Origin of the sequence: Paractinoplanes maris, assembly GCF_023544465.1 — a bacterium.
GTDB classification, from domain to species: domain Bacteria; phylum Actinomycetota; class Actinomycetes; order Mycobacteriales; family Micromonosporaceae; genus Actinoplanes; species Actinoplanes maris.
The window spans coordinates 230687-287037 of the sequence record NZ_JALPVL010000014.1 but is presented as its reverse complement, the minus strand read 5'-3'; the positions used below and the strand labels follow the sequence as shown (position 1 = coordinate 287037).

The 56351-nt window shown below is 71.3% G+C and carries 52 protein-coding genes (1 of these 52 cut by a window edge); 27 read left to right on the top strand and 25 right to left on the bottom strand.

What is annotated here, in order from left to right; all coding sequences use genetic code 11:
• Positions 1 to 10 precede the first annotated feature (10 nt).
• Genes NAG42_RS36120 through NAG42_RS36090 form a run of 7 tightly spaced genes read left to right on the top strand, consistent with a single transcriptional unit; the run spans position 11 to position 7235 of the window.
• Positions 11 to 1342, top strand: coding sequence for a sugar ABC transporter substrate-binding protein (locus NAG42_RS36120; protein WP_250036620.1), 1332 nt, complete (start codon positions 11 to 13; stop codon positions 1340 to 1342).
• Positions 1339 to 2274 carry a carbohydrate ABC transporter permease gene (locus NAG42_RS36115; RefSeq protein WP_250036618.1) on the top strand — a complete coding sequence of 312 codons (936 nt, stop codon included), beginning with the start codon at positions 1339 to 1341 and terminating at the stop codon, positions 2272 to 2274. The genes NAG42_RS36120 and NAG42_RS36115 overlap by 4 nt, the downstream gene beginning before the upstream one ends.
• Positions 2271 to 3146 (top strand): carbohydrate ABC transporter permease, encoded by an 876-nt coding sequence (locus NAG42_RS36110; RefSeq protein ID WP_250036617.1) that lies wholly within the window; start codon positions 2271 to 2273, stop codon positions 3144 to 3146. Before NAG42_RS36115 ends, NAG42_RS36110 begins: the two co-directional genes overlap by 4 nt.
• A gap of 30 nt (positions 3147 to 3176) precedes the next feature.
• Complete coding sequence (locus tag NAG42_RS36105; protein WP_250036615.1) at positions 3177 to 4127, top strand: 5-dehydro-4-deoxyglucarate dehydratase; 951 nt, start codon at positions 3177 to 3179, stop codon at positions 4125 to 4127.
• On the top strand, positions 4124 to 5386 hold the full coding sequence (locus tag NAG42_RS36100) for a glucarate dehydratase family protein (RefSeq protein ID WP_250036613.1): 1263 nt from the start codon (positions 4124 to 4126) through the stop codon (positions 5384 to 5386). The genes NAG42_RS36105 and NAG42_RS36100 overlap by 4 nt, the downstream gene beginning before the upstream one ends.
• Positions 5380 to 6465 carry a hypothetical protein gene (locus tag NAG42_RS36095; RefSeq protein WP_250036611.1) on the top strand — a complete coding sequence of 362 codons (1086 nt, stop codon included), beginning with the start codon at positions 5380 to 5382 and terminating at the stop codon, positions 6463 to 6465. The genes NAG42_RS36100 and NAG42_RS36095 overlap by 7 nt, the downstream gene beginning before the upstream one ends.
• Positions 6462 to 7235, top strand: a complete 774-nt coding sequence (locus NAG42_RS36090; RefSeq protein ID WP_250036610.1) for a sugar phosphate isomerase/epimerase family protein — start codon at positions 6462 to 6464, stop codon at positions 7233 to 7235. The genes NAG42_RS36095 and NAG42_RS36090 overlap by 4 nt, the downstream gene beginning before the upstream one ends.
• 6 nt (positions 7236 to 7241) lie before the next feature.
• Here NAG42_RS36090 and NAG42_RS45200 read toward each other — a convergent pair whose 3' ends face one another.
• Entirely contained in the window at positions 7242 to 8660 is a 1419-nt protein-coding gene (locus NAG42_RS45200) for a cellulase family glycosylhydrolase (RefSeq protein ID WP_250036608.1), read from the bottom strand.
• Positions 8661 to 8851: 191 nt separating this feature from the next.
• Here NAG42_RS45200 and NAG42_RS36080 point away from each other — a divergent pair, with 191 nt between their 5' ends.
• Positions 8852 to 10321 carry a glycosyl hydrolase family 79 C-terminal domain-containing protein gene (locus NAG42_RS36080; protein ID WP_250036607.1) on the top strand — a complete coding sequence of 490 codons (1470 nt, stop codon included), beginning with the start codon at positions 8852 to 8854 and terminating at the stop codon, positions 10319 to 10321.
• A 66-nt stretch (positions 10322 to 10387) separates the two neighbouring features.
• Here NAG42_RS36080 and NAG42_RS36075 read toward each other — a convergent pair whose 3' ends face one another.
• Entirely contained in the window at positions 10388 to 11044 is a 657-nt protein-coding gene (locus tag NAG42_RS36075) for a GntR family transcriptional regulator (protein WP_250036605.1), read from the bottom strand.
• A gap of 115 nt (positions 11045 to 11159) precedes the next feature.
• On the opposite strand from NAG42_RS36075, the gene NAG42_RS36070 reads away from it, so the two are divergent.
• A complete protein-coding gene (locus NAG42_RS36070) occupies positions 11160 to 11870 on the top strand; it encodes an alpha/beta fold hydrolase (protein ID WP_250036603.1) in 711 nt (236 codons plus the stop codon).
• A gap of 87 nt (positions 11871 to 11957) precedes the next feature.
• A complete protein-coding gene (locus NAG42_RS36065) occupies positions 11958 to 12620 on the top strand; it encodes a trimeric intracellular cation channel family protein (RefSeq protein WP_250036602.1) in 663 nt (220 codons plus the stop codon).
• Positions 12621 to 12837: 217 nt separating this feature from the next.
• On the opposite strand, the gene NAG42_RS36060 is transcribed toward NAG42_RS36065, so the two are convergent.
• Entirely contained in the window at positions 12838 to 14493 is a 1656-nt protein-coding gene (locus tag NAG42_RS36060; RefSeq protein WP_250036600.1) for a phospholipase D-like domain-containing protein, read from the bottom strand.
• A gap of 142 nt (positions 14494 to 14635) precedes the next feature.
• Between NAG42_RS36060 and NAG42_RS36055 the strand changes: the two genes are divergently transcribed.
• Positions 14636 to 15361 (top strand): polyamine aminopropyltransferase, encoded by a 726-nt coding sequence (locus NAG42_RS36055; protein ID WP_250036598.1) that lies wholly within the window; start codon positions 14636 to 14638, stop codon positions 15359 to 15361.
• Positions 15362 to 15387: 26 nt separating this feature from the next.
• On the opposite strand, the gene NAG42_RS36050 is transcribed toward NAG42_RS36055, so the two are convergent.
• The 5 genes from NAG42_RS36050 to NAG42_RS36030 form a co-directional block, all read right to left on the bottom strand.
• Positions 15388 to 16446, bottom strand: a complete 1059-nt coding sequence (locus tag NAG42_RS36050) for an MFS transporter (RefSeq protein WP_250036597.1) — start codon at positions 16444 to 16446, stop codon at positions 15388 to 15390.
• Positions 16447 to 16467: 21 nt separating this feature from the next.
• On the bottom strand, positions 16468 to 16809 hold the full coding sequence (locus NAG42_RS36045; protein ID WP_250036595.1) for a PadR family transcriptional regulator: 342 nt from the start codon (positions 16807 to 16809) through the stop codon (positions 16468 to 16470).
• 246 nt (positions 16810 to 17055) lie between these two features.
• Positions 17056 to 17412 carry a hypothetical protein gene (locus NAG42_RS36040; RefSeq protein ID WP_250036593.1) on the bottom strand — a complete coding sequence of 119 codons (357 nt, stop codon included), beginning with the start codon at positions 17410 to 17412 and terminating at the stop codon, positions 17056 to 17058.
• A 253-nt stretch (positions 17413 to 17665) separates the two neighbouring features.
• A complete protein-coding gene (locus NAG42_RS36035; RefSeq protein WP_250036591.1) occupies positions 17666 to 18772 on the bottom strand; it encodes a Gfo/Idh/MocA family protein in 1107 nt (368 codons plus the stop codon).
• Positions 18742 to 19446 carry a ThuA domain-containing protein gene (locus NAG42_RS36030; protein WP_250036589.1) on the bottom strand — a complete coding sequence of 235 codons (705 nt, stop codon included), beginning with the start codon at positions 19444 to 19446 and terminating at the stop codon, positions 18742 to 18744. Before NAG42_RS36030 ends, NAG42_RS36035 begins: the two co-directional genes overlap by 31 nt.
• A 114-nt stretch (positions 19447 to 19560) precedes the next feature.
• On the opposite strand from NAG42_RS36030, the gene NAG42_RS36025 reads away from it, so the two are divergent.
• Together NAG42_RS36025 and NAG42_RS36020 are read left to right on the top strand one after the other, a co-directional pair.
• Positions 19561 to 20505 carry a YihY/virulence factor BrkB family protein gene (locus NAG42_RS36025; RefSeq protein WP_250036588.1) on the top strand — a complete coding sequence of 315 codons (945 nt, stop codon included), beginning with the start codon at positions 19561 to 19563 and terminating at the stop codon, positions 20503 to 20505.
• Between the two features lie 119 nt (positions 20506 to 20624).
• Positions 20625 to 21110 carry a hypothetical protein gene (locus NAG42_RS36020; protein WP_250036586.1) on the top strand — a complete coding sequence of 162 codons (486 nt, stop codon included), beginning with the start codon at positions 20625 to 20627 and terminating at the stop codon, positions 21108 to 21110.
• A 13-nt stretch (positions 21111 to 21123) separates the two neighbouring features.
• Here the strand turns inward: NAG42_RS36020 and NAG42_RS36015 are convergent, their stop codons facing one another.
• Entirely contained in the window at positions 21124 to 21297 is a 174-nt protein-coding gene (locus NAG42_RS36015) for a hypothetical protein (RefSeq protein ID WP_250036584.1), read from the bottom strand.
• 210 nt (positions 21298 to 21507) lie between these two features.
• On the opposite strand from NAG42_RS36015, the gene NAG42_RS36010 reads away from it, so the two are divergent.
• The 4 genes from NAG42_RS36010 (at position 21508) to NAG42_RS35995 (ending at position 24153) form a co-directional block, all read left to right on the top strand.
• Positions 21508 to 21795: a hypothetical protein gene (locus NAG42_RS36010; RefSeq protein WP_250036583.1), complete on the top strand. Its 288-nt coding sequence runs from the start codon at positions 21508 to 21510 to the stop codon at positions 21793 to 21795.
• A gap of 103 nt (positions 21796 to 21898) precedes the next feature.
• The gene (locus NAG42_RS36005) at positions 21899 to 22174 is read left to right on the top strand and encodes a hypothetical protein (protein ID WP_250036750.1); all 276 of its coding nucleotides are present in this window, start codon (positions 21899 to 21901) and stop codon (positions 22172 to 22174) included.
• Positions 22175 to 22782: 608 nt separating this feature from the next.
• Positions 22783 to 23475: a DUF4389 domain-containing protein gene (locus tag NAG42_RS36000; protein WP_250036581.1), complete on the top strand. Its 693-nt coding sequence runs from the start codon at positions 22783 to 22785 to the stop codon at positions 23473 to 23475.
• A gap of 198 nt (positions 23476 to 23673) precedes the next feature.
• Positions 23674 to 24153, top strand: coding sequence for an ATP-binding protein (locus NAG42_RS35995; RefSeq protein WP_250036579.1), 480 nt, complete (start codon positions 23674 to 23676; stop codon positions 24151 to 24153).
• A 63-nt stretch (positions 24154 to 24216) separates the two neighbouring features.
• Here the strand turns inward: NAG42_RS35995 and NAG42_RS35990 are convergent, their stop codons facing one another.
• Positions 24217 to 24579 (bottom strand): RIP homotypic interaction motif-containing protein, encoded by a 363-nt coding sequence (locus tag NAG42_RS35990; protein ID WP_250036578.1) that lies wholly within the window; start codon positions 24577 to 24579, stop codon positions 24217 to 24219.
• A gap of 111 nt (positions 24580 to 24690) precedes the next feature.
• Positions 24691 to 29790 (bottom strand): P-loop domain-containing protein, encoded by a 5100-nt coding sequence (locus tag NAG42_RS35985; protein ID WP_250036576.1) that lies wholly within the window; start codon positions 29788 to 29790, stop codon positions 24691 to 24693.
• A gap of 41 nt (positions 29791 to 29831) precedes the next feature.
• On the opposite strand from NAG42_RS35985, the gene NAG42_RS35980 reads away from it, so the two are divergent.
• From NAG42_RS35980 to NAG42_RS35970, 3 genes are all read left to right on the top strand, one after another.
• Complete coding sequence (locus NAG42_RS35980) at positions 29832 to 29993, top strand: hypothetical protein (protein ID WP_250036574.1); 162 nt, start codon at positions 29832 to 29834, stop codon at positions 29991 to 29993.
• Positions 29994 to 30088: 95 nt separating this feature from the next.
• Positions 30089 to 31114, top strand: coding sequence for a YeiH family protein (locus NAG42_RS35975; RefSeq protein WP_250036572.1), 1026 nt, complete (start codon positions 30089 to 30091; stop codon positions 31112 to 31114).
• Positions 31115 to 31169: 55 nt separating this feature from the next.
• Positions 31170 to 32090: a LysR family transcriptional regulator gene (locus tag NAG42_RS35970; protein ID WP_250036570.1), complete on the top strand. Its 921-nt coding sequence runs from the start codon at positions 31170 to 31172 to the stop codon at positions 32088 to 32090.
• Here NAG42_RS35970 and NAG42_RS35965 read toward each other — a convergent pair.
• Entirely contained in the window at positions 32080 to 33873 is a 1794-nt protein-coding gene (locus tag NAG42_RS35965; protein WP_250036569.1) for a sensor histidine kinase, read from the bottom strand. The genes NAG42_RS35970 and NAG42_RS35965 overlap by 11 nt on opposite strands.
• Complete coding sequence (locus NAG42_RS35960) at positions 33870 to 34535, bottom strand: response regulator transcription factor (RefSeq protein WP_250036568.1); 666 nt, start codon at positions 34533 to 34535, stop codon at positions 33870 to 33872. Before NAG42_RS35960 ends, NAG42_RS35965 begins: the two co-directional genes overlap by 4 nt.
• Positions 34536 to 34691: 156 nt before the next feature.
• On the opposite strand from NAG42_RS35960, the gene NAG42_RS35955 reads away from it, so the two are divergent.
• On the top strand, positions 34692 to 35417 hold the full coding sequence (locus NAG42_RS35955; protein ID WP_250036755.1) for a hypothetical protein: 726 nt from the start codon (positions 34692 to 34694) through the stop codon (positions 35415 to 35417).
• Between the two features lie 12 nt (positions 35418 to 35429).
• On the opposite strand, the gene NAG42_RS35950 is transcribed toward NAG42_RS35955, so the two are convergent.
• Both NAG42_RS35950 and NAG42_RS35945 read right to left on the bottom strand, forming a co-directional pair.
• A complete protein-coding gene (locus tag NAG42_RS35950) occupies positions 35430 to 35948 on the bottom strand; it encodes a peptidase M23 (protein WP_250036566.1) in 519 nt (172 codons plus the stop codon).
• 288 nt (positions 35949 to 36236) lie between these two features.
• Entirely contained in the window at positions 36237 to 36809 is a 573-nt protein-coding gene (locus tag NAG42_RS35945; RefSeq protein WP_284046401.1) for a class I SAM-dependent methyltransferase, read from the bottom strand.
• 116 nt (positions 36810 to 36925) lie between these two features.
• Here NAG42_RS35945 and NAG42_RS44605 point away from each other — a divergent pair, with 116 nt between their 5' ends.
• On the top strand, positions 36926 to 37060 hold the full coding sequence (locus NAG42_RS44605) for a hypothetical protein (protein WP_284046350.1): 135 nt from the start codon (positions 36926 to 36928) through the stop codon (positions 37058 to 37060).
• A 39-nt stretch (positions 37061 to 37099) separates the two neighbouring features.
• On the opposite strand, the gene NAG42_RS35940 is transcribed toward NAG42_RS44605, so the two are convergent.
• Complete coding sequence (locus NAG42_RS35940) at positions 37100 to 38302, bottom strand: epoxide hydrolase family protein (RefSeq protein ID WP_250036563.1); 1203 nt, start codon at positions 38300 to 38302, stop codon at positions 37100 to 37102.
• Positions 38303 to 38596: 294 nt separating this feature from the next.
• On the opposite strand from NAG42_RS35940, the gene NAG42_RS35935 reads away from it, so the two are divergent.
• The gene (locus NAG42_RS35935) at positions 38597 to 39943 is read left to right on the top strand and encodes a ricin-type beta-trefoil lectin domain protein (protein WP_250036561.1); all 1347 of its coding nucleotides are present in this window, start codon (positions 38597 to 38599) and stop codon (positions 39941 to 39943) included.
• Between the two features lie 40 nt (positions 39944 to 39983).
• Here NAG42_RS35935 and NAG42_RS35930 read toward each other — a convergent pair whose 3' ends face one another.
• The gene (locus NAG42_RS35930) at positions 39984 to 40649 is read right to left on the bottom strand and encodes a nitroreductase (protein WP_250036560.1); all 666 of its coding nucleotides are present in this window, start codon (positions 40647 to 40649) and stop codon (positions 39984 to 39986) included.
• Positions 40650 to 40777: 128 nt separating this feature from the next.
• On the opposite strand from NAG42_RS35930, the gene NAG42_RS35925 reads away from it, so the two are divergent.
• The gene (locus NAG42_RS35925; RefSeq protein WP_250036558.1) at positions 40778 to 42277 is read left to right on the top strand and encodes an FAD-dependent monooxygenase; all 1500 of its coding nucleotides are present in this window, start codon (positions 40778 to 40780) and stop codon (positions 42275 to 42277) included.
• Between the two features lie 35 nt (positions 42278 to 42312).
• Positions 42313 to 43668 (top strand): FAD-binding oxidoreductase, encoded by a 1356-nt coding sequence (locus NAG42_RS35920; RefSeq protein WP_250036556.1) that lies wholly within the window; start codon positions 42313 to 42315, stop codon positions 43666 to 43668.
• Between the two features lie 216 nt (positions 43669 to 43884).
• Here the strand turns inward: NAG42_RS35920 and NAG42_RS35915 are convergent, their stop codons facing one another.
• From NAG42_RS35915 to NAG42_RS35895, 5 genes are all read right to left on the bottom strand, one after another.
• Positions 43885 to 44775 (bottom strand): hypothetical protein, encoded by an 891-nt coding sequence (locus NAG42_RS35915; protein WP_250036555.1) that lies wholly within the window; start codon positions 44773 to 44775, stop codon positions 43885 to 43887.
• 524 nt (positions 44776 to 45299) lie between these two features.
• Positions 45300 to 45869 carry a YciI family protein gene (locus NAG42_RS35910; protein ID WP_250036553.1) on the bottom strand — a complete coding sequence of 190 codons (570 nt, stop codon included), beginning with the start codon at positions 45867 to 45869 and terminating at the stop codon, positions 45300 to 45302.
• A gap of 23 nt (positions 45870 to 45892) precedes the next feature.
• Positions 45893 to 46723 carry a carbohydrate ABC transporter permease gene (locus NAG42_RS35905; protein ID WP_250036551.1) on the bottom strand — a complete coding sequence of 277 codons (831 nt, stop codon included), beginning with the start codon at positions 46721 to 46723 and terminating at the stop codon, positions 45893 to 45895.
• 2 nt (positions 46724 to 46725) lie between these two features.
• Positions 46726 to 47742 (bottom strand): carbohydrate ABC transporter permease, encoded by a 1017-nt coding sequence (locus tag NAG42_RS35900; RefSeq protein ID WP_250036549.1) that lies wholly within the window; start codon positions 47740 to 47742, stop codon positions 46726 to 46728.
• Positions 47743 to 47756: 14 nt separating this feature from the next.
• Complete coding sequence (locus NAG42_RS35895; protein ID WP_250036548.1) at positions 47757 to 49052, bottom strand: ABC transporter substrate-binding protein; 1296 nt, start codon at positions 49050 to 49052, stop codon at positions 47757 to 47759.
• A 277-nt stretch (positions 49053 to 49329) separates the two neighbouring features.
• Between NAG42_RS35895 and NAG42_RS35890 the strand changes: the two genes are divergently transcribed.
• Together NAG42_RS35890 and NAG42_RS35885 are read left to right on the top strand one after the other, a co-directional pair.
• Entirely contained in the window at positions 49330 to 50595 is a 1266-nt protein-coding gene (locus NAG42_RS35890; protein WP_250036546.1) for an endo-1,4-beta-xylanase, read from the top strand.
• On the top strand, positions 50595 to 52115 hold the full coding sequence (locus NAG42_RS35885; RefSeq protein ID WP_250036544.1) for an alpha-N-arabinofuranosidase: 1521 nt from the start codon (positions 50595 to 50597) through the stop codon (positions 52113 to 52115). Before NAG42_RS35890 ends, NAG42_RS35885 begins: the two co-directional genes overlap by 1 nt.
• Before the next feature lies 1 nt (position 52116).
• Here the strand turns inward: NAG42_RS35885 and NAG42_RS35880 are convergent, their stop codons facing one another.
• The 3 genes from NAG42_RS35880 to NAG42_RS35870 all read right to left on the bottom strand — a co-directional run.
• Complete coding sequence (locus NAG42_RS35880; RefSeq protein WP_250036542.1) at positions 52117 to 53784, bottom strand: glycoside hydrolase family 43 protein; 1668 nt, start codon at positions 53782 to 53784, stop codon at positions 52117 to 52119.
• Positions 53785 to 53838: 54 nt separating this feature from the next.
• Positions 53839 to 54867, bottom strand: coding sequence for a glycoside hydrolase family 11 protein (locus tag NAG42_RS35875; RefSeq protein WP_250036540.1), 1029 nt, complete (start codon positions 54865 to 54867; stop codon positions 53839 to 53841).
• A 403-nt stretch (positions 54868 to 55270) separates the two neighbouring features.
• Positions 55271 to 56351, bottom strand: partial view of an endo-1,4-beta-xylanase gene (locus NAG42_RS35870; RefSeq protein WP_438872495.1) — the 3' portion only. 386 nt of this gene lie beyond the right edge of the window; the window shows 1081 of its 1467 coding nt (coding positions 387-1467); the start codon falls outside the window, past its right edge; its stop codon occupies positions 55271 to 55273.

The following is a 56351-nucleotide window of genomic DNA, read 5'->3' as shown; positions in this document are numbered from 1 at the left end:
CAGATGCGTGATGCGCCGGACCGCTCCCCTCGGACTCGCCGCTCTGCTCGCTCTCGCCCTGGTCGCCGGTGGCACTGCCGCCTGCGGCGGCGACAGCGGCGCGGATCAGGACGCCAACGCGGCACTGCAGATCTGGATCCGTAAGCCCCCGGGTTCCAACTCGGAGAAGACCGCCAAGGACCTGGCCGCCAAGTTCACCACCGCCAGTGGCGTGCCGGCCCAGGTGACCGCCCTGTTCGAGGACTTCGAGACGAAGCTCCAGCAGGCCGCCGCCCAGAAGGATCTGCCCGACATCGTCATCAACGACACCGCCCAGCTGGGCAGCCTGGTCAAGCAGGGGCTCGTGCGCGAGGTCGACCGGTCCGCCCTGGCCGGTGGCGCCGATCTCAGCCCGATCGCCTGGGACGCCGCCAAGGGTGCGGACGGCAAGTACTACGCGGCGCCCTTCTCGGTCCAGTCCTTCGCCCTGTTCATCCGCAAGGACTGGCGGGAGAAGGTCGGCGCCGGGACGCCGGCCTCGTGGGCCCAGCTCGACGAACTGGCCCGCAAGTTCACCACCGGCGACCCCGACGGCAACGGTCAGGCCGACACGTACGGATGGGTGGTCCCCGCATCGACCAAGCGGGGCTACGCCTCCTGGTATGCCACGAGCTTCCTGTGGTCGGCCGGCGGCGACTTCCTCACCGGGTCGCCGGGCAAGTTCACCCCGGCGGTGAACACTGCGCAGTCGGTCAAGGCGGTCGACTACCTCAAGGCGCAGTTCTGCACCGACAAGACGGTGGTGCCGGGCGCCGTCACGCTGGAGACCGTCCAGGCTCACCAGGCGTTCGAGAGCGGCAAGGGCGGCATCTACTTCACCGGGCCCTACAACATGGCGCGCTTCGACAAGAGCCTGGGCCGGGACAAGTACGAGGTCGTCGCACTGCCCGCCGGACCGGGCGGCAAGGCGTCCTCGCTGGCCGAGGGCGAGAACGTCTATCTGATGGCCGGCTCGGCCAACCAGGACGGCCAGAAGAGGTTCGCCGAGTTCGCCACCTCGCCCGAGGGGCAGACCCTCGCGATGGCCGGGGACACCGACGGCACCATCGTCCGGCTGCCGGTGAACACCAAGGTGCAGCTGGGCACGGTCCGCCAGGACACCCGCTGGCAGACCTTCGAGACGGTGTTCAAGGACGCCGGACGGTTCACCCCGGCGGTGCCCGACTGGACCCCGTTCCGGCAGAGTGCCGCCGACACCCTCAACACGCTCTTCGCGAACTGCTCGACGGACACCAAGGCGGCGCTGGACAAGCTGGCGCAGACCTACACCGACGAGCTGACCAAGCAAGAGGTCAAGGGGTGACGTCCCTGCGGGAGGCGCCGGCACGGCTGAGGGCTCCGGCCCCCGGCGTGCCGGTGCGCCGGCGACGCGGCGCCCGGGCCTGGGCGCTGCCCTGGCTGTTCCTGTTGCCGGCGCTGATCCTGTTCGCGGTGTTCAAGTTCGTGCCGATGGCCCGGGCCGTCGAGATGAGCTTCCACGAGGTCCGGCCCTACCTGGGTGACCGGTGGACCGGCGTCGAGAACTACACCGCCGTGATCACCGACGACGCCTTCCGGGCGGCGATCTGGCACACCGTGGTCCTCGCGGCCGGCCAGACCGGTGGCTCGCTGCTCATCGGCCTGGTGCTCGCGCTGCTGCTCGAGGGCGCGGCCCGGCACCTGTGGTTCGTCCGGACCGCGGTCTTCCTGCCGACGGTCGCCGCCATGGCCGTGGTCGCCGAGCTCTGGCGGATCATCTACTACCCGGCGCCCGACGGGATCGCCAACTCCCTGCTGGGCTGGGTCGGGATGGGCCCGTCGTCGTTCCTCAACGCCGAGGACACCTCGCTGTGGTCGGTGATGACCGTGGGTATCTGGCGCGGCGCCCCGTACGACATGATGATCTTCATAGCCGGTCTGGCCGGGGTCGACCGCACCCTCTACGAGGCGTCCGCGGCCGACGGCGCCGGTCCGCTGCGCCGCCTGTGGCACGTGACCCTGCCGTCGCTGCGTCCGGTCTTCGCCATCCTGTTCACCCTGGCCGCGATCCGCGGCCTGCGCGTCTTCACCGAGATCTTCCTGCTGACCAACGGCGGGCCGAACGGCTCCACCGAGGTGCTGATGACCCTGATCTACAAGCTCGGACTGGAACGCAACGAGCTCGGCATCGCCGCCGCCGGGTCGATGCTCCTGCTCGGCGCCACGGTCGTGCTGACCCTCGCCGTGCAGGCCCTGCGCCGCCGGGAGTCGCGATGAGGACCCGCGCCGACCGGTACGACTCCGCGCTGGGCTTCACCTCGTTGCGCGGCCCGCTGGCCCGGGTGCTGCAGATCCTGCTCTACGCGGTGCTCGTGACCATCTTCGCCGGACCGCTGGTGGCGCTGATGGTCGGCGCTTTCAGCCCGGTCTCCGATCCGAGCCGGCTCACCCTGTGGCCGGACCGGCTGACCCTCGACAACTTCACCGCGGCGTTCGACCGGGGCGTGCTGCGCTATCTGCTCAACTCGTTCATCGTGGTCGGCGTCGGGCTGCTGCTGCAGATCATGGTCAGCATCTCGGCCGCGTACGCCCTGGCCCGGCACAAATTCCCCGGGATGCGCCTGGTCCTGCTGCTGATCCTGTCGACCATGATGCTGCCCGAGGAGATCCTGGCCATCCCGCTGTCGCTCGTGCTGGCCGACGTGCCGATCGTGCACGTCAACCTCATCGGCACGCTGGCCGGCATGATCATCCCGGTGGCCGCCTGGGCCTTCTCCATCCTGGTCATGACCGAGTTCATGAAGGAGATCCCGCTGGAGCTGGAGGAGGCGGCGCGCATCGACGGCGCCGGCGACCTGCGGATCCTGCTGACCATCGTGCTGCCGCTGGTGCGCCCGGCGCTCGGCGTGGTCGGCATCTTCGGCTTCACCATGATCTGGGATCAATACATGCTTCCGCTGCTGGTGGCTCAGGACGCCAGTCAGTTCACCCTGCCGCTGGCGTTGCGGACCCTGCGCAGCGACGAGCAGGCCGGTCTGGGCGTGCTGCTGGCCGCCGCCCTGCTCGCCCTGCTCCCGTCCGTGCTGGCCTTTCTCGCGCTGCAACGGCAGTTCATGAAGGGCCTGACGTCCGGCGCCGTCAAGGGCTGACGCCCGTGAACGACCAAGACAAGGAAACCCATGCCTCTGCACGGCCTGCTCTCCTTCCCGCTCACCCCGTTCACCCCGGACGACGAGGTCGCCACCGCGGTCCTCGCCGACCACCTCGCCGACCAGGTGGCGGCGGGCCCGGCGGCGTTGTTCGTCGCCTGTGGCACCGGGGAGTTCACTGCCCTCGGTCTCGACGAATACCGCACCGTGGTCCGGACCGCCGTCCGGGAGGCAGCCGGCCGGTTGCCGGTGTACGCCGGTGCCGGTGGGGGACCGCGGACGGCGAGCGAGTTCGCCCGTGCGGCCGCCGAGTGCGGGGCCGACGGGCTGCTGCTGTTGCCGCCGTATCTGGTGTCCGGGCCGCCCGCCGGTCTGGTGCGGCACATCGCCTACGTGGCCGCGGCCACCGCGCTGCCCCTGGTGATCTATCAACGGGCCAACGCGGTGCTCGACCCGGCCGCCGCGCTGGCGCTGCTCGACCTGCCCACCGTGACCGGCGTCAAGGACGGCCGCGGCGACGTCGACGCGATGAACCGCCTGGTCGCCACCGTCCGGGCGAGCGGGCACCGGCGGGCCGCCGAGATGGTGTTCCTCAACGGCCTGCCGACCGCCGAGGTCTCGGCGGCGGCCTACCGGGCCATCGGGGTGCCCAGCTACTCCTCGGCCGCGCTCTGTTTCATGCCGGAGCTGGCCGTCGCGTTCCACCGGGCGATCGAGACCGGCGACGAGGGCGTCACGCGTACCCTGCTGACCGAGTTCTATCTGCCGCTCGTCGAGCTGCGGGACCGGGTGGCCGGATATGCGGTCAGCCTGCCCAAGGCCGGTGCGGCCCGGCGGGGACTGGCCATGGGCTCGGTCCGCCCGCCGCTGGTCGACGTGTCGGCCGAGCACCGTGAGCAGCTGGCGGCGCTGATGGACCGGGGCAGCGCGGCACTCCGGCGGGTCAACTCGCCGCGGGCGGTACCCGAGGTGGCCGCATGAGAACGCCGATCACCCGGGTCAGCATCACGCCGATCGCCTTCCCGGACCCGCCGTTGCTCAACTCGGCCGGGCTCCACCAGCCGTGGGCGCTGCGCTCGATCGTCGAGGTGACCGCGGCCGACGGGTCGGTGGGCCTGGGCGAGAGTTACGGCGACGCCCCGCATCTGGAACTGCTCGGGAAGGTCGCGCCCGTGCTCGACGGGCTCGACGTTTTCGACCTGACCGGCCTGCGAACGCGCGCCGCGGCGGCGATCGGCGCGGCCGACACCCCCGACCGGCACGGGCTGACCGGACCGTCCAGCGCCGCCAAGACCCTCGCCCGGGTGGTGTCCCCGTTCGAGGTGGCGCTTCTCGACCTGCAGGGCCAGGCCACCGGACGGCCGGTGTGGGCGCTGCTCGGTGGCCTGGTCCGCGACCGCGTGCCCTTCTCCGGCTACCTCTTCTACAAGTGGGCGGCCCACCCGGGCGCCGAGCCGGACGACTACGGCGAAGCGCTCGACCCGGCCGGCCTCGTCGAGCAGGCCCGGCGGATGGTGGCGCGGTACGGCTTCCGCTCGCTCAAGCTCAAGGGCGGGGTGCTGCCGCCGGACGACGAGATCGCCGCCGTCGAGGCGTTGCGGGAGGCCTTCCCGGAACATCCGTTGCGGCTCGACCCCAACTGCGCGTGGACCGTCGAGACCTCGGTGCGGGTCGCCGAGAAGACCGCCGGGCTGCTGGAATACCTGGAGGACCCCACGCCCGGCCTGGCCGGCATGGCCGAGGTGGCCGCGGCGGTGCCCATGCCGCTGGCCACCAACATGTGCGTCGTCGAGCTCGGCGACCTGCCCGAGGCCGTACGGCGTGACTCCGTGCAGGTCGTGCTGGCCGACCACCACTACTGGGGCGGGCTGACCGGATCGGCCACGCTGGCCGCCGTCTGCCGCACCTGGGGGATCGGCCTGTCGATGCACTCCAACAGCCACCTGGGCATCAGCCTGGCCGCGATGGTCCACCTCGGCGCGGCCACCCCCAACCTGACCTACGACGCCGACACGCACACGCCTTGGCAGCTCGGCGCCGACGTGGTGACCGAACCGCTGTCCTTCGTGGATGGTGCGGTGGCGGTGCCGCACGGGCCCGGCCTGGGCGTGACCCTCGACCGGGACGCGCTGGCCCGGATGCATGCCGACTATCTCGCCTGCGGGCTGCGGGAACGGGACGACACCAGCTATCTGCGGCAGTTCCGGCCCGGCTTCGAGAAACTGCGGCCGCGATGGTGAACGCCGGTGGGCACGCCTATCCCTGGGACGTGCTCGACGATCCGGACTTCCCGGCTCGCGTCCGCCGGGCCGGCCTGGACACCGTCACGCTGGCCGCGACCTACCACAGCACCCGGGCCGCGACCCCGCTGCATCCGGCCCGGCGAACGGTCGATGCCCGGCATGCGGCGCTGTACCGGCCGATCCGCGACCAGGCCTGGGCCGGGCAGCGGCTGTGGGCGGCCGCCGCGGACTGGATGGCCGAACCGGACCCGTTCGGCGCCGCCACGCAGGTGTTGCGGGACAACGGATTCCGGGTCACCGCCTGGATCGTGCTGACCCACAGCACCCGGATCGGCGCCGTCCACCAGGATGTGGCGGTGGTCAACTGCTTCGGCGAGCTCTACCCGTACGCGCTCTGCCCGGCCTCGCCGGAGGTGCGCCGCTACGCCGCCACGCTGGCCGCCGAGGCCGTGCGGGACGCCCCGGTCGACGCCGTCTCGCTGGAGGCCTGCGGGCAGATGGGGGTGGACCATCTGGGACACCACGAGAAGACCGCGGGTGCCTGGACCGCCCACGGCCGCCGGGTGTTGTCGGTCTGCTGCTGCGGCTGGTGCCGGGCGGCGTGGCGCCAGGCCGGGGTCGACGACGCCGAGGTGGTCGGCGGGCTGCGCGCCGAGCGGATCCACGACGTCGTGCTGCCCGTCCGCCAGGCGCACACCGATGCGCTGCGGACCGAAGTGATCGCGGCGGTGCGAGCCGTGCTGCCGGACGCCCCGATCCGCCTGCACGCCAGCCCCGACCCGTGGGCCACCGGCCCGTCGCCGGGGCTCACTCCGACGGCCGCCGCCGACGTCGACGCCCTGCTCGTGCCGGCCTGGCCGCTGGACTCGGCTCCGGTGGTCGCCGCGGCCACGGCGTACGGCACACCGGTCGACGCCTATGTCACGGTGCTGTCCGATGTGGAGCCCTTCGATCTCGTCCGGCACGCCAAGGCGCTCGTGGGCGCGGGCGCCGCGGGCCTCAGCCTCTATCACCTCGGGCTGGCGCCGGCCTGGCGGCAGGGGCTGTTCGCCGACATCCTCGGCGCGCTCCGGTGACCGTACGGCCCGGTCTGCTCTCGGTGACCCTGCGCCACCTGACCCCGGAGGAGGTGGTGGCGATCGCCGCCGATGCCGGGCTCGCCGCGGTGGAGTGGGGTGGTGACATCCACGTGCCGCACGGCGACCTGGACGCCGCGGCGCGGGTCGCGGCGCTGACCACGCGGGCCGGGCTCGAGGTCTCCGCCTACGGCTCCTACTACCGGCTCGGGCACAGCGACGACCAGGAAGCCGTGGTGGCGACGGCCATCCGGCTCGGGGCGCCGGCCATCCGGGTCTGGGCCGGACGCCAGGGCAGTGCGAGTGCCGGCGCGGCCTACCGGGCCCGGGTGCGCGACGACGCGCTGCGGCTGGCCGGTCTGGCGGGGGACATCGGCATCGTGCTCGAGTACCACCGCGACACGCTGACCGACACCCGGATGTCGACGGCGGCGCTGCTCGACGACGTGCGGGGCGCGGGCGTCCGCAGCCTGTGGCAGCCGCAACCGGAGCGGTCCCCGGACGAGAATGCCGGAGATCTGCGGGCCCTGCTGCCGGACCTGGCCAACCTGCATGTCTTCGCGTGGAACCCGGATCGCAGCCGGCTGCCGCTGGCCGCGCATCGCGATCGGTGGGCGGCCTGGCTCGCGGTGGCCGCCGAGGCGCCGGGGGACCGGTTCGCGAGTCTGGAGTTCGTGCCGGGCGACGACCCGGCGCAGGTGCGGACCGACGCCGCGACCCTCCGCGCGGTGCTCCCGCGCCCTGGCGAACCAGGGCGCGGGAGGCGGTGAGCCCGGTCAGGCGGTGGGGAAGGCGTCGGCCGGGCTCTTGAGGTGGTCGCGGATCCAGACGCCGGCCGGCTTCAGGCGCGACGTCCCGGCGAAGGGACCACCCGGGCAGGTGCCGGAATTGAACACCGCGCCCGACCGGCTGTCGTCGGAGTAGTTCCAGTTGGTCCAGCTGATCTTCTTCTGGGCCATCAGATCCAGGTACTGCTGGGAGCGGGTGAAGTTGTTCGCCCCGTCGCCGGACGCCGTCTGGGTGCCGAACTCGGTGACGAACACCGGGATCCGGTCGGCCGCGCGGGACAACGTGTTCAGGTATTCGGTGCCGTGCGAACCGGCGTAGAAGTGGAACGTGTACATGATGTTGGTGGCGTTGACCGGGTTGTTGATGACGTCGGCCTCGCTGCCGCCGTCGGAGACGCCCAGCGAGCCCCAGCCGTGCGTGCCGAGCAGGATGACCGCGTCCGGGTCGGCCGCGCGGATCGTCGGGATGATCGCCTCGTGGTACGTCTTGATTCGCGACCACGGCGTGCCGTTGGGCTCGTTGGCCACGTCGTAGAGGATGTTGGGCTTGCTGCCGTGCCGCTGAGCGATCTCGGCGAAGAACGTCCTGGCCCGCTCGAGGTTGTAGTGGGGGTCGCCCGGCGTGAGCTGGTGCCAGTCGACGATGACGTACATCCCTCGCGCGCTGACCTGCTCGATCAGGGCGTGCATGCGGTCGGTGAACTGGCGCGGGTTGGTCTCGTAGCCACCCTCCTGGATATACATCGACAGCCGCAGGTGGTCGGCCTGCCAGTCACCGGCCAGGGCGTCCAGCGAGGCGTTGTTGACGCAGTTCGGATACCACTGCAGGCCGTGGGTGCTCATCCCGCGCAGCTGGATCGGCCGGCCGTACTGGTTGCAGAGTTTGACCCCGCACACGCGCAACTGCCCGTTGACGGCGACCGGGGTGCCGCCGCCGGTGGCACGGTCGATCACGGTCAGGCTGTCGAGGTTGGGGCCGCCGGTCGCGGTGGTCGAGGCGGCCACGATGGTGTTGGCCCCGGCTTTCAGCGTGGCCGTGACGGTGGCGTCCTGCCAGGTCGTCCAGGCGCCGGTGCCCGGGAAGGTGAGCGCCGGGCTGACTTCGGTGCCGTTGACGGTGATCCGCATCGGCCGGTTGACGGCGGTGCCGTTGGCGAAGCGGAACCGCAACGTGGCGGTTCCGGCGGCGGCCTGGGGGGACCACTGCACGGAGCTGCCGACCGCGTTGTCGGTGTTGACGAAGCCGGTGCCGGTGAAGCCGGCGTGGTTGGACTCGACGACGCCGGCCGTGACGGTGGCCGACTCGGCCTCGTGGGTGGTGGTCGCGGCGTCGGCACCGGCGGCGAACACGGTGAGCCCGGCACCGACGAGTCCGGCGGCGGCGAGGGTGGCGATCTGAGTACGCACTCTGGGTCGTTTCATGTCCGTCCCGGGGATTAGTAAAGTACTCTTACCAATGATGGTGGTCGATGTTAGGGAGGCCGCCCGGAAGCGTCAAGACGCGTCCACATATGTGGACGCATGACAGATGAGGGTTTCGCATCCGCGTCGTGGGCGTTACTTTGTCCATCATCGATGTTTCGCCCTCAGGAGTTGACATGCGAACCCGCACTCTTCGCACGGGCTGCGCCGCCGCCCTAGGCCTGGCGATGCTCGCCACCATCGGTCTGTCCGCCACACCCGGAGCGGCCACCGCGGCCGCCGGGGCTTCGGTCACAGTGGACCTGGCTCATCCGGGCGGGCGGCTGCCGGCCGACCTGGTCGGCCTGTCGTTCGAGATGCGCGAGCTCGGCATCGGCAACCTCGACGCCCGCAAGGGCAACCTGGCTCAGCTGTTCAAGACCCTCGGCCGCAGCAACGTCCGGATCTCCGGCAACACGCTGGACCGCGACGGCATCTGGCTGCGCGAGGGCGAGGCGCTGCCCAGCCCGCAGCCGGACTGGCTGCAGCACGTGGTGACCCGGTCGGACATCGAGCGGCTCGACGAGTTCCTCGGTGAGACCGGCTGGAAGACCGAGGTCGGCATCAACCTGGGCCGGTGGGACGCGGCCGACGCCACCGACCAGGCGCGGGTGATGACCAAGGTGCTCGGCCCGAAGCTGGTCGCCGCCGAGTGCGGCAACGAGCCGGATCAGTGGGTCGGCAAGGGATTCCGGCCCGCCGGGTTCGCGTACGCCGACTACCGCCGGGACTTCCAGGCCTGCGCGGCCGCGGTCGGCCCGTCGATCCCGTTGGCCGGCCCGGACGCCGCCTCGCCGAGCTCGGCCTGGGCGGCGAGCCTTGCCCGCGACGAGTCCCGGCTCGGCCTCGTGATGCTGCACCAGTACGCGATGGACCCGACCGGCACCATGGCCCGGCTGCTCTCGCCCGAGACGTACGCGAGCCAGCTGCGCTCCATCACGCCCAACCTCGACACCGCGAAGGAGCTCGGCAAGCCGCTGCGTCTCGACGAGACGAACTCGGCCTGGGGCGGTGGCATCGACGGCGTCAGCAACAAGCACGGCTCCGCGCTGTGGGCCCTTGACTACAGCCTCCAGCTCGGCCAGGCCGGTGTGGCCGGACTCAACTTCCACGGCGGCCTGGGTGTCTGCGACCAGCCCATCTGGAACGGCAAATGGCAGCTCTACACGCCGATCTGCGCGGCCGGCAAAGCCGGGGAGCTGGCGCAGATCTACCGGGTGATGCCCATCTACTACGGCCTGTGGATGGCCCGCCAACTGGGCAGCGGCCGGTTCCTGCCGGTCACCCTCAGCACCGACCGCAATCTCACTGCCTATGCCGTACGAGGTGACGACGGCAAGCTGCGTCTGGCCGTGATCAGCAAGGAGGACCCGGCGACGGGCCCGGTCGACGTGTCGATCACCGTCGGCGGCGCCAACCGCACCGCCGGCGTCCTCACCATGACCGGCAGCAGCCTCACCGGCGTCGACACGGCCGTGCAGGGCGCCACGGTGGGCAGCGACGGGCGCCTGCGCCCGGGCCGGCCCACCCGGGCGCCGGTCCGCAACGGCGCCCTGTCCCTGCAACTGACCGCGGGCTCGGCCGCGGTCATCACCTTGGATCGCTGACCCGGCCGCCCGGCTCGACCCGGCCCGCGTCGGCTCGACTCGAGCCGGCTCGGGCCGGCCTGTGGGCTAGCTGTCGGCGCCGTCGTCGGCCGGCAGGGTGTGCCAGATGTCGAACGCCACCGAGGCGGCTCCCGGTCCGTCCCCGGCGGCCATCATGTCGATCAGCCGCGTGTGCAGCTCGGCCGACGCGTGCCCGTCCGTGCTGAAGCGCAGCCGCTCAGCGCGGCGGACGAGCGGGTCGAACTGATCGAGCACGGCCGTGACAGCCTGATTGCCCAGCGCGGCGACCGGGATCCGGTGGATCTCCTCGTCGGCGTCCAGGGCCGCGCCGACGTCACCGGCGGTCACCGCCTCGTCGAAGCGGCGATTGGCGGCGCGCATGCGGCGGATGTCGTCCTCGCGGAGCCGGCCCGTCATCTGGCGGGCGACCAGCTCGTGCATCGAGGCGATGACGTCGCGAGCATCCCGCACCGCGCGCGCGTCGATCACACTGACCTTCGTCGACCGGCCGGGCTGAGCCACCACCAGTCCGCTCCCGCCGAGGCGCAACAGAGCCTCGCGCACGGGTGTGCGGCTCACGCCGAGCCATTCCGCGAGGTCGCCGTCCTTGAGCTGCTCGCCGGGCTGGAAGGTGCCGTCGACGATGGCATCGCGAAGGCGCCGGTAGACGTCGTCGCGAAGCAGTGATCGGCCTACGCCAGGCTCGCCCGCGGGAATCGGCATGCACCATATTGCACACAATGTTCGTCCTTGCACAAACCGATCCGAGCCTTGTCGGCACCACCGATGTGCAATATATTGCACATCAGCAGATGGTGACGACGGAGGGAAGAAACCCATGAGCAGCACCCGTCAAGAGATCAAGAATGTCGTGCTGGTGCACGGTGCGTTCGCCGACGGTTCGGGGTGGCGCGGCGTGTACGACAAGCTGACCGCGCGGGGCTACCGGGTGTCGATCGTTCAGAACCCGCTCACCTCACTGGAGGACGACGTCGCGGCGACCACCCGGGTGCTCGACCGGCAGGACGGCCCGGCCATCCTGGTCGCGCACTCCTGGGGTGGCACGGTCATCACCGAGGCGGGCGTGCACCCCCAGGTCGCCGGGCTGGTCTACGTGTCGGCGCTGGCCCCCGACGCCGGCGAGACCACCGCCCAGCAGTACGAGGGCTTCGCCGCGACTCCCGACTTCGTCATCGACGTCGGCGAGGACGGGTTCGGCTTCCTCAACGGCGAGAAGTTCCAGGCCGGCTTCGCCGCCGACGCCGGCGACGCCGATGCCGCCTTCCTGCGGGACTCGCAGGTGCCGATCAACATGGCGGTGTTCGCGACGGCGGTGAAGAACGCGGCCTGGCGCGACAAGCCGAGCTGGGCCGTCATCGCGACCGACGACAAGGCGTTCGACCAGGCGATGCTGCAGCACATGGCCGAGCGCATCGGCGCCCGGATCACCAACGTCCCGGCCGGCCACGCCCTCTTCCTGACCCAGGCCGGGGTTGTCGCCGACGTCATCGTGACCGCCGCCCAGAACGCCGGCAGCGGCACTCGCTGATCTCTCGAACACGCCTTGGCGGCAACGTCACCCCGGGCCGGCTCGCACCAGCCGAGCCGGCCACCAGCCCGGCCGAAGGGTGAACGCATGTCCATCACGCCGTTCCAGGTGGCGCTCTGGATCGAGTTGGTCGCGGCGGGACTGGGGGGCCTTCAGGGTGCCCTGTTCGCCGCCGGGGAGAGACATCGCCGCATCGACGTGCTCGGCGTCATCGTGATCGGGCTCGCCGTCGCGCTCGGCGGCAGCCTGCTGCGCGACATCGTGCTCAACCAGCCGCCCGTGGTGATCTGGATGAACTGGTATCTGCTGGTGGCCGGCGCCTCAGCGATCCTGGGCATGGTGCTGCAACCGGTGCTGGCGCGCGCGGACTGGCTGATCACCGTGCTCGACGCGGTCGTCATGGGACTGTTCGGCGCGATCGGGGCCTCGAAGGCGCTGTCGCTGGGCGCCGGCGCGACCGGGGCGCTGGTCGTCGGGGTCATCGCCGCCATCGGCGGCGGCATGCTGCGGGACGTCCTTCTCAACCGGCCGATCTCCTTCCTGCACGTCGGCGCCCTCTACGCCGTCGCCGCCGGAGCGGGGGCTGGCACCTTCATCCTGCTGGCCGAGCTGGGCACACCGATTCCCGTCGCCGGCCTGGTCGGCGTCGTCGTGACCACGACCGTACGTCTGGCCGCGATCCGCTTCGGCTGGACCTTCCCCGAGCAGCGCGCGCTGACCCCGCGGCATCCGAAGCGCGGCGCGGTCTGAGGCCGGCCCCGCTGATCACGCGGAACCGGGGCGGTGCCGGGTTGTCAGGCGCGTCGAGGCCTGTCCCGCTGATCACGCGGAATCGGGGAGGTGCCGGGTTGTCAGGCGCGTCGAGGCCTGTCCCGCTGATCATGGGGGATCGGGGCGAGGCCGGGGTTGTCCTGCGCGTTGGAGGCCTGTCCCGCCGGGCACGCGGTATCGAAGCGAAGTCCAGGTTTCAGGCGCCGCCGGGGCCACGCCGCGCCGCGTCATCGTGGGGACGCCGTCCCCTCGTCTCGCGGCGCCACACCGCGGCGGAATAGCGGGCCGGGGTCAGGGCCCACTCCGCCGGCACGAACCCGGCCGGCACCCCGGCCCGGCGCCACGTGTGCGGCGGATGGCCCGCCGGCAGCCACTCCCGCCGCCAGATGCCCAGCGCCGTGTCCAGATCGGTGATGGCCGGGGTGACTTGATCGTCCACGGGTGTGCGCAGATGCTCGGCCCACAGCTTGACCCGCAGATCGCGGACCAGCGGGCCGGTCGTGACGAGGGTGGACGTGATCTCGCTGTCGGTGCCGACCATCGAGCGGCTGAAGAAGTTGGCCGAGCCGATGCTGGCGAAGACGTCGTCGATGAGCATCAGCTTGGTGTGGACGGTCAGGTTGTCGACGCGGTACATGACCACGTTGCGCCGGGCGGCGACCGGCAGCCGGGCCAGCACCCGCCACCGCAGGTCACGGGTGATCACCGGGTGGACCGTGCTGTCACCGCCGTCGGCGGGGTCCCGTCGTCCCGACCCGATCAGAATGATCTTGACGCCGCGCCGGGCGGCCGCGCGCAACTGGCCGTAGAGCTGGAATCGCGGGTCGCCGCCGGGCGACTCGTGGAAGTACTGGTCCTCGAGATAGATGTAGCGCTCGGCCGCGTTGATCGCCGTGATCATCGAGCGGTAGATCTCCTGGATGCCGGCCCGCACGACGTTGGCCGGGCGCATCCGGCGCAACCCGCGGTGGCGATAGAGCGACCACGGCCGATAGGAGCGCACAACCTGCACCGCTGTCCCGGCCGCGGGATGCTCCGGCTGCGCCGGCACCGGAGGCAGGTCGCGCGGCGGGTTCAGGGGGTTGAGCTCGGTCAGCTTGCCGCTGGGCAGGTGGAAATACTCCGGCGGCAGGTTCGTCGCGATGCGCCGGGGCGGCAGGGCGGCGGTGTTCTGCCAGCGGAACCGGAACGTCTCCCAGACCCGTACGGCTGCCGGGCCGTGCAGACGCGCGGCCGCGTCGTGCCAGCCCCAGCGGTGGGCTCCGAGCTTGAGACGACGGTGCGGCGAGTGATCGAAGCGGCTGGGCGAGAGATCAAGACCCCCGACGTACGCGGTGAGCACTCCGCCGTGGCTGAACACCACGAGTTTCTGGTGGTTGGAGCCCAGCACCGGGCCGGACCAGTCGAGCAGCACCCGGTCCTCCAGTGGCTGCGCCACGACGTCGAGGGTCGACGGCTTCCAGGCCCGGATCACCCGCGCGGCCAGGGTGTTGGCCCGGAACGGCCCGATCGGCAGCCACGGCACGCCACCGGAGAACTCGGCCGCGCTGAGCACGATCCGTACGTCGGTGCCGCCCGCGGCCTTCTCGGCGAGCACATCGGTGAACGGCCGATAGCCGGCCTCGCCGGCGACGCGCCCGGTGAGGTCGAGCTGCGGGTCGGCCTGATAGCTGGCGATGTAGACGGCGTCGCCGGGCCCGAGCGCTTCCATGTGCTGGGCCAGCTCGGTGAAGTAGGTGACGCCGTCGATGATCGGCTCGAACAGGGAGTCCTCGGTGAAGACCGGGCACGCCTCGGTGGCCGGCGGCAGGTACCGGCCGATCAGTTCAGTCAACGACGATGCGTGCGGCATGCCGTGATTACACCGGAAACCGGCCGTCCCGTCACCTCAGGGTCCGGGGTCGGCACCGGGGACAGCCGTCGAAGGGCACCTGGCTATGGTCGGACGTGTCGCGTTGTCCGAACATCGGGCGCGAAACCGAGAGGACACCCCGATGCACCCGAGATTCGCGGAACTGGCCTGGGTCCCCACCAGCATCGGCGAGATCAGCCTGCGGCGCCGCCTCGACCCCACGACCCGGACCGAGGTGTACGAGGTCAAGCTCGACGACGAATACCTGATGTCGAGCCTGTTCACGGTGGCCGAGGAGGAACTGGCCCGGCTCACCCTGGCCGTCCTGCCCGAGGCTCCGCTGGACGTCGTCGTCGGCGGTCTCGGCCTGGGCTACACCGCGCGCACCGCTCTCGCCGATGACCGGGTGCGGTCCCTGACGGTGGTCGAGGCGCTGGGCCCGGTGATCGACTGGCATCGCCAGGGGCTTCTCCCGGAGGCCGCCACCCTCACCGCCGACCCCCGCACCACGCTGCTCGAGGGTGATTTCTTCGCCCTGCTGCGCGACGGCACCGGATTCGACCCGGCCACCCCCGGCCGCCGCTTCGACGCGATCCTGGTCGACATCGATCACTCCCCGGTCAACGTGCTGAACCCGGCCCACGCCGACCTCTACACCCCGGCCGGCCTGACCCGGCTGGCCGATCGCCTGCACCCCGGCGGCGCTTTCGGACTGTGGTCCGACGACGCCCCCGACGACGCTTTCCTCGCCCTCCTGCGGCAGTCCTTCGCCACGGCCGCCGCCCACGTGGTGCCCTTCGCCAACCCGCTGACCGCCGGCACGTCGGCCAACACCGTCTATCTGGCCACCACCGCGCCACAGAACTGACCCGCCGTCAGTCCGGGTTCGGGTGGTCAGGCTGTGGTCGGGGTGCGGGCGGTCGCCGGGCGTGGCCAGAGGCAGCCGACGATGATGGCGAGGATCGGCACCAGAGAGAGGATGGCCAGCGGCTCGGCCCCATAGATGACGAAGCCGCCCCAATAGACCGAGGGGCCGGTGCCGTTGCGATGGGTGTTGGCCAGCAGGGAGCCGGTCGAGGTCGGGATGTTGCCCAGGGTGGCCGGGGCGAGCATCAGCAGCGTGGTCAGGCAGAGCCACGAGTACGCCCGTTGCCGGCCCCGGCTGTGGCGGCGCATGCGCTTCGAGGTGGCCAGCCCGAGCAGCGCCCCGAACAGAGCCCCGGCCAGACCGCCGATGACGGTGTCGCGCACGTGGCCGGGCGGCTCGGCCCACATCAGGTCGAGGACCATGCCGTTCTCCGGCGAAACAACTACTGCGGCGAGGTACCCGTCGCGCGTTCCGGTCACCTCCGCATCGGCCGCGGGTGACGTGGCCGGCCCATATCGGTGAACCGTGGTCTTCACATCGCGCCAGCCCTGGGCCCGCATCTGCTGCTGGACGGCGGCGGCGGCCTGCTCGAAGCCGACGCCCGGCGGCACGTTCCCGGTCACGCTGGTCCGGCCCGCCCGGACCCCGGTGCCGCCGTGCAGGCTGTTCTTGCTGTACGGATTCCAGAACGTGCTGCGCCCGTACTGGTCGGCTTTGTTGTCGAAGGTGCCGGGCAGCACCGTGGGCGCGAGCCTGAGCGCCGCGGCCCTGGTGGGCGCCATCGGGTCGACGTCCCGCCAGGCCAGCCAGGAGCCGAGCGCGATGCCGCTGAGCCCGCCGAGCACCGCCGCGAACGCCGCCACGACGAACGCCCGGCGCCCGAACTCGGCGACCCGCCGGCCGAGGCCGTGCCGGAGCAGCCGGGCCGCCTCGCGGGCGGCCGGACGGGACCGGCCGGGCTCAGCGGCGTCGAGCAGGGTGGCCAGGATTTCCGGACCGCGGTCGCGCCGATAACTGCGGGGATAGGCCATCAGCCACCGACGGTATCCGCGGGTCAGCCGTCTGGTGCGGGTGTCGTCGACCATGGGGATCCTTTCGGTGGCCGGTCAGGCGGGACTGGGAGCACCGGCTGGGCCGGCCCCGCGCAGCCGTTGAGTCACCATCTGCGCGTCGCGGCGCATCTGCTCGGCCTCGGCGGCCAGCGCGGTGGCGCCCGGACCGGTCAGCCGGTAATACCGGCGGAGCCGGCCGTCGACGGTCTCCTCCCGGTCGACCTCGACCAGACCCTCGTCGCTGAGCCGGTCGAGTGCCGCATACAACGTGCCGGCGGCGAGGCGGACCTGGTCGGCCGAGAGCCGCGAAACTTCCTTGATCACCGCGTATCCGTGCAGCGGGCCCAGGGCGAGCGCCGAGAGGATCAGGAGACTCGGTCGCCGCATGCTCGCCATGGCGGCCAACATACAGTTCATCGGACTATCGCCATAGCCCGGCCCGCGGCGTGGGTCATCCGGGACGGCGCAGCGACCCGGCCGCCGACCGGCAGCAGACCGCGTTCCGGGACGGCGCAGCGACCCGGCCGCCGACCGGCAGCAGGCCGCGTTCCAGGGCGGCGCAGCGCCTCGGGCCGCCAGCGCACAGGCGGCCGGGTTTCCTGGCCATGAGCATGGACGAAAACGGCTGCAGGCTGAACCGCTTCAGGCTGCCCTTTCCTGCCAGGCCGGCCGGCTCGTCAGATGCCGGCCGGGGTGCCCGTCGAACAGGGCGCAATCCTGGTCGTCGCGGCTGTCGGTCTGCGGCGTGCTCCGGGCCGGGCACCAGGTGTAGGGGTTGATCTCGGAGGCGCTCAGCGTCCACTGGATCCACCACGTCGTGGTCTCGACCTGGTGGCCGAGGGCAGCGTGTGAGCCCTCGTGGCCCAGTTCGAGCTCGCAGCCCAGCTCGGACTGCACGCTCGGTGCCTCTGTCGGTAGCTCGTTGAAGAAGGCGAGCTGGGCCGCGTCGAGCGTGATCCGGGCCGGACAGTTCCTCAGGTCCTCGTTAGCAATCGACATGTATGTATGAATGCCCACGACGGAATGCTTCTTAACCGGTTAATGGCATCCGACTCGGGCTGCCGTGAGCGCCGGCGCGGCCGACCCGGCATGCGAACCCGGCCCGGCATGCGAACCCGGCCCGGCGTACGGGGCCCGGCCTGGCATGCAATGGCCGGCTAGGCGTACGGGGGCCGGCTCGGCATGCAACGGCCGACCCGGACGCCCCGGCCGGTCACCCCGTCGGGCTGAACCGGAGCCGACCGCCGCCAGGTCAGGCCCGAGGCCACCCGGAACGCCAGGTCGCGGCCGGAATCAACGGGACCGGGTCGGGCCTCTCGGCGGTCGTGGTGAGCTCGACGCGGCGGCCCTCCTCGGCCGAGCGGAGAAGGGACGTCATGGCGTCCAGCACGTGCAGGGCCAGGGCGCCGCTCGCCCGGGGCGCCGGCGCGGTGAGCATGTCGAGCAGGCCGATGCCCCGGGCGGCGTCCGCGTATCCGGCCGACGGCGGCACCGTGCGCCACTCGGCGGCACCCAGTTCGAACAGGCGGACGTCGCCGGCGAACAGGTTGGGGTCGGGAACGGCCAGCGAGCCGGTCTCGCCGTGCACTTCGATCGGGGCGGCCGTGGTGCGGACCGCGTCGAAGCTGGTGGTGATCGTGGAGAGCGCCCCGCTCGCGTGGTGCAGGACTCCGGTCACGTGGGTGTCGACCGACACCGGTATCCGCTCACCGGCCCGCGGCCCGGAGCCGATCACCCGCGTCGGACGCCGGCGGGAGGAGGCGCCGGTGACGGCGACCAGTGGGCCGAGCAACTGGACGAGAGCGGTCAGGTAATAGGGACCCATGTCGAGCAACGGGCCCCCGCCGGGCCGGTAGTAGAAGTCGGGCTGATGATGCCAGCGTTCGTGGCCGGGCGTCGCCATCACCGCGACGGCGGACAACGGCCGCCCGATCACCCCGGCGTCGATGACCGCGCGGGCGGTCTGGACACCGGTTCCCAGCACGGTGTCGGGCGCGCACCCGATCCCGACACCCGACGCGGCGGCCCGCTCCACGAGGGCACGGGCCGCCGGCATGTCGGCGGCCAGGGGCTTCTCGCCGTACACCTGCTTGTTCTGGGCGATGGCACCCAGCGCGACCGAAGCGTGTGCCGCGGGGACGGTCAGATTGAGAACCGTGTCGACGGAGTCGTCGCGCAGGAGTTCGTCGACCGGCTGGGCACGGCAGCCGGCGATACCGTCGGCGACCGCGGCGGCCCGCGCGGCGTCGAGATCGGCCACGGCCGCGATCGTCACGGACGGGTGGTCACGCAACGTCTCGAGGTAGGCGCCGGAGATCCACCCGGTGCCTACGATCCCGACGCGGTGCGGCTCGCCCACAGCATGCCCCTTTCGATCACGGTACGTACGGTGGCGTTCCGGAGCACGTCGAGGTTGTGGCCGGGTGTGGTGACGACGATCCGGCCCTGCCCCCACTGCCGGGTCCAGATGGCCGGCGAGGTGATCGGGCGGTGCCACGGATGCCACGGCCGGACGGGGTGGGTGGTCGTGGCGAGGACGTCGATGAGGTTGTCGTGCAGCACCCAGTACTGCTCGGTGGTCAGTTCGAAGTCGTCGAGCCCGGCCGTGATCGGATGCTCCCGGCCGGCCTCGGTGAGCTCCACCGTATGGGTCAGGAAGTTGTCGGTCTCGTCGCCGCGACGATCGGCCGGGTCCTTGCCCGGATGGGTTGCGAACTGGCCCCCGACCAGCTGCAGATAGTCCGACGAGGCGCGGAACGAGTCGGCGATACCACCGTGCCACCCGGTGAAGCCGGTGCCGGCCGCCACCGCGGCCCGCAGCCCGTCCAGCGCGTCCCGCTCGATCGACGACATGGTCACGCACTGCACGATCAGATCGGTCCCCGCCATCACCGGACCGTCGCCATAGACGGCCGTCGAGTCGCTGACCCGGACCTCGAAGCCGTTGCCGGCCAGGAAGGGAAGGAAGAAGTCGGTGGCTTCGACCGGCTGATGGCCTTCCCAGCCGCCACGGACCACCAAAGCGTTAGGCATCCCCAACGCCTATCAGACCGAGCCCACCCGCGCCCACCTCGCCGCGGCGTAGGCAACCTGATGCGGGGGTACACGGGCCCCGTGACATCTCGGCGGTTCGCACGATCGATCCCGATGGCCTGGCGGCGCCTGCGCCGCCGTTTCGGCTGGCTGGATCATGTGGTCCGGGCGGTGATCCGGTACGACGAGGCCGACGGTGGCCGGCTTTCGGCGGCCGTGACGTACTACTCGTATTTCGCCACGTTCTCGCTCGGCCTGCTGGGGGTGTCGGTCTTCGGCTTCCTCCTGGACGACCCGGCGGTGCTGCGATCGGTCGAACGGTACGCCGCGGAGAACCTGCCTCATTTCGATGTCCAGATGCTGCGCAACGCCCGCAACACCGTCGGGGTCATCGCCTTCGTCGGGTTGCCGATCGCTGGGTGGTTCTGGGTCGACGTCCTGCGCTCGTCGATCCGCCGGATCTGGGAACTGACCGAATATCCGGGCCGCCTCGTCGTCCGCGTGCTCGTCGACTTCCTCGTCCTGGCCGGGATGGGCATCCTGGCGGCCGCGTCACTGTTGATCGCCTTCGTGACCACCAACGTCGCCAACCGGCTGGTGGACGCGGCCGACGCCGGTGCCACCCCGTCGCGGTGGGTGCCGGCCACGGTCGGGCTCCTGCTCGGCCTCGGGGTGAACACCGTGCTGGCCGCCGGCGCGCTGACCGGACTGCCCCGCATCCGGATGCCGGTGCGCCGTGTCCTCGGCCCGGCCCTGATGGTGGCGGTCGGTCTGGAATTGCTCAAGACCCTCGGGCGTCTCTATGTGGAGCGCACCGAGGCCAACCCCACCTACCACCTCGTGGCCGGCTCGGTCGGGCTGCTGGTCTTCCTCAACGCGCTCAACCAGATGATCCTCTTCGCCGCGGCGCTGACCGCGACGAGCAGCACCGGCCGCCCGGCCGACCTCGCGACGGACGAAACCCCCGGGTCGCCACCCCGGGAGCCCAGCCCCGCGCACGGCTCCCCGGTGACCGACCCCGCGACGCCGCCCGGCGACGGCCCCCGGCCGGACGAGTGAGCCCCGGCCGACGGCTCGAGAGTCTGCACTTTGGACGTACTATCGAGTTCCCGCGGAGCGCTCCGTCAGCCGACCATGGCAGGAGCGGCACGGTGGGACGACCACGAGAGCAGGCTGTAGTGAGCATCCACTTGTCCAGGGGAGCCGCGCAGCGGCGGGTCGTGATCAGTTGCGACGTGGCGGGATGCCCGATCCAGTTGGAGCCGCCACCCATCGAGGCGTGGCGGAACGACACGGACGCCAAACTCTGGGCGCGTGATCACGCTGTCGGCTGGACCGCGGATCAGGTCCGCCAGACCGATTACTGCCCCGAGCACGCCCGGTTCAGTTCGGCCGCGACCGCCGACCTTGTGCCGCCCCGCCCCACGGCGGCGGCGCGGGATGTCGCCGGCAATCCGCTCAACCGCGATGAATACACCGAGGGTCTGCGTGAGCGGCTGGGCCGCGGTGACCGGTCGGCGGGCGTCCTGCTGACGACTACTCAAGCGGCGGTCACGGCCCTGCTCCTGGACGAGCTGGCGGGCGTCTATCGCGGTGAGAGCCTGGGGACGCTCGCCGAGGAGCTGTCCGCGCTGGTACGGAGCCATTCCCGCGAGCGGGACTGACCGAGCCCGCCCCTTACGCGGGTTCGGTCGGAGTCAGCTCGGCCGGATCGATGTGGAGTGTGGCCAGGAGGCCGCCGTGCCGCGCCAGATCGATGCGCTCGGGCAGTTGCCGGTCGACGAACTCGGCCCTCTGGTGCTGACCGCGTTCGCGGAGAAGGGCGATCACAGCTGCCTTGGATATCGTCATTTCTGCTCTCTTGGTGGGCGACCGGCGGTGAACCGAGGCCGCCGGAGTCTGGAGCGACTGAGTTCAGCGTACGCCCCGCGGGTCCCGCGGACAGCAGACGACCGGGGCCCTCGGGACTCCGGATGGCGCCGGAAGAAAAAGCGCCTCGTCGGTGCCAACACGCTACGCTCATGCGGCGAAAGGGCCCCGTGGGGGATAGCCTTGCCGTATATGGCTACCTTTCGCAGCGCCTCGACACTTCTTTCCCCGGACGGCACCCGGATGGCCGGCACCGCCGCGCTCTTCACCGAGCCGGCCCGCAAGGGCGGAATTCCGCCGTGGGCCGGCGATTTCCGGCCCGCGAACGACGCCGGCAAACTTCCGAAGAATGCCGTGGGCAAGACTTTCGTGCTGGAGCTGCCCGACGGCAGCACCGGCAAGGTAGTCGTGCAGAACGTCAAGACCGGCAAAGGCGGCGTCACCCTGGTGTTGATGGGCGAGGACGCACCCCCGTTCTGACACCCCCCGGCCCCGGGGTGAACTCTCCGCGAACCGCGAATGCGTTCGTGACGTTCGGGGCATGTTCTCGCCGCCGCACCGCAACCGCTAGCTGGAGCCGATGATGATCAACCCCCGCGTAACGCTGGACAGCGAGTCCCTGGGCCCGGTGGAACAGAAATTGCAGAAGCCCCTCGAGGAGCAGCTCACCTCGGCGTTGCAGCAGGCGACGCACTCCGTCGAGGAAAGCTACTCCGGCGAGAGCGTTCAGCAGGTGGCCCAGGAGCTCCTGGTGGAGACCAAGGAAGGCCTGCACCCGGATGTCGCCGCCGGCTTCACGCCGGACGCCGGTCAGCTGCAGGCCGTGGCGACCGCCATCGTCGAGGAGCACCGCGACTGAGGCCGCGTACTCAGACCGGCTGAGCAGCCGGGGGGAGTGAGCTCATCGTGTTCGACCCGTGATCTCGCGACCCTCCGGCAGTGCACCTCCGGCTCGCCAGTCCTCCCGGGGGACTCGTACCGGATTTCGGGCCCGGGTGGCGCAACATGTCGCACCCGCCAACCTGAACACCACTGTCCACCGAGGACGGCGGTCCACCGGTCATCGAGCGGCACGGCCGGACACCGGCAACCCTAAGGTCAAAGCCCTCTGCTCTACGCCGCCCAGCCCCCGCTCGCCTTGAGCGCCGGCAACCAGTTGTCTGGTGCACCGGCCTGGACTGGGGTGTGCCATGTCCACCGAGCGCGGGTCTCAAGTGCCGCTCGCAGGCGTAGGGTCGGGCGGACAGGCTTCGGCGCCTGTTTCCACGGTCAAGCTGTCCGAGACCCCGGCAGCCGGCAGCGGCGTCGCCAGACCACATCTGCCCCGCCGCGGCGTCGCGCAACGCGCATGAGGGGACACCGCGCCCCGACGCGGACTTCCGGCCCGGCCCGCGCCCCGACGACTTCTTCGCGGGTGCCCACACCCATGCGCCGGACGACCGTCCCAGCCGTTGGAGGCACGCCGTCATGACCGCATCCCTGGTTTATCCCGTACGCATCGATGCGCACCTCGACTCGCATCTGTCCCGTTGGCTGTGGCTGGTGAAGTGGCTGCTCTCCATCCCGCACTACATAGTTCTGGCCTTCCTGTGGATCGCCTTCGCCGTCCTGTCCGTCGTCGCCTTCTTCGCGATCCTGTTCACCGGCCGCTATCCCCGGGCCATCTTCGACTTCAACGTCGGTGTGCTCCGCTGGGGCTGGCGGGTCAGCTACTACGCCTACAGCGCGCTGGGCACCGACCGATATCCACCCTTCAGCCTGGCCGATGACGCGGACTACCCCGCGCGCCTGCAGATCCCGTACCCGGAGCATCTCTCGCGCGGCCTGGTGCTGGTGAAATGGTGGCTCCTGGCGCTGCCGCACCTGATCATCGTCGGTCTGCTGGTCGGTGGCGGGGCGTGGTTCGCCGTCAACTCCAGCACCGATGACTACAGCTGGACCGGCGGCGGCCTGATCGGCCTGCTGGTCCTGATCGCCGCGATCACCTTGGCCGTCACCGGCCGCTACCCGCGCGGGCTTTACGACTTCATCCTCGGCTTGAACCGGTGGGTGCTCCGCGTTGCCGCCTACACAGCCTTGATGACTGATGTCTACCCGCCGTTCCGGCTGGACGCCGGCGGCACGGACCCCGCGACGGCCCAGATCACACCGGCCGGATAACCCAGGCGCCGCTGACGAGGGCGGTTTGTTTGCCGGTGACCGGCCCGGGTAAGAAGATCTTCAGATGCGTTGACTGTCGGCCGGCGTGCCCTCAGGTGTGTTCCCGGCAGTCAGCCGCCCGGACCCCGCGGTGCGCATGCGCCCGGCTGTACCCCATTCGACAAGGGTCGTCATGCAGCCGGGGCATGAGGGGTGGTCATGGTTTCATCCGCAGTGCCCTCAGAGGCTGAGTACACGTCGTCGGCGCGGAATCAGGAGCCCGGATCTCTGCTGCGTCTTACCGACCCGGCCGGTGAGGTCGCCCGCGAGTTCCGGGTGGAGTTCGTCCATGGTGGCAAAGCCGCGCCGATCCGCCGCTCGGTCGAGCGAGTCCTGCGGGAGTGGGGTCTTTCCCAGCGCTCCGAGGATGTCCTGCTCGTGACGACGGAGCTGGTGCAGAACGTCACTCGGCACACTGCCGATGGTGGGGAGCTGCGCGTGGTGCTGCGGGACGAGATCCTCCGGGTCGAGGTGGCCGACACCGACCCCCGGCCGCCGATGCTTCAGCGGCCCGATCTGCGGGGACCAGGCGGCCGGGGCCTGCTGATCGTGGCCGCCGTCGCCCATCGCTGGGGATACCGCCCGGCGCCCGGGGCGCAGCGGCCCGGCAAGGTGACATGGGCGGAATTCCAGCTGTGATCCGCTGGGGGAGTCACGAGGATCGGCTGGTGACCCTCGAGTCAGGGTGACGAGGCGAGATCACTAGAACGTGTTGTGCTGGACATTGTGGTCGCCGATCTGTACGCCTTTCGCGTCCCGCAAGTCCACCCGGTATTTGCCGGCGGCCGGCCCGGTAGGACCGACCGTCGCCAGCAGCCGACGTGCCGCGGCCACCACCTGCTCGTCCTCGATGGTCCTGGTCAGGACCAGAGCATCGCTGAGGCGTGCCCGCCACACTCCCGGGTCGGTCTCGTCAGCCTCCAGCAACCGGGCAAGCTCGAGGTCATGAGCGCCGAGGCGGTCCCTCAGCAGGTCCTTCAAATCCGTGTAGGCATGTCGCACCGCCATCGGGCCGTTGTCTTTCGCCCCAGCGCGGGCGGCGGCCGCGAGCGCCGTCGTGATCACCTCAACTGCCGACATGATCCACTCCAGTCGATCGACTACGTCCGGGCATCACACGGTGCACCATTGATGCCACCACGCTAATACCTCGGGGGAAAGAGAAGTCGCGGCGCATCAGCTCTCCTGCACGTTGGTGGCGGTGAACTCCCGCAGCAGGTGCGGGTAGGAGCTCGCCAGCGCCGGAAGCGAGATCCGCCAGGAAGCCATGACCAGGGCCTCGCCGATCAGACGAGCCGCGTCCGGCATGGCCGGCACCTGCGCCATCTCGACCAGAGTCTGCGCCTGCACCGGGACGTCGGCGATGCCCTTGGCCGTTTCCCGGGCGGACTCGGCGAGGGCGCTCGCCTTCCCCGGGTCGCGCGCCGCGGCCTGGCCCGCCATCCGCGCCAGGCACAGCGCCTTACGGGTGGGTACCGTGATGCGTGCGGTGGCATCCTCGGCGGCCCGGGCGAACTCCGGCCGGCCGGCGGCCGACAGCTCGATCAACGCGGGTGCGCGCAAGGACGGGTCGCTGATGCGGTGGACGATCCCGAGCGCCTCGTCGACCTGGCCGGTGGCAGCGGCGCGGTCCGCCAGGTGGGCGAGGGTGCGGGCGCGCAGCTCGGCGTCCACGATGTCGGCCGCGACCTGGGCGGCCTTCACCAGATCGTCCGCATCCGCCAGCCGATACACCAGCCCGGCCAGCTCCCGCGCCTGCTTGGCCGGGTCCTGCATCCGGGCCGCGATCCGCGCGGCCCAGGAGAGGTCACCCGAGTCGGCCGCGCGACGGGCCAACCCGGCCACCTCGTCACTCTGCCGGGACTTGTCCTGGATGCGGGTGGCGACCTGGACGGCCTGTTCCAGGTCGCCGCCATCGGCCAGGGCGCGGACCAGTTTGGCCAGCGCCAGCCCTCGTGCCCTCATGTCGGTGATGCGCCCGGCGATGTCGAAGGCCCGGGCCAGGTCGCCGCTCGACGCGGCCCGGCCCGCCAGGTCGGCCATCGCCTGCTTCTGAAGCTGCCGGTTGCTGATCTGCTGAGCCATCTGCTCGGCGAGGTCGGTCCCGGTTGCCGATCGCCGGCCCGAAGCGGCCAGTTCGGCGAAGGTCTGAGCGCGAAGGGCGTCGTCAGAGATCTGCTGGGCGAACTGACCCGCCCGTTCGCGGGAACCGGACGCGGCCACGAGACGGACGAGGTCGATCAGAGTCTGCACCTGACGGCGCGGGTCGCGGATCGCGAGCGCGATCGGCCAGGCTCGTTCCGGGTCACCCGCCGCCCCCTCGAAGTGCGCCAGGTCAACGAGAGTCTGAACCCGCCGGGACGGATCGGCGATGCCTTCGGCGACACCGACCGCGCGCGAGAGCTCACCGCCACCGGCGACGGCACCGGCCAGAATGGAGAGCATCTGTGCCCGCTGATAGGTGTCGGGCACCGTGTTGGCGAACATGGAGGTGGCGTCGGCCAGGGCCGCCGACTGGTCGGCATCACCGCCCACGGCGGCGATGCCGACCAACTCGGTCAGCGTGGCCGCACGCCGGGCCGGGTCGACGATCAGACCGGCCGCACCGATGGCCGCCTGCATGTCGCCCTCAATCGCCGCCGAGCCCGCCAGCTGGGCCAGGGTCTCCGCCTTGCGGAACGAGTCGGTGATGTCGAGCGCGATCCGCTCGGCGAAGTCACGGTCGCCGGCCGCCGCTGCCAGTCGCGCCAGTTCGGCCAGCGCGGAACCCTGCTCCGACGGCTGGGTGATCGTGCGGGCGGCCCGCACGGCTCGCTGAATATCGGTCACCTGAGCCATGGCCTGGGCCGCCTCGGCCAGCGCGGCAGCCTGTCGGCTCGAGTCGACGATGCCCCGGGCGGTCTGTTCGGCGGCGTCGACCAGATCCAGAGCTTGCTGTGCGTCGCCGGCCGAAGCCGTCACCCGGGCCAGTTCGGTCAATGCCTCCGCCGCTCGCGACTGGTCGACGATGCTCCGCGCCGTCCGCTCGGCCGCGTCCGCCAGCTCCACGGCCCGATCGATGTGGCCGGCGGTCGCGGCTCGCCGGGCGAGTTCGGTCAGGATGTGGGCCTGCTGCGAGGGATCGGCGATACTCCGGGCGATCCGCAGCGCTCGCTCGTGATGGCCCGCGTCGCCCGCTTCGCGGGCGATGTCAGCGAGGATCCGGGTCTGGCGGGACGAGTCGTTCATGGCCCGGGCAGCGCCGACGGCAGTCTCGACATCGCCGGTGGAGGCTCCGCGGACGGCGACGTCGGCCAGCACGGCTTCCCGGCTCTGCCAATCGGGGACGGCCTTGGCTGTCTTCACGCTTCGCGACAGGTCGCCGGCCTCGGCGAAGACTCTCGCCAGCTCACCCAGGGCCCGGGTCCGCTGGGTCAGCTCGGTGATGGCGCCGGTGGACATCTCGGCGAACTCGGCCAGCCGCTGTGCCGGTCGCAGGTCGCCCCCACCGGCCACTGCCCGCGCCATGTCGATCAGTGTCCGCGTCCGCCGGAACGGGTCAGCGATGCCGGCCGCCGTCAGCCCGGCGACGGTCACGATGTCCGTGTCGGGCCACATGACGCCGTCGCCCATGACGGCGTCGGCCTGATCGCGCAGAGCGTCGATCTCCGGCTGCAGCTCGGACAACGGCTCTCCCCGGCTGCGCGTCATGGCGATGTTCTCGGCGACCTGCGCGGCCGTGTCGGCCAGCTGCGTCACCCGGTGCAGCAGACCATCGCCCACCAAGGCTCGTACCAGGTTGTCCAACGGCTGCCGGGATGAGCCGCCGGCCATGTCGGCAGCGAGCCGGGCAGCGTCGGGCAGACTCATGGCATGCCGGCGGTCGGTCTCGTCCGCCAGCCTTGTCAGCAACCGGCCCTGCTCGACCAGTTCGGTTTGCCGAGCCGGGTCGGAGACGCATTGCGCGATGCGCACGGCGGTGCCGGCCAGGGTCCGGACCGGGCGCAGCGCGGCCAGCGCCGCCTCGGCGAGGGTGCGCCGCGGGGTGGACCCGCCGGCCCCGGGCTGGGCCGGTCGGCGGGCGGCGGCGGCCGGCCGGCCGAGGCGGGCGAGGGCCTGATCCTTCAACCGAGGATCGGTGATGTTGTCGGCCAGACTTCGCGCGACGTCCGATTGTCTCGGCGGGCGGTCGACGTCATCGGTCTGCGCGGCCGCCCCGCTCAGGTCGGTCAGCGTCTGATCGCGCAATTTCCGGTCGGTGATGTCGTTGGCGATCTCCCGCGCCTGGGTGCGCTCGCCGGCGGCCGCCGCGGCGAGCGCCAGGACCGCCAGAAGTTTCCCCCGGCCGGCGTCGTTGCGGACGCTGTCCGCGATCTCTCTCGCCTTGCTCGTGATCGACGTCGTGCGCTCCTGGTCGCCGGCCCGGCCGACCGCCCGCAGGACGTCGACCAGAACACGCACCGCTCTGGGGAGATCCGCGATGACCGCGGCCGCCTCGGCGGCCGCATCGGCGAGACGGACGGCGCGTGCCGGGTCGCCGAGAGCGGTCGCGGCATTCGCGAGCCGGGCCAGAGCCGCGGCTCGCGCGGGCGTGCTGACGATGTCCTCGGCGATCCGCCGACCGAGGTGCAGATCACCGCGGGCGGCCGCGGCTCGTGACAGGTCGGTGAGTGTATGGAGCTGGAGCCTTTGATCGCCGCTGCTGACCGCGATGCCGGCGGCCAGCTCCAGCTCACCGGCCGCTCCCGCCACGCGCGCCAGATTGTCGAGTGTGGCGGTCCGCAGTGACGAATCGCCGATGCCGGCCGCGATCTGCGCTGCCCGGCGGATGTCGCCCGCCATCGCAACCGTGCCGGCCAGCCCGGCGAGAGCCCGGTGCTGCCGGGCGGTGTCGGTGATGCTTCGGGCGAGGGCTTCCGCGCGAGTCGGCTGGCCCACTGCCGCCCACACCGCGGGCAGATCGGCCGGCGTGTTGCTGTTCCGGCTCTCGAGCTGGTCGCGGTGGTGCGACAGGCGGAGCAACCGGAACAGATCGTTCTCCGTCATGCCCTCGTCAGCCAGGATGAGGCTCTGGCAGGCTCGGATCTCGGCCAGTGCGGCCACGTCGCCGCCGGACAGGCTGAGCATGCGGTCGTGCCGCACCACGTCGACGGCCAGGGCGGCGAGCCGATCGGTGTCACGTTGATCGGTGAGCATGCGGACGTAGCCGCGTAGGAGGTATTGCGGGGTGTCGGCCGGCCACCCCGGCCGGTAGCCGTCGGCCCAGTCGTGGATCTTGCTCCGGTACGTCTCGATGCGGCTCCCGAGACCGCGAGCTGCCGTCTCCCGGAGCGTCTCGTGGGCAAACAGGTACAGGCGCCCTTGGTCTCCGTCAGCGCGTCCTACGACGGTGCGGCCGAAGACTCCACCCAGCACCTTCTCGAGGGCGAACGGCGGTTTGCCGGTGAGGTGCTCCAGCTCGCGGATGCTCAGACCACCGCCGCTGGCTGTGATGAGCCCGAGGGTCTGCCGTTGCAGCTTGTCGCCACTCAGCAGCTCGAGCAGCTCCTCGTTGGCCCGTTCGGCCACCTCGACCGCGTGAGCCGAGGGTTCCAGCTGCCGGATCCGGCACGTCACCCGCAGCGGATGATCCGTCGGCACGTCGTGCGGGAGCTCGGGATACGGCCGGCTGGCCACCACGACCTGGAGCCCGTTCTCGCACACTGTCGGCAGCAGCGACGCCACGCTGGCGATCCTGGTCCCGGGGCGGCCACCACTGTCCTCGTCGAGACCGTCGACGACCAGCACGAGCCGGCGTCCCTCGTCACTGACCTTCTTGGCGGCGGCGCTGAGCAGCGCCCGCCGGTAGGTGTTGGCGGCAGCCGGGGTCAGCGACCCGGGAACACTTTCGCCCATGATGGCCGACAGCTGGTCGATGAGCATGTCGGTGAAGGCTGTGCTGTCGGACTGGTCCGCGAGGCGGGCGGTGATGAAGAACGAGACGACCTCCACCTTGGGCGGTGGCTGCAGCACGAAGGTGGACAGCAACGCCGATTTGCCGGCCCATGGTCCGGCCATCCACCACAGGTAGGTGCCGTCGCCGGCGCAGAATTCCGCCAGCTCGGCCAGAACGGCGTCGCGGTCGAGCAGGGCGCCCGGGTCTCCATGGCCGGGCGCGATGTCACGAACCTGGTCGAGATAACCCGACCGTGTCCACCAGGCCGGGCGGCTGCCGGCGACGTTGTTGTAGATCGTCCCGTGGTCACCGACGATGACCGCGTGGGAACCGCGCAGGTCCAGGTCGGCTTGCTCGTCCACGCCCTCATTGTGACCGATGACGGCCGGCCCAGGGTGCTTCGATGATGTCGATCCGGGCCGGGGCGGCCGTCGATTCCTTACCGTCCAAGGTCACGCCGATGCCCCGCTTCCTGCGCGCCCTGTCCGGTGACGCCAAGCCCACCAGCCGCGGGTCGGCGAACGCGCGGGCGATGTGGACATGCTCGGGCGCCCACTGCCGCTGACCGTCCCCGCCCGATCGCGGTCATAGGCAACGTCTATGACCGTGATCCGGGAATGACCGCTACCGGGGGACCGCGTGCGGGCGGAGCGTGGAGTGGTGATCGTTGATGCTCAGGTCCTGCCGCGGCGCCGGATGCCGGTTAAGGCCGCCGGACTCGGGGTGGCCGTCCTCCTCGGGCTGGTGGCTACGGCGGCCGGGGCGCAGGTCCCGGTGATCGGGGCGCCGGTGCTCGCCGTGGTCGGTGGAGTGCTGCTCAGTCCGCTGGTGCGCCCGCGGGCGGTGGCGCTGGAACCGGGGCTGGGCGTGGCCAAGGGCGTCCTGCTGCAACTGTCGGTGGTGCTGCTCGGCGCGCAGTTGTCGCTCGGGCAGGTGTTGTCGGCCGGCGCGGAGTCGCTGCCGGTCATGGTGGGCACGCTCGGCGTCTGCCTGCTCCTCGCCTGGCTGGTGGGGCGCCGGCTCGGCGTTTCCCGAGACCTTCGTACGCTGATCGGGGTCGGCACCGGCATCTGCGGTGCCTCGGCCATCGCGGCCACGACACCGGCCATCCGGGCCAAGAGCGACGACGTGGCGTACGCGATCTCGACGATCTTCCTGTTCAACGTGGCCGCGGTCCTGGTCTTCCCCCCGCTGGGGCACGCACTCGGGCTGAGCCAGCAGGCGTTCGGTCTGTTCGCGGGTACGGCTGTCAACGACACGAGCTCGGTGGTGGCCGCCGCCGGCGCCTACGGCCAGGAAGCCGCGCAGTACGCCGTCGTCGTCAAGCTCGCGCGCACCCTCATGATCATCCCGGTCGTCCTCTTCCTGACCGCGCTGACCCGGCGCCGCGAGGGTCGACCGGCCGAGGCCAAGCCCCGCGCCGCGCTCTCCCTCGTGCCCTGGTTCCTGGTCGCCTTCCTCGCCGTCGCCGCGGCGCACACCGCCGGTCTGATCCCGGCCGCCGCTCAGTCCGGACTGCACCAGGTGGCCATGGTGCTGATCGCGGTCGCCCTGGCCGCTGTCGGGCTCAGCACCGATGTGGCAGCCCTGCGCCGGGCCGGTGGGCGCCCGCTGCTGCTCGGTCTGGTCCTGTGGGTCGCCGTCACCGTGACCAGCCTCGGCCTGCAGTACCTGACGACGCGATGACCCGATCGGCCGACCGCCGGGAAAGGCACCGGCGCCTGTGACAGACTCCCGGACGATGCCACTGCCGCCCTGGATGACCGACCTGACCGCGCTCGACCTGCTGTTGTCGGTGGCCGAGACCGGCAGCGTCGGCCGCGCCGCCCAGGTGCACGGCATCACCCAGCCCAGCGCCAGCGCCCGCCTGGCCAAGCTGGAGCGCCGGCTGGGCGTACCGCTGCTGGTGCGCTCGCGGCGCGGGAGCCTGCTCACCCCGGCTGGGGAGGCGGTCGTCGCCTGGTCGCACGGCGTGGTCGATGCCGCGCAGACGCTGGCCGACGGCGTCCTGACGCTGCGCGCCGACCGGCAGGCACGGCTGCGCATCTCGGCCAGCCTCACGGTGGCGGAGTACCTGTTGCCGGCCTGGCTGCTGAGCCTGCGCCGCACACATCCCGGCCTGGACATCGCGGCCGGGGTGGCGAACAGTCACGACGTCATCGAGGCGGTCCGGTCGGGCGCGGTCGACCTGGGTTTCGTCGAGTCGCCCGACGTCCCCGCCGAGCTGGGCTCGCGCGTCGTCGGCGAGGACCGGCTGGCCCTGGTCGTGGCGGCCGGCTATCCGCTGGCCGCGCACGCCTGGCGCGGGCTACGGCCGACCGACCTCGCCGATCAGCCGCTGTTGCTGCGGGAGCCCGGTTCCGGTACGCGGGACACGTTCCTGCGTGCGCTCGAGCACGCCCTCGGCTTCGCGCCGTCGCTGCCGCACGCGATCAGCCTCGGCTCGACGACCACGATCCTGGCCACGGTCCGGGCCGGCGGCGGCGTCGGGGTGATCAGCGCCCGCGCGGCCGCGGCCGCCGTCGACGCGGGGGAACTGGTCGAGCTGCGGGTCGACAACCTTCCGCTGACCCGGCCTCTGCAGGCCCTGTGGCTGGGCCGCGCACCGACGCCCCTGGCCACCGAGCTGCTCACGATCGTCGGGACCCCGCTCACCCCGTGATCTGCGCGGCCGGCAGGTCGAGGCGGAAGGTCGCCCCGGCCCCGGCCCCGGCCCCGGCCCCGGGCCCGGCTCCAGCGGCCCCGGCCCCAGCCCCAGCCCCAGCCCCGGCCCCAGCCCCGGCTCCAGCGGCCCGAGCCCCAGCCCCGGCCCCGGCCCCAGCGGCCCGAGCCCCAGCCCCGGCCGCGGCCCCAGCCCCAGCCCCGGCCCCGGCCCCAGCCCCGGCTCCAGCGGCCCGAGCCCCGGCCCCAGCCGCAGCCCCGGCTCCAGCGGCCCCAGCCCCAGCGGCCCCAGCTTCGGCCCCGGCCCCAGCTTCGGCCCCGGCCCCAGCCGCGGCAGAGGCCGGATCACTGCCGTGATCTTGGGCGAGACAGGTGAGATCGCCGCCGTGGGCCTGGGCGAGCCCGCGGGCAATCGGCAGACCCAGGCCTGCGCCGCCGGTGTGGCGCGAGCGGGAGACGTCGCCCCGGCCGAACCGCTCGAAGATCAGGGCTCGCTCGTCCGGGGGCACGCCCGGCCCGGTGTCGGAGACCTCGAGGAGCACCCGCGACCCGCGGCGGCGGACACGCACCGAGATCACTCCACCCGGTGGGGTGGCGTGGCGGGCGTTGTCCAGCAGGTTGCTGATGATCTGGCCGAGCCGCACCGGGTCGCCGTTGACGTGCGAGCCCGCCTCGTCGCCGCCCTCGACAGTTGGGCCGGCCTCATCGGCGGCCCCGAAGGCCCGCCCGGCCTCATCGGCGGCCCCGAAAGCCGGGCCGGCCTCATCGGCGGTCCCGAAAGCCGGGCCGGACTCGCCGGCGACCACGAAGGTCAGGCCGGCCGACAGTGACCGGGCCCGCTCCACCTCCGCCCCGGCCAGGGCGAGCAGGTCGACCCGCTCGGCCACCAGCGGCATGCCCTGGCCGAGCCGGGCCATCGTGAGCAGGTCGTCGACCAGCCGGGCGGCCCGGTGCGACTCGCGGACCATCGCCACCGCGATCCGCTCCCGCTGCTCCCGGCCGGGGTTCTCGCGCAGCATCAGCTCGGCGTTGGCCCGCAGACCGGCCAGCGGGGTGCGCAGCTCGTGGGACGCGTCGCTGAGGAACGAGCGCATCCGGACCTCGGCCGCCTCGAGCTCGTCGAGCATGGCGTCGAAGGCCGCGGCCGTACGGCCCAGCTCGGTCCCGGACCGGGGTACGTCGAGTCGCTGCCCCCGGTCGCCGGCCGCGATCTGCCGGGCCACCGCGGTCATGTCCTCCAGCGGCCGCAGCGCCGCCCGCGAGATCCGGGCCGTCGCGAATCCGGCCAGCAGGAGAGCGAGGACGCCCCCGATCACCTCGAGCACGATCAGCCGGTGCAGCGCCTCGGTGATCTGCGTGGTGTCCAGGCTCAGGGTCAGCGTCTGGTTGCCGGGCAGCGACGAGCGCACGAAGATCACGCTGCCCGCGGTCTCCACCGGGACGGCCGGTGCCGCAGCCGTTTCGGGTCGCGGGCGTTCGCCGCGCGGGCGGCCGGCGCCGGGCGGCGGCGGGTCGGAGGCGGCCGTGGCGCAGGTCGAGCCGTCCGCCCCGCACAGCCGGACGACCACGCCGTCCCCTCGCAGCCGGTCGGCCAGACGCTGCCGGCTCAACGTGCCCTGCAGCTGCTGGGCGAGAGCCACCCGGTCGGTGAGCCGGGTGCGGGCATCGGCGTGCAGGCGGGCCGACAACGCCACGTCGACCGCGGTGAACAGCCCGGCCAGGATCACCGAGAGCAGGGCGAGCACGCCGAGGGTGACCCGGCCCCGCAGCGAGGCCGGCCTCATGGGCGCACCACGTACCCGAGACCACGGGCGGTGTGGATCAGGCGCGGCCCGTGCTCTTCGAGCTTGCGGCGCAGCGCACTGACGTGCACCTCGACCAGGTTGGGGTCGTACTCGTCGTATCCCCAGACCTGGGTCAGCAGCTGGGTCTTGGACAGGATCCGGCCGCGGTGCCCGGTCAGATAGGCCAGCAACCGGAACTCGGTGCCGGTCAGGTCGAGCGTCCGGCCGGCCCGGGCGGCGATCTGCGCCCCCTCGTCGACCACCAGGTCGGCGACCTGCACGGTGGACGGCACCCGGCCCAGCCGGCGCAGGACGGCCGCGACCCGGGCCAGCACCTCGACGGTGGCGAACGGCTTGACCACATAGTCGTCGGCGCCGGTCTCGAAGCCGGTGATCCGGTCGGCCACCGAGTCGCGGGCGGTCAGCATCAGCACGGCACAGTCGCTGCGGCCGCCCAGCGCGCGGGCCAGCTCGAAGCCGTCCCGGCCGCCGGGCAGGTGCACATCGAGGAGGGCCAGGTCGGGGCGGAACGAGTCGACCACGTCCTCGAAACCGACGCCGTCGGCACACGCGCGGACCTCGTGACCGGCGGCCCGCAGCGCCGCCGTGAGCGGCTCGCGGATCGCCTCCTCGTCCTCCACCACCAGCACCCGGGCGACCATCGGGTCAGTCTGGCCCGGCCGCCTATGGCTGGGCCGTCACGAAACTGAAGACCGGCTGAAGAAGGCGCCCGCTTCAGGTCGTCTTCAGGACCGGGGACCAGGGTGGTCACCAGGCGCCGCGGCCACGGCGGCGCCCCGATGAAGGAGACGCTGACGTTGAAACTGCCTCTGCCCGACTCCGCAACCAACGCCGGCCGGCTGAGCCGGGTCGCGATCGCCGTCGTCGCCGGCGGCGGGCTCGCCCTCGGCGTCGCCGGGCTGGCCCAGGCCGACCCGTCACCCGCCCCGTCGACTTCTTCGGCGGCGGCCCCGTCGACTTCCTCGTCGGCCGAGGGCCCCGCCGGTAAACGTCAGCACCAGCCGCATCTGAGCGGCACGGTCAAGTCGATCGACGGCGGCCGCATCATGATCGTCGACCGGGACGGCTTCACCCGCCAGATCAACGTCGCCACCGTGCCGTCGGAGGTCAAGGTGGGCGTCCGGGTGCACGCCGAGGGCACGGTGAACGCCGACGGTGTCTCGCTGGACGCGACCACGGTCGCTCTGGCCCCCGATCGGCCCGAGGGCCGGCGCGGCCCCGGCGGTCGTGGCGGTCCGGGCAAGCACGGCCGCCCGGGCGCGCCGCCCGCACCGTCGGAAAGTGGTGCGCCGGCGCCATCGGAAAGCGATACGCCGCCCGCGCCGTCGGAAAGCGATACGCCGCCCGCGCCGTCGGAAAGTGGTGCGCCGCCCGCGCCGTCGGAGAGCGGTGCGCCGCCCGCGCCTTCGGAGAGCGGTGCGCCGCCCGCGCCTTCGGAAAGTGGTGCGCCCGCGCCGTCGGAAAGTGGTGCGCCGCCCGCGCCTTCGGAGAGCGGTGTGCCGGCACCGTCCGCGACCTCCTGAGGGAGCGGACGCTCAGACCTCGGTCGTGCAGGTGGCGGGCTCGCTCAGCATGTCGACGAGGCCGGTGGCGGCCGGGACCCGCTTGGCGTAGGCCTCCGGATAGGCCGACACCTGCACGGCCTGGGCCGCTTCGGTGAACCGCATCTTCTGCCAGCCGTCGACGCGGAGCAGTTTGTCGTAGAACTTGTGGGTCTGATAGGCCGGATCGGACAGTTGCGCGGGCGTGCCCCAGCCCTGGGTCGGGCGCTGCTGGAACAGGCCGATGGAGTCGCGGTCGCCGCCCTTGAGGTTGCGCAGGCTGGACTCCTGCAGGGCGGTGGCCACCGCGATCACCCGCGCCGCGTCCGGCACCTGGCGCTCCCGGCCGATCGTGACGATGATGCGCGCGTTGGCGACCTGCTCGTCACTCCACGTTTTCTTGGCCGGTGCGGCGGTGGCCGCGGTGGGTGTGCAGTCCGCCTCGGCGTGCAGCAACGGGCTGATGACAAAGCCGGCCACCACGGCGACGGCGATCACGAACAAGGCGCGCAAGGGGAGAGGTACCTTCCGGGGGGTGCGGGGTCCGGGGAAGGGTACAAGGTCCACATAGGCGAAGTCAGGGTCCGGCTGGCAGGTGCGACCGGCCGGCCGGCCAGATCTAACCGGTCGGCGGTGGCGGAGCTGTGCGGCGCGGGCGGAGCTGAGGCGCGGGCAGGGTTGAGGCGCGGGCAGGGTTGAGGCGCGGGCAGGGTTGAGGCGCGGGCAGGGCTGAGGCGCGGGCAGGGCTGAGGCGCGGGCAGGGCTGCGCGGCGCGGGTAGGGGTGTGCAGCGCGGGCCGAGCTATGCGGCGCGGGCGGCGATGGCTGCGTACATGCGGTCGGGCCGTTCTGGAAACTGCTGTCGCGTGCGCTGGAGCTCGGTGAGGCCCGCCCCGGCCAGGCGGGCCGAGAACTCGCTCACCGGCCAGCGGTACGCCGTGATGACTTTGTGGTCGAACGCGGTCACCCCGTCGTCGCTGTCGAAGAAGCCGATCACCAGCCGTCCGGCCGGGGCCAGCATCCGGCGGAACTCGGCGAGCACCCGGTCCAGTTCGGCCGGCGGCAGGTGGATGGTCGAATACCAGGACAGGATGCCGGCCACCGCATGGTCGGGGACGTCGAGCTCGGTCATCGAGCCGAGCCGGAACCGTGAGGCCGGAAAGTTGGCCCGGGCATGGCCGATGAACTCGGGGACCAGGTCGACGCCGGTGACGTCGGCGCCCAGCGCTTGCAGATAGGCAGTCCAGTGACCGGGCCCGCACCCGAGATCGAGCACCGGGCCGTCGAGGCCGGCCAGATGGTCGCGGACGAGCGCGGTGTCGTCCTCGTGGGCCTCCCAGTCACCGCCGAACAGGGCGATGTACTGCTCGGACATGGTCGAATACGCGTCGCGCACCGGCTGCCAGCTCACCACGACACCTTAGAGGGCTCAGGTGGGTTGAGTACCCCGGCTCAGGCGGCGCCCGGCCGCCCGTCCCTAGGTTGATGCCCATGACTTCACCCACCGAGCTCGAGCGCCTCGTCCGGCCGTCCGATCTGCGCCACCGCCGCCCTCTTCGCCGTCGCCGGGGGTGGTTCGGCACCCTCGCCGACACGGTGGTCGCCGCTTTCCACGCCCGCGGGTGATCCGTCGACATCGACCGCGAGCGCATCCGGACGTACGGGTCAGCGCAGCGGACGGAAGGCCGCTCGCAGTTCCGCCGCGAACAGCTCCGGCTCCTCCCAGGCGGCGAAGTGGCCGCCCCGCACGGCCTCGCCGAAGTAGCTCAGGGTCGGGTAGGACTGCTCGGCCCAGCTCCGTGGGGTCCGCCAGATCTCGCCCGGGAACGAGCTGAACGCGACCGGGACGCGGGGATCCGGCTGCGGCGCGGAGCCGGCCGCGGGCGCGTCCGGTCCGTAGGCCTCCCAGTACGACCGGGCCGCGGAGGCGCCGGTCCCGGTCAGCCAGTAGGCCATGATGTTGTCGAGGATGTGGTCGCGGGTCAGATTGCCCGACGGGCGGTCGTCGACGAACGCGCTGACGATCTTGTAGTAGGCGTCGGTGTCGTGGTCGATCATCCAGGCGGCGAGCGCGGCCGGCGAGTCGAGCAGGGCGTACCCGACGGTCTGCGGGCGGGTGGCCATCTCCACGAAGTAGCCGTTCCCGCTGGCCTGGAACGTCCTGATGGCGGCCAGCGCCGCCTGTTCCTCGTCGGTGGCGTGCGGCAGGGACGCCGGGTCGTTGAGCGCCGTCACGAGCAGGTTCATGTGGACGCCGGCCAGCCCGTCGGGGCCGAGCCGCCCCATCGCGTCGGTGACACCGGCCCCGACGTCGCCGCCCTGGGCCACGTACCGGTCGTAACCGAGCCGCCGCATGAGCTCCGACCAGGCCCGGGCGGTACGGACCAGGTCCCACCCGATCTCGGCCGGCTCACCCGAGAAGCCGTACCCGGGCAGTGACGGAAGCACGAGGTGGAAGGCGTCCGTGGCGGCGCCGCCGTGCGCGGTGGGGTCGGTGAGCGGGCCGACGGAGTCGAGCATCTCGATGACCGAGCCCGGCCAGCCGTGCGTCATGATCAGCGGAAGGGCGTCCGGGTGCTCGGACCGGACGTGCACGAAGTGGATCTCGACGCCGTCGATCTCGGTGGTGAACTGGGGCAGCGCGTTGAGCCGGGAGGCGACCCGCTGCCCGTCGTAGTCGGTGGCCCAGTATTCGCGCAGCGCCCGCATCGTGGCCAGCTGCACCCCCTGGGACCGGTCGCCGGCGAGCTCCTGGCTCGGCAGGCGGGTCTCCACCAGGCGGCGCCGCAGATCGTCGAGGGCGCCGTCGCGGATCCGCACGGTGAACGGCCGTACGGCGTTGCCGGTCTGTTGCTCGATTGTCGTCATGTCGGACTCGCCTCTCTCACAGATCCCGGCGCACGGCCGGCGGACCCGCCTTCCCGGACATTCGCCAGCCTGGTCCCGCCCGGTGCGGTTCGCGCCCGTGCAAAACCCTGGTCCGGTGTGTCGCCGGCGTGCACGGGGGCGGACAGGCGGTAAGTATTTTCTTCCTCTTAGGGCAATGAGGAAAATAATTCGCCCTTATTCATTGACGAGTGTTAACAGATGCGGTGATGCTGTGAGCACTCCTCGGCCCCCTGAGCTGCCAGGAGTCCCCTTTCCCCCGAAGGAGTGCTCTCGATGACACACGTCCTGATACGTCGCGCGGCGCACGCCGTCACCGCGGTGGTGGCCGCCGCCGGCCTGACCTCGATCGGCATCGCCGCGGCGCAGCCGTCACTCGCCGCCGTGGGTTGCGGCGTGCTTTTCGACGACTTCTCGTACAGCTCGCCGTCCGACCCGGCCCTCGGCCAGCGGGGCTGGCACGTGCGCACCAACGCGGGCGGTCCGGGCGTGCCCGGCGCGAGCTGGTCGGCCGGCAACATCTCATTCCCCACTGTGGATGGTCAGAAGGTGGCGCGCCTGCAGGCCTCCACGAACGGCACGGCCGCCGGCACGTCGCACGCGGAGATGTCCCTGTCCGACCGGCGGTTCTTCGAGGGCACCTACTTCGCCCGGATCAAGTTCGCCGACACCCCGGCCTCCGGGCCCGACGGCGACATCGTCAACCAGACCTTCTACACGATCTCGCCGCTGCGCTACGCGTTCGACCCGATCTACAGCGAGCTCGACTTCTCCGAGTACCTGCCCAACGGCGGCTGGGGCGAGAGCGGGCCGACCAACTTCCAGACCACCTGGTACACCTACCAGGCCGATCCGTGGGTGCAGGATCGGCAGTACAGCAAGCAGAATCGCAGCGTCGCCGGCTGGCGTGACGTCATGGCGACCGTGGCCAACGGCGAGGTCCGGTATTACATCGACGGTCAGCTCGTCGGCACCCACGGCGGGAAGTTCTATCCCCGGCAGAACATGTCGATCGACTTCAACCAGTGGTTCATCGACCTGACCGGTCACACCGCCGGGGGCACCAGCGTCTGGCACGAGAACATCGACTACGTCTTCCACGCCAAGAAGCAGGTGCTGACCCCGGCCGAGGCGACCGCGCGGGTCACCTCGCTGCGGGCGGCCGGCACCACCCACACCGACAACGTGACCGCCGACAACGGCTGCACACCCGGTACGCCGGACAACCCCCCGGCGGGCAGTACGACCCGGATCGTCAGCAACTGGAACAACAAGTGCGTCGACGTGCCGGGCGGGAACTTCGCCGACCGGCAGCGCGTGCAGGTGTGGGACTGCACCGACGGCACAAGCCAGAAGTGGCAGTTCGTCAACGGCACCGTGCGCACCGAGAACAACAAGTGCCTGGACGTCGCCGACGCCGCCACCAACGACGGCGCCGCCATCCAGATCTACACCTGCAACGGGACCGCCGCGCAGCAGTTCGTCCTGAGCGCCGCCGGTGACCTGGTCAACCCGCAGGCCAACAAGTGCGTCGACATCGCGGAGTGGAAGCCCGACAACGGCGCCCTGCTGCACCTGTGGACCTGTGTCGGCGGCGCCAACCAGAAGTGGCGCCGCGGCTGATCCGCAGCGGTTGACCCGAGGAGCCTCTGGGCTTCTCGGGTCACTGGCCGACGAAGGTCACGGTCTCGGTCAGAGGCGCGCGCCCGATGCGCGGCTGTGGAGCGCCATCCCGCTCGAAGCCCACCGAGACGCCACAGAACAGCAGGAGCCCGTCACCCGCCCCGACCGCCTGGCTGACAGTTCGCCGATACATCGTCCACATCACCTGCGGGCAGCTGTGCAGGCCTTCGGCCCGGAGCAGGAGCATGACCGTCTGCAGGTACATCCCCGCGTCGCCCCACTGCCCCGGTCCCATCGCCCGGTCGAGATAGCAGAACAGGACGACCGGCGCCCCGAACGCGTCCGAGTTCAAGGCGGCGATCTTCCTCGGCCGGGCCGGGTCGTCCCGCTCGATCCCCAGTGCCCGATAGCGCTGGGTGGCCGCGGAGTAGAAGCGTTCCTGGTACGGCGAGGTCAGGTCATCCGGGTACATCGGGTATTCGCGCTCGTCTCCCGGGTCGCCGGCCAGCGCCCGGGCCGTGGCGTGCCGCTTGAGCTCAGCCAGGGGAGCGCCGGTCACGACATACAGGTGCCACGGCTGCAGGTTCCCGCTCGACGGAGCCCGGGCCGCCGCGACCAGCACTCGTCTCAGGGTGTCCGCGGGCACCGGCTCGTCGCTGAACGCGCGCACGGCCCGGCGACTGGCCACCGCCTCATAGACATCCATGTTCTCGTCCTCTCCCGGGGCGCCCGATCGCAGTCTGCGCTCTTCGGCTCGGACGATGCTGAGGGGCTCACAGCGCCGGCTCAGCAAGGGGTTGGGCATGCTGGTGGTGCCGTACTGGAAGGGGCGCCGTGGACAACGATGAGACCGCCGTCGTGGTGGCCGGGATGGGGCCGGTCGGCGCGATGCTGGCCGCTCTGCTCGGCACCCGGGGGGTGCCCACGGTCGTCGTCGAGCCGCAGGATCGGCCGTATCCGAAGCCGCGGGCCGCGGTGCTCGACATCGAGGCGATCCGCGTCCTGACGGCGCTGCCCGGGATGCCGCCGCTCGAGCACTGGGCGACGCCGCTGGCGCGGAACGGGGTGGTCGACCAGCACCACCGGCCCCTGCTCATGATCGAGCAGACCGCACGACCGTACGGGCTGCCGCAGATCGTTCGGCTCGACCAGCCCGCCCTGGAAGCGGCGCTGCGGCGGGTCGCCCTCGATACCGGCTGTGTGCGGATCCTGGGCGGGCGCAGCGTGCGCGAGGTCGAGCAGCACGGCGAGCGCCTGACCGCGGTGCTCGATGACGGCCGGCGCCTGACCGCGCGATGGCTCGTGGGGTGTGACGGGACGGGGAGCACGGTTCGCGCGGCGGCCGGCATCGGGTTCCCGGGCGAGACATTCGTGCAGCCGTGGCTCGTCGTCGACGCCACGGTGCGCCCGGGTGCCGGTGCCGCTCCGGGAGTGGGCGGGGGCACGGACGGGGGCGCGAGCATCGCCTTCGTGCTCGACCCGGAGCGCCCGATGGTGGCCATGTCCCAGCGTGACCGGTGGCGGTGGGAGTGGATGCTCGGGCCGGGCGAGGATCCGCAGGCCGTGGTCGCCACCGATGCCGTACGGTCGTTGATCGCCCCGTGGGTGCGGCCGGCCGACGTGGACATCGAGCGGGCCACCGTCTTCACCTTCTACGCCCGCCAGGCCGAGCGGTGGCGAGCCGGGCGGGTTCTGCTGGCCGGCGACGCGGCCCACGCCATGCCGCCGTTCGCCGGACTCGGTCTGGGCATGGGGATGCGGGACGCGGTCGCGCTGGCCTGGCGGCTGTCCGATGTGGTCGCCGGCGGTGATCCGGCGCTGATCGACGGCTACGAGCGGGAGCGCCGGCCCGATGTCGAGGCCACCACCACGCTGGCGCTGCGCATCGGGCGGCTGGTGCAGACCCGCAGCCGTACGAGGATGAGGCTGAGCCGGGGCGTGCTGCGGGCCGTGGCGTCGCTGCCCGGACTCGGGTCGCGCCTCGGCGGCAAGCCGCTGCCCGCGCGCCGGCTGCCCCGGGCGGTCGCCGGGGCGCTTCCCGATGCCGGCCGGGTTCTGCCCAACCCGCGGGTCAGCGTCGGCGGAGGGCCGCCGGTGCGGCTGGACGAGGTCATCGGATACCGGTGGGCCTACCTCGGCCACGGGTGCGATCCCCGCACGGTGGTCACCGGGATCCCGGACGACGCGGTGGTGCTCGCGCTCGACCTCGCCGACCCGCCGCCGGGTTGCCGGCCCCTGCGCGATCTGGACGGCCTGCTGACCGGGCGGCCGGGCAGTGTCACGGTGGCCCGCCCCGACCGCTTTCTCCACGGGACCCGGCTGTCGTGTTCGTGACGGCACTATCGGTGACGGGGGGCTAGGGTCCGGCCATGAGGGAGTCCGAGGCCGTACGGGCATTGCGCGCGACGCTGGGGGACCGGCTGATCACTGCCGAGCAGGACGGGTTCGACGCCGCCCGCCGGGTGTGGAACGCCGACGTGATGACGCATCCCGCCCTGATCGCCCGGTGCGTGGACGCCGCCGAGGTGAGCACGGTGGTCCGGATCGCCCGCGACGCCGGACTGCCGCTGTCGGTGCGCTCCGGCGGGCACGACTGGGCCGGCCGGGCCCTGCGCGACGGCGGGCTGGTCATCGACCTCACCGGCATGCGGGCGGTCACCGTCGACGCGGGGGCTCGCACGGCCACCGTCCAGGGTGGAGCACTCTCGGCCGATCTGACAGCCACCGCGGCGCCACACGGGCTGGTCGCGGCGACCGGCGTGGTCGGCGGTGTCGGCCTGGCCGGGCTGGCCACCGGGGGCGGATACGGCCCGTTGATCGGCCGGTTCGGGCTGGCCGCGGACAACCTGCTCGGCGCCGAGGTGGTGCTGGCCGACGGCCGCCCGGTGCTCGCCGGGCCGGACGCCGACGCCGACCTGTGGTGGGCGCTGCGGGGCGGCGGTGGCAACTTCGGCGTGGTGACCAGCTTGCGGTTCCGCCTGCACGCGCTGCCCTCGATCCTGGCCGGCATCCTCATGTTCCCGGCCGCCGAGGGCCCGGCCGTGCTCACCGGCTACGCCGACATCGTGGCCACCAGCCCCGACGAGCTGACCGTGATGACCGGGTTCCTGCCCGGACCCGACGGCCCGCTGGCCTTCCTCTGCCCGTTCTGGTGCGGCGACGACGAGGCTGCGGGCGAGCGCCTGATCGCGCGGATGCGCGGGCTGGGCCACCCGATCGTCGACCGGGTCCAACCCATGCCGTACGCGGCGGCCGTGCGCATGTTCGACGCCGCCACCGTCGAGGGCAACCACTACCTGCTGCGCAGCCGCTGGCTGGCCGCGGTGTCGCCGCTCGCGGCCGAGGCGCTGACCGACGCCGCCCACCGGGTCACCTCACCCTTCTCGGCATTGGTGGTCAACCACTTCCACGGTGCGGCGGCGAAGGCCGATCCGGCCGGGTCCGCGTTCGCCCATCGCGTGCCGCACCACCCGATCGAGATCATCGCGGCCTGGTCCCCGGGCGAGCCGGTCGACCGGCACCGGGCCTGGGCCGACTCGGTCGCCGAAGCCCTCGACCCGGTGGCCCTGCCCGGCGGCTATCCCAACCTGCTCGGCCCGGACGACGACCGGCGGGCCCGCGACTCGTTCGGCGCCAATCTGAGCCGCCTGCTCGACCTCAAGCGACGGTACGACCCCGACGGCGTCTTCTCGGCGATCCCGGCACTGGTAAATCGCACGGCGTAGGCCGGAAGCCGGCCACGCTGTTGAGCCGGCCACGCTGTTGAGCCGGCCACGCTGGTGAGCCGGCCACGCTGTTGAGCCGGCCACGCTGGTGAGCCGGCCACGCTGTTGAGCCGGCCACGCTGTTGAGCCGGCCACGCTGTTGAGCCGGCCACGCTGTTGAGCCGGCCACGCTGGTGAGCCGGCCCCGTGTCGAGCCGGCCCGCGGCCGGCCGACGGTCATCCGGCGCTTCGCGAGAGCAACTCGGAGCTGTCCCGGCAGTCGATCACCGCTTGGCGCACCGCCGCGATGCGGGCCAGGGCCTCGTCCTCCGGCACCGTGCGCAGCCCCTCCCACAGCTTGACGGCCAGCTGGTTGAGCGCCGCGCCCTCCCCGGTCACCCCGGGAACGACACCGACGTCCGAGACCGGCCGCCGGTCGAGCAGATAGGCCGCGGCCGCCCGTTCGACCGAGGCGTGCCGGTTGTCGCAGGAGCCGCCGGCGGTGACGCCCAGCGAGCCGACGATCAGGGGCACCACCGAGCCGGGATGGGCCAGGCCGCCGTGCCGGTCGACGGTGACGGGCAGCAGGACGACGTCGGTCACCGGCGCCGCCGGCCTCCGCCAGGCACCGGATTGCCGGATCTCCTCGTGCACTTCGGCCGGTGTGCCCGGGAGCCGGTTGAGGGCGGCGAGACCGGTCCGGGCGAGCGGCGTCAGATCGTCGAGCACCCCGGCGTTGACCCGGCTGACGCAGACGACCGGCGCATCGGCGGTGCAGACCAGGTGGGCGGCCGCCGGATCGATCGGCGCTTCCAGGGCCGCCGGGTCCCGGGGGGCCAGGGTGACCGCCAGGCCCAGGCCGATCAGGGCCGGCCCGATCGCCGCGACCCGCAGCCATCGGCTCTCGGCGGCGAGCAGCACCGCCCCGGTGATCGCCAGCGCGACCATCCAGACGCAGAACGCGGCGCTCACCCGGTGGTCGATCGTCTGATAGGGGTAGGACTGCAGACTGCCGTACATCGGGGAGAGCACCGCACCGGGCGACAACGGCTTGACGATCGCGGCATAGATGACGAACAGGGCACCGCCGACGGCGAGCAGCGGGGCGGTCGCCGGGGCGGGCAGCACCCGGCCGAGGCCGAGCCGAGCCAGGCGGCCGAAACCATCGACAACGCTCCCGCGGCGGTGACGACGAGGACGTCGGCCGGGAGGTAGTGCGGCCGGGACAGGAGCGCGACGCCGCCGGCCACGACGACCAGGACGTACGCCAAGGCGCCAGTGCCACCCATCGCGATGAGCAGCGGCAGCGCCCGGCGCGCGCGGGAGCGGGCCGTCGTGGCGAACAGCTCGGTCACGCGGGCCCGGTGTTCCCGGCGGCCCTGCCCCGCGCCGGCCGCCAGGACCAGCGGCCACAGCAGCATCGTGTATTCGCGCGCGTTCAGGGCCAGTGACATCCACCCGCCCGACCAGCGTCCGGGAGCGAGGTAGAGCGCGGTGACCCCGATGACCACGACGAGTACCGCCGTGCCGAGGGCGGAGGAGCGCCTCAGCTCGAGGGCGACGATCGCCGATGTCCTGTCACGTTCTCGTTCCACAACCGGAGAGGACGAAGCCGGAACGGCCGGCGGATCTCCGATCCCCGGTGATCCAGGTCACCGTCGCCCGCCGAAGGTCCAGGGGTGCACCTCGATCCGGTCGTAGGCACCGGTGGCGGCGAAGAGATCGCGGATGGTCTCCGGGTCGCTGAACTCGCCGATCACGGCCGTGCCCTCCCAGTCCTCACCGTCCTCGGAGAGCAGCCGGCCCCAGGCGATGAGCCGGTCCCGGTCGAGGACCGGCTCGGTCTGCTCGGCCCCCGGCCAGTCCATCAGCGGCTTGCCGTGGGCGAGAACCAGATACCGCCCCGGGCCCTCGCCCCGCTCACCCGGGAAGTCCCCCATCGTCCGGCCCAGCAGGTCGACGTATCGCCGGACGGTGATCTGGCGGTAGACCCCGGCGAGCTGGTTGGGCTCCTCGAACGCGAAGACGCGGGCGGCCTCGGCGTCGGGCAGCTCGACGATGTGCACGCTGCCGGTGGCCCCGTCGAGGTCACCGGTCAGCGTGGGCCCCCGGGCGATCATCGCTTCGGCGAACCGGTCCATGAAGGCCCAGTGTTCCTCGACGAGTTGCGACCGTAGGTCCCCGGCGCCCTCGCGGTCGCGGCAATAGAAGAAGTAGTCCACCCGGAGAGGATGGCACCTGTGGGTCAGCCCTTGACCGCGCCGGTGAGCCCGCCGACGATCCGGCGTTCGAACAGGCTGAAGAACACGAGCGCCGGGATCATGGAGAGCGAGGTGAATGCCAGCACCTTGGCCGTGTCGACCGAGTACTGCGAGGAGAAGGCCTGGACACCCAGCGGCAGAGTGAAGGTGTCCTGGTCGTTGAGGATGAACAGCGGCAGCAGATAGCTGTTCCAGCTGCCGATGAAGGCCAGGATGCCGGTGGTGATCAGGCCCGGCACCGAGAGCGGCAGCACCATCCGCCAGAAGAAGCCGAGCCGGCTGCAGCGGTCGATGGCCGCGGCCTCCTCGATCTCCTTGGGAATGGCCTGCAGGAACGGGACCAGGATGATGATCGTGGTGGGCAGTCCGAAGGCGATCTGCGGCAGGATGACGCCGGGCAGCGTGTTCACCAGCCCCAGGTTCTTCACCAGGATGTAGAGCGGCGTGATGGCCACGGTGACCGGGAACATCAGCCCGGCCGCGAACAGCGCGTACATCGCCCCCCGGCCCCGGAACTTGTACCGGGCCAGGACGTAGCTGGCCATGACGCCCAGCGCGAGAACGCCGATCGTGGTCGCCGCGGCCACCACCGTCGAGTTGCCGATCTGACGCCAGAAGGTCTCACTCGCCAGCACGTCGGTGTAGTTGCCGGACACCCACGGGTTGGGCAGGGCGGCCGGGTCGGTCGTGATCTGCGAGTTGGTCCGGAACCCGCCGATGATGATGTAGATGACCGGCCCGAGCATCAGACCGACCAGCAGCAGGGCGACGAGGTAGACGATCGGGTTGCCCCAGGCGCTGTCCTTCCTGTCCATGGTTACCGACCTCCGGTGAGCGCGCCCTCGGTGTCCCGGCGCAGAACGAAGCGCTGGTAGACGAGCGCGATGATCAGTGAGATGGCGAAGAGCACGACCGCCACGGCATTGCCGTATCCGTAGTTGCCGGCGTTGCGGCCCTCGGTGACCATGTACGTCGCCATGGTCGAGGTGCCGGCGGTCGAGGCGACGTACTGGCCCCAGATGATGTAGACGAGGTCGAACAATTGCAGCGAGCCGATGATCGACAGGAACGCCCAGATCCGGATCGTCGGCCCGAGCAGCGGCAGCGTGATGTGCCGGTGGGTCTGCCAGAACGAGGCGCCGTCGACCGCGGCCGCCTCCGAGAGCTCCTCCGGGATGTTCTGCATCCCGGCCAGGAACAGGATCACCGCGAACCCGACGTACTTCCACGTCAGGATCAGCATCAGCGTCCAGATGGCCAGTTTCGGGTTGGCCAGCCAGTCCTCGGCCACTCCACCGAGCCCGAGCGACCGCAGGACGTCGTTGACCGCGCCGTTGGTCTGCAGCATCAGGCTCCAGGCCGTTCCGGTGATGACCTCGGAGATCACGTACGGCACGAAGATGAGCACCCGGATGGCCGACTGGGCCCGCAGCCGCTGATTGAGCAGCAGCGCCAGCCCGAGCGCGATGGGACCCTGCAGAACGAGCGAGAGCACCAGGATCTGCCCGTTGTGCCACAGCGCCTCGTGGAACGAGCTGTCCTGCAGGATGGTCACGTAGTTGTCGAGCCCGACGAAGTTGGTCGGTGGCCCGAAGCCCTTCCAGCGGTAGAAGCCGTAGTACGCGGCCATCAGGACCGGGAAGATCACGAAGCCGACGAACATCAGGATCGCCGGGCCGGACAGCGCCGCGATCTCCAGACGCTGGGCCCAGCCGATTCCGCGCCGGCGCGGGCGGAGCGGAGGCGGCGCCGGTACGCCGGCCCCGCCCCGCCCGCGACTGCCGGGCGCGTCCTCAGTGACCACTGCGCTCTCGCCACCGAAGTCGCTGCTCATGGCTCGGTTACCTCTCAGCCCTTCTTGGCTGCGTCGTTCACGGACTGGATGATGCCGGCGACGTCGCCCTTGCCGGCCAGCAGATTCACCACGCCGATGTTGAGGGCGTTGCCGACGTTCTGGCCGTAGACGGTGTCCAGCCACTGCGAGACGTACGGGGCCTTGTTGTAGGCGTCGAGGACGGCCTTGAGGTACTCCTCGGTGACCGCGCCCTGAGCCTCCTTGCTGACCGGCAGCGAGTTGAAGGCCTTGTAGTACGCCTCCTGCACGGGCTTGGTGAGCAGGTAGTTCAGGAAGTCGGCGCATTCCTTGGGCGCCTGGGCCGAGCACGAGTAGCCGTCGGCCCCGCCCATGATGGCGGCCGGGTCACCCTGGCCGCCGGAGACGGCCGGGAAGGGGAAGAACCCCAGATCGGGCAGCGGCTTCTTGTCCTTCGTCAGACCGGCGATCACGCCCGGGTCCCACGAGCCCATCAGCTCCATGCCGGCCTTGTAGTTGGCGATCAGGCCGGCCGAGCTGCCCGCGCCCTGCTGGGCCGAGGTGGTCAAAAAGCCGTCGTTGAAGGGCTTGGTGTCGGCGAAACTCTTGAGATCCTGCCCGGCCTTCGTCCAGCACGGATCGGTGAAGTTCTTCTCCTTGGCCGCCGCGTCGAGGGTGTCCTTGCTGCAGGCGCGCAGAGCGAAGAAGTAGTACCAGTGGGCCGCCGGCCAGGCGTCCTTGCCGCCGAGCGCGACCGGCGTCCCGTTGGCCTTGAGCTTGCCCGCGGCGGCGGTGAGTTCCTCCATCGTGGTCGGTGCCGTGGTGACCCCGGCCTTCTTGAGGATGTCCTTGCTGTACCAGAAGCCGCCGGGCAGGATCGAGACCGGCACGGCGTAGGTCTTGCCGTCGACCTGCCCGGTGCCCAGTGCGGCGTCACCCACCGCCTGCTTGGTCTCGGCGGTGACGTCGGCGGTGATGTCCTTGAGCTGACCCGCCTCGACCATCGCGGCCATCTTGCCGCCGCCGCGCTGCAGGAAGATGTCCGGCGCGGAGCCGGAGTTGAGCGAGGTCTGGAGCTTGCCGTCCAGGTCCTCGTTCTGGACCGACTGGATCTTGATCTTCACGGTCGGGTGGGCGGTCTGGAAATCGGCCACGGTCTTGTCCCAGAACGCCTTGCCGGGACCGGTGGTCGAGTTGTGCCAGAGAGCCATCGTGACGTTGCCGCCGGAGTCGCTGCCGCCGCCCTCGTCGTCGCCACCGCTGCACGCCGCCAGGCTCATGGCGCTCAAGGCCACCACGGTAGTCAGGGCCAGAAATCTCTTGGACGCCATGAGCTCACCTCTCGGAACCGAAAGTTTCGGAATGTTTCCGGAATGTGCCGCTCAAGCTATGAAGTGGCACCCGTGGATGTCAAGATATTCGTCACAATGAGCCAGAGCCGTTACGTGACGACACTCGAACACTCGGTAGTGGACGGACCAGATTTGCACGATGTGCATCGTTAACATTTTCCGACGTACTAACGCGTGTGAGGCTGAAAGATTCGTACGGTTCCGGAAGTTGCGGATTCCCGGCAGGCCACTTAGGTTGCAGCACCAGGAGGATCACGTGACCGCAGTCCCATTCGGCCACCGGTACGGCGAGGTAGTCATCACCGTGCTCGACGCCCACGGGCAGCCGCTTCGCGACCACGAAGTCGTCGTCGAACAGCGCGCCCACGCCTTCTCGTTCGGCAACATCGGCTTCGACTTCATCCCCGTGGCCAACGAGGAGACCGACCCGCCGGCCGGTGCTTTCGGTGGCGCCGCGCCCGACGTGGCCGCGGGGATCGCCGGCCTGTTCTTCGACCTCTTCAACACCGCGACGCTGCCCTTCTACTGGGGCGCCTTCGAACCGCGGCGCGGGTCGCCCGACACACGACGACTGCACCGCACCGCGGAGTGGTTCGGCCGCCACGGCTGCCGGGTCAAGGGGCACCCGCTCGTGTGGCACACCCTCACGGCCGACTGGCTGCGCGACCGGCCGACCGGCGAGGTCGAGGCGGCCGTCCGCGCCCGCATCCGGCGCGAGGTGACCGGGTTCGCCGACGTCGTGCAGGCGTGGGACGTGGTGAACGAGGCGGTCATCATGCCGGTGTTCAGCAACGAGCCGCAGCGCAACGCGATCACCCGGCTCGCCTGGGAACGCGGCCGGATGACCACGGTCCGTCTGGCCTTCGACGAGGCGCGGGCGGCTGATCCGTCGGCGACCCTGCTGCTCAACGACTTCGACCTGTCCCCGGCGTACGAGTGCCTGATCGAAGGTCTTCTCGCCGCCGGGGTCCGGATCGACGCGCTCGGTCTGCAGAGCCACATGCACCAGGGCTACTGGGGCGAGGAGCGGACCCTGGCGATCCTCGACCGGTTCGCCCGCTTCGGCCTGCCGCTCCATCTGACCGAGACGACGCTGGTGTCCGGTGACCTGATGCCCGCGCACATCGAGGATCTCAACGACTATCAGGTGGCGTCCTGGCCCTCCACCGCGGAGGGCGAGCAGCGTCAGGCCGACGAGGTGGTCCGGCATTACCGGACGCTGCTCTCGCACCCCTCGGTCGAGGCGGTCACCTACTGGGGCCTCACCGACGCCGGGGCGTGGCTCGGCGCTCCCTGCGGTCTGGTGCGCGCCGACGGCACCCCGAAACCCGCCTACGACGCGTTGCGGGGCCTGGTGAAGGGGGAGTGGTGGCTCCCGGCGACGGCGCTGCGGACCGATGACGCCGGGCGGGCCGAGGTGCGGGGCTTCCTCGGCGACTACGAGCTGCGGTGCGCCGCAGGCGCGGCGTCCTTCACGATCGCCGCGCCGGGCGGCGACGTTCTCCTGAGGATGGGTGCCTGATGGCCATCGAAGCAGTCATCAATGTGGACCTCGGCGGACCGCGGATCAACCGGCACCTGTACGGGCATTTCGCCGAACACCTGGGCCGCTGCGTCTACGGCGGCTTCTATGTCGGTGAGGACTCCGGCATCCCGAACGAGCGCGGACTGCGCCTCGATGTCGTCGAGGCTCTGCGCGAGCTGCACATCCCCAATCTGCGCTGGCCCGGCGGCTGCTTCGCCGACGAATACCACTGGCGGGACGGGATCGGGCCCCGGGACCGGCGGCCCGTCATGGTCAACACCCACTGGGGCGGGGTCGAGGAGAACAACCACTTCGGCACCCACGAGTTCATGGCGCTGTGCGAGATGCTCGGCGCCGAACCGTATATCGCCGGCAACGTCGGCTCCGGCACCGTCCGGGAGATGAGCGAGTGGGTCGAATACCTGACCCGGGACGGGGACTCGCCGATGGCCCGGCTGCGCAAGGCCAACGGCCGTGAGGAGCCGTGGCCGGTGCGGTTCTGGGGGCTGGGCAACGAGGCTTGGGGCTGCGGCGGCAACATGACCGCCGAGCACTACGCGCAGGAAGCCCGCCGTTACGGCACCTACTGCCGCGATTACGGCGGCAACACGCTCTACAAGATCGCCGCCGGGGCCAACAGCGCCGACTACGCCTGGACCGAGACGCTGATGAAGCAGGTCGGGCATCTCGGGTGCCGGCACGTCAGCAGCACCGCCTATCACGCGCTGTCGGTGCATTACTACACCGTGACCGGCCCGACGTGGGAGCAGAAGGGCTCGGCGACCGCGTTCGACACCGGCGAGTACTACCGGACGATGGTGTCCGCGGCCCGCATCGAGGAGATCCTGGCCGGGCACGAGGCCGTGATGGACTGTTACGACCCGGGCCGATCCGTCGGCCTGGTGCTGGACGAGTGGGGCACCTGGTTCGACGTGGAGCCCGGCACCAACCCCGGATTCCTGTATCAGCAGAACACGCTGCGGGACGCGCTGGTGGCCAGTACGCACTTCGACGTCTTCCACCGGCACGCCGACCGCCTCGTGATGGCCAACATCGCGCAGACCGTCAACGTGCTGCAAGCCATGATCCTCACCGACCCCGACTCGGACGCCATGGTCCTCACCCCCACCTATCACGTCTTCCACATGAACCGGGGGCACCAGGACGCCACGTCGCTGCGGGTCGACTTCCGCACCGCGCTGCCCTCGCGCGCGGTCGGCGAAGCGACGCTGACCACCGTCTCGATGTCGGCCAGCCGCAAGGACAGCCGGCTGCTCGTCTCGCTGTCCAATCTCGACGCCGACGAAGGGGCCGAGGTCGAGATCGAGCTGCGCGGGGGCGCGCTCGGGACGGTGGACGCGGTGATTCTGACGTCCGGGACGCTGCCGGACCACAACACCCCGGAATCTCCGTCGGCGGTCGCGCCCCGCCCGTACGACGGTGTGACAGTGGCCGGCGGCACGCTACGGGCGCACCTGCCGGCCCACTCCTTCGTCACCGTGAGCGGTGTCTTGTGAGTCAGTCCGCGCGGTAGGCAGCCCGGTCGAAGTCGGCGTAGCCGCCCTCGGCCCCCAGATCCTGCACCCAGAGCCCGACGAAGGCGCCGGTGAAGCCCCAGGCCTCGGGCTCCCCGGGGACGATCGTCGCGGCGTACTCGTCGGACAGCGTGGTGGCGTCGAAGGTGCGGCCGACGTCGTACCAGACCGCCATCTCCCCCGGGTTGGTCGTGTAGGCGAAGGTCAGAGCCGGACCGTCCAGGCGAACGCGCAGGCCGATTCGCGGCACGCCGTCGAGCACGGTCCGCAGACCCGGCGCGGTGGTGACCCGCCCGCTGTCGCAGCACAGCACGTCGAGCACCGGGGTGCAGTCGTCGTCGGCCGTCACATGCAGGTAGTACCAGTTGCGGGAGTTGTAGTACGCCGTGATTCCCGCCAGCTGGCGGGCGTTACGAGGTTCGAACTCGCACGTCACCTCGAAGGTGCACTGCCGGGCCGTCACCCGGCGGGCCACCAGACTCGGCCGGTGCCGGGCCATCGGCGACTGCCCGCCGTGGATCCGCAGATGCGACGGCCGGGCCGACAGATCGATCCAGTCCGGCGTGGCCGGCCGGCGCAGGGTCGACCAGTTGGGGCCGAGCTCCGGCGCGTCGAAGTCGTCGTCCTCGAGCTGCTCGGAGGACGGCGGCCCGGCGGTGACCACCACGCCGGTGGGGGCCGGAACCCGCTCGGCCGGTACCCCGTCGCGGATGCGGGGCCAGGCCCCAGCCGCCCACTCCACCCTCTGCAGGGCGGCTTCCCGGCCGAGGACGCAGCGGCCCTGCGCCGAGTAGGGCCGGGCGACCAGATGGGCCAGATACCACTCGCCGGCCGGGGTCTGCACGAGGCTGCCGTGGCCGGCCTTCTGCAGGGGCAGTTCCGGGCGTCCGGCCGAGGTCAGCAGCGGTCCGCCACCGTCCACTTCGTAGTCACCGAGCAGGTGCCGCGACCGGGCGACGGTGACCTGGTGGGTCCAGCTGGTGCCACCCTCGGCGGTGACCAGGTAATACCAGCCGTCCTGGCGATAGACGTTGGGCGCCTCGGTGAGTCCGGCGCCGGTGCCTTCGAAGATGAGGTGGGCCGGGCCGGTCAGCCGGCGCTCGGCACAGTCGTACCGCTGGATCTCGATGCCGCCGAAGCGGTTGCGGCCGGGGCGCCAGTCGGCCCGCATCGACAGCATCCAGGTGGTGCCGTCCTCGTCGTGGAACAGCGAGGAGTCGAAGCCACGGCCGTGCAGGACGACCGGGTCCGACCACGGGCCGGCCATGCTCGGCGCGGTGACCAGATAGTTCTGCGGGTCCCAGTAACCGCCCGCGAACGTCGCCACGTCGGTGTAGACCAGATGGAACAGGCCATGGGCGTAGGTGAGATTGGGTGCCCAGATGCCGCAGGAGTCGGCCGTCCCGGTGAGGTCGAGCAGCCGGCGCTCGGTCAGCACCCCGCCCAGCGGCTGCCAGTGGACCAGATCGGTCGAGTGGTGCACCCGGACCCCCGGGTACCACTCGAACGTCGACGTGGCGATGTAGTAGTCGGAGCCGACCCGCACGATCGACGGGTCCGGGTGAAACCCGGGAAGCACCGGGTTCCGGATCATCCAGTGTTCGGTCCCGCCGTCACCGGCGGAGGAGACAGCGGACTTGGCGATCGTCATGAGGAACCTCCCACTGGTGATGGCGCGGCGGCCCACTCCGCCGCGCCACGAGAATCAGCTCGTCCGGCAGGTGACCGTGGGCCAGGTCCAGTTGCCGTTGGCCATGATGGTCACGCCGAAGTTGTTGCCGTTGCCGTTCGGCCGAGCGGTGACCGTTCCGGTGGTGCCGCTGACCGCGGCGTTCCAGCTGTTCTGGATGCTCTGGCCGCCGTTGAGGGCGAGCCCGACCGTCCAGTTGCTGGTGTTGGCCACCGAGACGTTGAGGTTGAACCGGTCGCCGTACTGCTGCCCGGCCGAAAGCGTGGCGGTGCAGTTGCTGCCGCCGCCGTTGGTCGGCGGGGGAGTGGTGGGGTTGGTGCCCCCGCCGGTGCCCTCGCGGACGGTGATGTCGGAGCTGCCCTGGCTCTGGTAACCCTCGGTGGCCATCACCTGGTAGCTGTGGTTGGTGCCGAGGTTGAGCCCGGCGCGGGCCCAGGCGTCGAAGTGGTTGGCCGTGGTGATGGTGCCGGAGCTGCGCTTCTGCTGCCGGACGCTCCAGAACTGGTAGAACGTCTGGTTGCCGTCGATCGAGGGCGCGTTGACCCGCTGGCTGCGCAGGATGTCGTAGGTGCCGCCGTCGGTGGTGACAGTGCCCATCCGGGTGGCGCCGCTGCTCGGGTTGTAGCTGCCGAAGTTCTCGACGACGTAGTACTCGATCAGCGGGCTGCGGGTCCAGCCGTACAGGGCGAGGTAGGTGTTGTTGTTGCCCGGGTTGTAGCTGCCGGAGTAGGTGACCGTGCGCCGGTTGCCGGTGGCCCAGCCCTTGCCGCCGACCCAGTTGTTGGTGCTGCGGTCCCAGCTGCTGCTGTACCGGCCGTCGGCCCGCAAGGTCATGCTGGCGTTGCCGCTGTCCTTCCAGAACGAGAAGTAGTAGCCGTTGTGCGTGCCGGTGAGGTTCGACGTGAGGGTCCGGTCGGCCTCGGCGTAGGCGTTGGGGGCGGCGACCATGGTGCCGCCGGTGGCCAGGACGGCGGCGCAGGCGGCGCCGAGCAACAGCCGGAGGCGGCTGCGCCGGCCCTGGGGGCGGGCGGGATCTGCGGTCATCTGCGTGCTTCCTCTCGTGAGGGGGCTGACGGGGAACAGCCCAACGGCCACGGCGAAGCGCACCGGGGACGGGCCGGCGGCAGGGACGAGCGCCGCCGTGAAGGTGCCGTCCGCCGTGGCGGGGGAACGACGGTCATCGAAGTCCGTCTTGGCGAGATCGTGGCTTCTCCAGCCGGTCCTTGTCAACAACTTCCGGAAACTTGGCGGAAATATCGAACCGTGCTTGCGAGTCGCAGAACAGCCGAATAGGCAGCCAGGACTGGGTCTTGGAGTGGGGGTGAGGCTTGGTTGCGGAGTGATTGCACCGGCATTGGTCAGACAATCGTCGAAACTTTCGGCAGGGCGACGCGAAGAAGCGGTGCAGCGCCGAGACTGCCGCTGCACCGCTTCACCCCGGGTGGGCTCAGCTCCGGCTGAACCGCTGGTTGGCCTGGCCGTTGCAGTCGTAGATCTGCACCTGCTGGCCGTTGCCGCTGCCCCACACGTCCAGGCAGCGTCCGGACTGGACGCCGGTGATGGTTCCGTTGGTGTTGACGTTCCACTGCTGGTTGGCTTGGCCGTTGCAGCTGTAGATCTGCACGGCCGAGCCGTTGCCGGAGCCGGCCGCGTCCAGGCACCGCGAGCCGTACACGGTCAGCTGCTTGCTCGACGTGAGCGTCCACGTCTGCTGGGCCTGTCCGTTGCAGTCGTAGAGCTGAACCCGGGTGCCATTGGTCTGCGTCGCCCCCGGCACGTCGATGCAGCGACCCGACTGGCTGCCCACGATCCGCGTTCCGTCACCCGAGGGCGGCGGCGTGGTGCTCGGCGGGGGAGACGTGGGGTTGCCCGGGCCGGCCGAGTTCAGGGCGTTGAGGACCGAGGTGTACGCCGCCTTCTTGTTGCCGTTGCCGTCGAACAGCAGCGGGTTCTCGCCGGAGCGCCAGGAGTCGCTGTCCCGGACGCCCCACACGGTGATGCCGATGCAGCGCGGCACGTTGAGGCAGGCCTGGGTGAGCCCGGCGTACTGGGAGGTCGACGAGTTGGTCACGTCGACCTCGGTCAGGGCGACGTCGACGCCGAGGGCCGCGAAGCTGGACAGGGTGGTCTGGAAGTTGCCCGGCAGGGAGCTGCCCCCGGTGAAGTGGGTCTGCAGGCCCACGCAGTCGATCGGCACGCCCCGGGACTTGAAGTCCCGGATCATGTTGTAGACGCCCTGGGTCTTGCCGTAGGACCAGTTCTCGATGTTGTAGTCGTTGTAGCAGAGCTTGACCGACGGGTCGGCGGCGCGTGCCGTGCGGAACGCCACCTCGATCCAGTCGTTGCCGGTGCCCTGCAGGTTGGACGTCCGCCGGCTGCCGTCCTCGTTGAACGCCTCGTTGACCACGTCCCACGCCGCGAGCTTGCCCTTGTAGTGGGCCATCACGCCGTTGATGTGGTCGATCATCGCCTGGCGCAGGCTGCTGCCGCTGAGGCTCTGCATCCAGCCGGGCTGCTGGGCGTGCCAG

Excerpts from the sequence above, each read along its gene's own strand:
- NAG42_RS36120 (WP_250036620.1), top strand. The coding sequence starts at position 11 with ATGCGCCGGACCGCTCCCCTCGGACTCGCCGCTCTGCTCGCTCTCGCC.
- NAG42_RS36110 (WP_250036617.1), top strand. The coding sequence starts at position 2,271 with ATGAGGACCCGCGCCGACCGGTACGACTCCGCGCTGGGCTTCACCTCG.
- NAG42_RS36105 (WP_250036615.1), top strand. The coding sequence starts at position 3,177 with ATGCCTCTGCACGGCCTGCTCTCCTTCCCGCTCACCCCGTTCACCCCG.
- NAG42_RS36100 (WP_250036613.1), top strand. The coding sequence starts at position 4,124 with ATGAGAACGCCGATCACCCGGGTCAGCATCACGCCGATCGCCTTCCCG.
- NAG42_RS36095 (WP_250036611.1), top strand. The coding sequence starts at position 5,380 with ATGGTGAACGCCGGTGGGCACGCCTATCCCTGGGACGTGCTCGACGAT.
- NAG42_RS36080 (WP_250036607.1), top strand. The coding sequence starts at position 8,852 with ATGCGAACCCGCACTCTTCGCACGGGCTGCGCCGCCGCCCTAGGCCTG.
- NAG42_RS36075 (WP_250036605.1), bottom strand. The coding sequence starts at position 11,044 with ATGCCGATTCCCGCGGGCGAGCCTGGCGTAGGCCGATCACTGCTTCGC.
- NAG42_RS36070 (WP_250036603.1), top strand. The coding sequence starts at position 11,160 with ATGAGCAGCACCCGTCAAGAGATCAAGAATGTCGTGCTGGTGCACGGT.
- NAG42_RS36065 (WP_250036602.1), top strand. The coding sequence starts at position 11,958 with ATGTCCATCACGCCGTTCCAGGTGGCGCTCTGGATCGAGTTGGTCGCG.
- NAG42_RS36060 (WP_250036600.1), bottom strand. The coding sequence starts at position 14,493 with ATGCCGCACGCATCGTCGTTGACTGAACTGATCGGCCGGTACCTGCCG.
- NAG42_RS36055 (WP_250036598.1), top strand. The coding sequence starts at position 14,636 with ATGCACCCGAGATTCGCGGAACTGGCCTGGGTCCCCACCAGCATCGGC.
- NAG42_RS36050 (WP_250036597.1), bottom strand. The coding sequence starts at position 16,446 with ATGGTCGACGACACCCGCACCAGACGGCTGACCCGCGGATACCGTCGG.
- NAG42_RS36045 (WP_250036595.1), bottom strand. The coding sequence starts at position 16,809 with ATGGCGAGCATGCGGCGACCGAGTCTCCTGATCCTCTCGGCGCTCGCC.
- NAG42_RS36040 (WP_250036593.1), bottom strand. The coding sequence starts at position 17,412 with ATGTCGATTGCTAACGAGGACCTGAGGAACTGTCCGGCCCGGATCACG.
- NAG42_RS36030 (WP_250036589.1), bottom strand. The coding sequence starts at position 19,446 with ATGCCTAACGCTTTGGTGGTCCGTGGCGGCTGGGAAGGCCATCAGCCG.
- NAG42_RS36025 (WP_250036588.1), top strand. The coding sequence starts at position 19,561 with ATGGCCTGGCGGCGCCTGCGCCGCCGTTTCGGCTGGCTGGATCATGTG.
- NAG42_RS36015 (WP_250036584.1), bottom strand. The coding sequence starts at position 21,297 with ATGACGATATCCAAGGCAGCTGTGATCGCCCTTCTCCGCGAACGCGGT.
- NAG42_RS36010 (WP_250036583.1), top strand. The coding sequence starts at position 21,508 with ATGGCTACCTTTCGCAGCGCCTCGACACTTCTTTCCCCGGACGGCACC.
- NAG42_RS36005 (WP_250036750.1), top strand. The coding sequence starts at position 21,899 with ATGATCAACCCCCGCGTAACGCTGGACAGCGAGTCCCTGGGCCCGGTG.
- NAG42_RS36000 (WP_250036581.1), top strand. The coding sequence starts at position 22,783 with ATGACCGCATCCCTGGTTTATCCCGTACGCATCGATGCGCACCTCGAC.
- NAG42_RS35995 (WP_250036579.1), top strand. The coding sequence starts at position 23,674 with ATGGTTTCATCCGCAGTGCCCTCAGAGGCTGAGTACACGTCGTCGGCG.
- NAG42_RS35980 (WP_250036574.1), top strand. The coding sequence starts at position 29,832 with ATGATGTCGATCCGGGCCGGGGCGGCCGTCGATTCCTTACCGTCCAAG.
- NAG42_RS35970 (WP_250036570.1), top strand. The coding sequence starts at position 31,170 with ATGCCACTGCCGCCCTGGATGACCGACCTGACCGCGCTCGACCTGCTG.
- NAG42_RS35965 (WP_250036569.1), bottom strand. The coding sequence starts at position 33,873 with ATGAGGCCGGCCTCGCTGCGGGGCCGGGTCACCCTCGGCGTGCTCGCC.
- NAG42_RS35960 (WP_250036568.1), bottom strand. The coding sequence starts at position 34,535 with ATGGTCGCCCGGGTGCTGGTGGTGGAGGACGAGGAGGCGATCCGCGAG.
- NAG42_RS35945 (WP_284046401.1), bottom strand. The coding sequence starts at position 36,809 with ATGTCCGAGCAGTACATCGCCCTGTTCGGCGGTGACTGGGAGGCCCAC.
- NAG42_RS44605 (WP_284046350.1), top strand. The coding sequence starts at position 36,926 with ATGACTTCACCCACCGAGCTCGAGCGCCTCGTCCGGCCGTCCGATCTG.
- NAG42_RS35940 (WP_250036563.1), bottom strand. The coding sequence starts at position 38,302 with ATGACGACAATCGAGCAACAGACCGGCAACGCCGTACGGCCGTTCACC.
- NAG42_RS35935 (WP_250036561.1), top strand. The coding sequence starts at position 38,597 with ATGACACACGTCCTGATACGTCGCGCGGCGCACGCCGTCACCGCGGTG.
- NAG42_RS35930 (WP_250036560.1), bottom strand. The coding sequence starts at position 40,649 with ATGGATGTCTATGAGGCGGTGGCCAGTCGCCGGGCCGTGCGCGCGTTC.
- NAG42_RS35920 (WP_250036556.1), top strand. The coding sequence starts at position 42,313 with ATGAGGGAGTCCGAGGCCGTACGGGCATTGCGCGCGACGCTGGGGGAC.
- NAG42_RS35905 (WP_250036551.1), bottom strand. The coding sequence starts at position 46,723 with ATGGACAGGAAGGACAGCGCCTGGGGCAACCCGATCGTCTACCTCGTC.
- NAG42_RS35900 (WP_250036549.1), bottom strand. The coding sequence starts at position 47,742 with ATGAGCAGCGACTTCGGTGGCGAGAGCGCAGTGGTCACTGAGGACGCG.
- NAG42_RS35895 (WP_250036548.1), bottom strand. The coding sequence starts at position 49,052 with ATGGCGTCCAAGAGATTTCTGGCCCTGACTACCGTGGTGGCCTTGAGC.
- NAG42_RS35885 (WP_250036544.1), top strand. The coding sequence starts at position 50,595 with ATGGCCATCGAAGCAGTCATCAATGTGGACCTCGGCGGACCGCGGATC.
- NAG42_RS35880 (WP_250036542.1), bottom strand. The coding sequence starts at position 53,784 with ATGACGATCGCCAAGTCCGCTGTCTCCTCCGCCGGTGACGGCGGGACC.
- NAG42_RS35875 (WP_250036540.1), bottom strand. The coding sequence starts at position 54,867 with ATGACCGCAGATCCCGCCCGCCCCCAGGGCCGGCGCAGCCGCCTCCGG.